We start from the raw sequence: 57,308 nt of genomic DNA, 5'->3' as shown, positions 1-57,308 counted from the left end.
GGTCGGCCAGACGACCCAGACGATCGGCACGGCAACCGGCCTCGGCGCGCCGGTCAATACGCTGCTCGGCACGGTCGGCAACGGGCTGAATCAGGCCGGCGCGCTGCTCGCATCGACGGGCGGCAACCCGGTCACCACCGGCCTCGGCAACACCGTCTCGTCGACGGGCAATACCGTGAAGGCCGTCGGTGGCCTGCTCACGGGCGGCACCGGCGGCGTGACAAACCCGCTTGCCCCGCTCACGGGTCTCGTGTCGACGGTTACCGGCGCACTCGGCGGCGCAACGGGTGGCGGCAGCGGCCCGCTCGCACCGGTCACGGGCCTGGTCTCGACCGTCACGGGCGCACTGGGTGGCGCAGCAGGCGGCAGCGGCGGCCCGCTCGCGCCGGTCACGGGGCTCGTCTCGACGGTCACGGGTGCACTGGGTGGCGCAGCAGGCGGCAGCGGCGGTCCGCTCGCACCGGTCACGGGCCTCGTCTCGACGGTCACGGGTGCACTGGGCGGCGCAGCAGGCGGCAGCGGCGGTCCGCTCGCACCGGTTACGGGCCTCGTCTCGACGGTCACCGGCGCGCTCGGCGGCGCAACGGGCGGTACCAGCGGCGGCCCGCTCGCACCGGTCACGGGCCTCCTCGGCGCAGTCACGGGCGCACTCGGCGGCGTGACGGGCGGCGCAGGCGGCAGCAGCCCGCTCGCACCGGTGACGAATGCCGTCTCCACGGTCACGAGCACGGTCGGCGTACCGGCACTGAGCGGCGGCACGGGTGCCGTCACGAACGCGGGCTCGTCGTCGAATCCGCTTGCGCCCGTCACGTCGCTGATCGGCGGCCTGCTCGGCGGCACGCACGGCAAGTAATCCGACATCCATTCATCGAAAAGACAGCGAGGAGTCCATCATGTCCCAGCAACGTTCCATCACGACGGTCGCCCTGCGCCACTGGCGCATGCCCCTCACCGCCTTCGCCGCAGCGTGCCTGCTGGCCGCCTGCGGCGGTGGCGGCGTCAGCTCGCCGCCGACCAGCAGCAACGACAACAACAACCCGAGCACGAGCGGCACGCCCGGCACGAGCGGCACCAGCGGTTCGCCGACCGGCACCAAGGGCGTCATCAGCACGGTCGGCCAGACGGCCACCGACCTCGGCAGCACGGTCGGCAACATCAGCCTGCCGGGCCTCGGCGACGGTGTGACGAAGGGCGTCGGCAGCACGCTGTCCAGCACCGGCACGATCGTCGGCGCGGCCGCCGATGCGGTGAGCAACGGGCTGGGGCAGATCGGCTCGACGAAGGACCCGGTCGGCACCACGGTTGCCGGTCTCGGCAACGTCGTCGGCGCGACCAGCAACACGGTGTCCGGCCTGAGCTCGACGGTCAAGGCGCTGGGCACCGGCCCGCTGGCACCGCTCGCGCCGGTCACGACGCCGGTCGGCACCGTGCTCGATACGGTCGCCAACGGCCTGACGGCCGCCGGCACGACGATCGGCTCGACGCTGTCGTCGGGCGCCGTCCAGCAGGTCACGCAACCGATCAGCTCGGCGATCACGCCGCTCGTGATCACCGCCGGCCAGGTCACGCAGCAGGTCGGCACGACGACCGGCCTCGGCCAACCCGTCTCGGGCCTGCTCGGCCAGATCGGCGGCGCAATCAGCTCGGCCGGCAAGCAGGTCGCCGGCACGTCGAGCCAGCCGCTCGTCGGCGACGTCGGCCAGCTCGTGACCGCGGTCGGCAATACCGTGACCAACACGGGCGGCCTCGTCAATCCGAACGGCCCGAACGGCGCGGCACCGATCCCCGGCCTGATCACGAGCCTCGTCGGCGGCTCGACGGCAACCGTTCAGAACGGCTCGTCGTCGGGTTCCGGTTCGACGAACCCGCTCGGCGGCCTGTTGTCGGGTCTTGGCTCGACGCCGCTCGGCTCGCTCACGGGCGCGCTCGGCGGCGCAGCGGGCGGCTCGGGCAGCGGCCCGCTCGCGCCCGTCACGAATCTCGTGTCGACGGTCACCGGCACGCTCGGCGGCGCAACGGGCGGCGCGGGCAGTGCTAACCCTCTCGCGCCCGTCACCGGTTTGCTGAATACTGTCACCGGAGCGGTCGGCGGTGCAGCAGGGTCCGGGGGCTCGAGCCCGCTCGCGCCGGTCACGTCGTTGGTCGGCAGCGTGTCGGGTACGGCGTCGTCGGGCAGCGGTTCGACGGGTCTGCTGGCACCGGTCACGGGGTTGCTGGGTACGTTGGGTAGCGTTGGCAAGTAAGGAGGACGGTCGCGTCATCGCAGCCGGAGCGAATGACGCGGCCGTACAAACACAACCGGCATTGCGGCACGCGGCGCGCGACACCCTGGTGTCGTGCGCCGGCATTACAAAGAAGACGAAAAGCAAGGCCTACGAGGAAGAACAATGAAATCCAGACTCGACAGATGGATGATGCTGCTCGCCATCGCGGCAGCAGGCACGGCACAGGCACAAACGCGCGTCGGCGGTAACCCGCTCGACTCCCTTCCCCAGATCAACGCACCGAAGACGGGCCCGAACGTCACCGTTCAGGTCGCACCGCAGGCGCCGCAATTGCAGGAGCTGCTGTCGCGACACCTGACGCCGACGACGTTCCAGGTCGAAGGCGTGAAGTCGGTGCCGTTCGAGGAAATCACGCGCCGCTTCACACCGCTCGTCGGCAAGGACATCACGATCGGCGAGCTGATCGAAACCGCCAACGGCGTGACGAAGCTGTACCAGGAACGCGGCTACGCGCTGTCGTTCGCGTTCGTTCCCGCGCAGACGTTCGAGAACGGTGTCGTGCGCATCACGGTGGTCGAAGGCTACGTGGCGGACGTCAAGGTCACCGGCAAACCCGGCGCGATGGAACCGAAGATTCGCGCGATCGCCGCGCACATCACGGCCGATCGTCCGCTGCGCCGCGCGACGTTCGAGCGCTACGTGAACACGTTCGGCCTGCTGCCCGGCCTGACGGTGAAAGCGAATGTCCCGCCGCCGCAAACCACCGACGGCGCGACGACGCTCGAACTTGCGGTGGATCGCAAGCCGTTCAACGTCAGCACGGGTATCGACTTCAACCACCCGGGCGTCCAGGGCCTCATCACCGCAACCGAAAACGGCCTCACGTCGTTCGGCGAGCAGTTGAGCATCTCGGCGCTCGCGCCGCCGGGGCGCGACAAGCAGACCTACTTCGCGTTCAGCGGCGCCCTGCCCGTCGGCAGCAGCGGCCTGATCACGCGCCTCGATGCCAGCACGTATCGCGGCAAACCGACCGATAACCCGGGGTTGCCGTCGACTATCGAACGTACAGTCAAGAACGAAAAACTAGGTCTTTCGGCTTCCTATCCGATTTTGTTGAACAACCAGCGCAGCCTGCTTGGCACCGTGTCGGGTTATGCGTCGCATAACGAAGATCGCTACCAGAACAAAATCACCGGTGCGACGCTCGACAACCGGTCGCAGGTTCGCGTCCTTCAAATGCAGCTCGACTACACGAGTGTCCAACCGAAGCAGGTACGTAAATTGAGCGTCAACGTCGCCAAGGCATTCGATGTCCTCGGCGCATCGAAATCGCAGGTCGGTACCAACGGCGGCACCACAACAAACTACGACGACCCCATCTCGCTGACCTTCGTCCGCACCGGCGCGACCTTCACGCAGACGAACGAATGGCCGTTCCGGATCGGCACGTCGGTGTCGCTGACCGGGCAATACAGTCCCGACTCGCTGCCGACGTCCGAACAGATCTCGTTCGGCTCGACCCGCTACGCGCTCGGCTACCAGCCGGGCGAAACGTCGGGCGACTCGGGCTGGGGGATGTCGCTCGAAGTCAACCGCGGTTTCACACCGGGCTGGACGTATCTGAAATCGATCACGCCGTACATCGCGTACGACATGGCGCGCGTGTATCTGCACTCGGGCACGCCATCGCCGAACCGCATGTCGTCGGTCGGCATCGGCGTGCGGCTGACGGACAGCCGCTACTACAGTCTCGACCTGAACGTCGCCAAGCCGGTGGGCGACGCACCGGTCGAAAGCGCGTCACGCAGCCCGCGCATCAACGCCGCGTTCTCGTATCAGCTCAACTGATCGGTCACCAAAGTCGCCCCACAGCCCGCGTCACGCGGGCTGTTTCGATTAGAGTCCCCTCTATCAAACGTGGCGCACGGTTTCACGTATTCTGGCGAAGCTCGCAACAGACCCGCCCCATGCAGACGGGCGTACGGGCAAATCGAACAGACATGCAAAACAAGGAGGATGACAATGATTCAACTGACCCGCCCGTTGCGTGCGATCGCCATTGCCGGCGCTCTGCTCGCGTGCGCAACCCCCACGTTCGCGCAAGCCGACAGCCCCGTCGGCATGTGGCAGACGATCGACGACAACACCCATCAACCAAAAGCGCTCGTGCAGATCGCCGAGGACGGCGACGGCTCGCTGACGGGCAAGGTCGTCAAGGGCCTCGGCGCAAACGATACGCCCGATCGCCGCTGCACCGCGTGCACGGACGAGCGCAAGGATCAGCTCATCAAGGGCATGACGATCATCAAGGCGATGAAGAAGGACGGCGACCACTGGGACGGCGGCAACATTCTCGACCCGGAGAACGGCAAGGTCTACAAGTGCAAGATGACGCTTGAAGACGGCGGCCAGAAGCTCGTGGTGCGCGGCTACATCGGCGTGTCGCTGCTGGGCCGGTCGCAGACCTGGGTCCGCCAGCAATAACGCAGTACGCGCCAAAACGCGCGGCTCAATAAAAAAATCGGCCTGCGACGACGTCGTCAGGCCGATTTCCTTTTGGGGCGTGCACAACGAAAACCGAAGGACATCACGCCGCGTGCTTCATCGCATCCGATGCATAGCTACCCGGTGCACGATACGCGGGCGCCGCGTTGCTACGCGCCTCCGCCGCCTTCGATTGCGTATGCTTGCGCATCCGCGCGGACAGTTCGTTGCACAGGTTCATGCCGGCGTCGCCGTAGAGCTCACGCATCACGTTCATCAGCGTGCCCGTTTCGTGCCATACCTTGAAACGGCGATGGCATGTCTGATACGACGGGTAACGGCGCGGCATGGCCGACCATGTTGCGCCACTGTAGATCACCCACAGCACACCGTTCAGCACGGCCCGCGTATTGGCTAACGGCCGGCCGCGCAACTCGGTGCGCGGCTGCATTTCGGGCAGAAGCGGCGCGACGCAGCGCCATTCGTGGTCGGTCAAATCGCGATACGGTGTCATGGACATCTCCAGCCTTAATAACCATGACACCACAATATCGGCTCACCTCAACGATGAATATAAGACAAATCCGAAAATACCCGAAGATTCGCTGAATCTAACCGAAATTGACGTTTGAATGACGCCAATTGCGAGCACCCGCCATCCGCTCAGGTCAACGACGTATCGACGATGCGGCGCGGCGTTTCGAGATACTCCTTCGACTGCATCTCGACGATGCGCGAGACCGTACGCGCGAATTCGTTGGCCATCGGGCCTTCGACGTACAACGCTTCGGCCGGCACCGCCGCGGACATCAGCAGCTTGACCTTGTGATCGTAGAGCACGTCGATGAGCCAGGTGAAGCGGCGCGCCTCGGACGCCATCCGCGGCGACATCTGCGGCACCTCGGACAGCACGACCGCATGAAAACGGCTCGCCAGTTCGAGGTAGTCGTTCTGCGAACGCGGGCCGCCGCACAGCGTCGCGAAATCGAACCACACGACGCCGTCCGCCTTGCGCAGCGCCTTCAGTTCGCGCTTCTCGATATGCAGGATCGGGCTTTCGTCAGGCACGGCCGCGAGCTTGCCGAAGGCATGGCGCAGTTCGCGATCGGCTTCCGCGCCGAGCGGCGTGTGATACATCTTCACCTGCGCGAGCGTGCGCTGACGATAGTCGACCCCCGCGTCGACGTTGAGCACGTCGAGCTTTTCCTTGATCAGCGCGATCGCCGGCAGCATGCGGTCGCGATGCAGGCCGTCCGGATACAGGTCGTCGGGATCGTAATTGGACGTCATCACGAACTGCACGCCATTGTTGAACAGGCGATCGAGCAAGCGATACAGGATCATCGCGTCGGCGATGTCCGACACGTGAAACTCGTCGAAGCAGATCAGCCGGTAACGCTTCGCGATGCGTCGCGCGAGTTCGTCGAGCGGATCGGCCTGCCCCTTCAGTTCCTCGAGCTCGCGGTGCACTTCCCGCATGAATTCGTGGAAATGCAGGCGCGTCTTGCGCTGCACGGGTACGACTGCGTAGAAGCTGTCCATCAGGAAGCTCTTGCCGCGACCGACACCGCCCCACATGTAGACGCCGCGCGGGAGATCCGGGTGATTGATGAGCTTCTTGAAAGCGTTCGAGCGGCGCGCCTTGTAGTCGACCCATTCGTCGAAACAGCGCTGCAGGCGATCGACGGCCGCGCGCTGAGCGGGATCGGACTGATAGCCGCGCGTGGTCAGTTCGCGCGTGTAGTATTCGGTGACGTTCATCGGGCAAACCGGAAAGAACGAAGGCGAGCGGGAAACCCCGCCCGCCTTCGTCATGAGACGGCTGCGCCGGCCGACGGCCGGCAGAGCGCTACACCGTGCTCAGCTGTTCAGCGAGCGCTTGTCGACCGCGAGCGCCGCTTCGCGCATCACTTCCGACATCGACGGGTGCGGATGGCAGATGCGGGCGATGTCTTCCGACGCCGCCTTGAACTCCATCGCCACCACGGCTTCCGCGATCAGGTCCGACGCGTTCGCGGCGATCACGTGCACGCCGAGCAGTTCGTCGGTCTTCGCGTCCGCGATCATCTTCACGAAACCGTCCGGCGCGTTCATGCCGAGCGCGCGACCGTTGATCGAGAACGGGAACTTGCCCGTCTTGATCTCGCGGCCTTCGGCCTTCAGCTGCTGCTCCGTCTTGCCGACCCACGCGATTTCCGGGTACGTGTAGATCACCCACGGAATGCAGTTGTAGTCGATGTGCGGCTTCTGCCCGTCGATCACTTCCGCGACCAGCACGCCTTCGTCTTCCGCCTTGTGCGCGAGCATCGGGCCGCGCACCACGTCGCCGATCGCGTAGACGTTCGGCACGGCCGTGCGGCAGTGGTCGTCCACGTCGATGAAGCCGCGCTCGTTCGCCTTCAGGCCGATGGCCTCGAGGCCGAGGTTGTCGGTGTTCGGCACACGGCCGACCGACACGATCAGGCGGTCGGCGTCGAGCGTCTGCGCGTTGCCGTCCTTGTCCGTGTAAGCGATCGACACGTCGTTCGCGGTCGTCTTCACGTCGCCGATCTTCACGCCGAGATGGATGTCGAGGCCCTGCTTCTTGAACAGCTTCGCCGCTTCCTTCGCAAGCGCTTCGTCGGCTGCGCCGAGGAAGGCCGGCAGCGCTTCGAGCACCGTCACGTCGGCACCGAGGCGGCGCCACACCGAGCCCAGCTCGAGGCCGATCACGCCCGCGCCGATCACGGCGAGCTTCTTCGGCACCGAGTCGAACGTCAGCGCACCTTCGTTGTCCGACACGATCTTGTTGTCGACCGGGATGTTCGGCAGGTGACGCGCCTTCGAACCCGTCGCGATGATCACGTTCTTCGCGGTGACGACTTCGGTTTCACCCTCGCCGCTCACTTCGATCTGCACGCCGGCATCGGTCTTGCCGGTGAACTTGCCATGGCCCTTCAGCCAGGTGATCTTGTTCTTCTTGAACAGGAACTCGATCCCGCTCGTCATCTTCTCGACGATCGCATCCTTGCGGCCGAGCATCTTCGCGACGTCGATCTTCACGCCGTCGACCGTGATGCCGTGGTCGGCCAGGTGATGCGACGCGTTCTCGAACTCTTCCGACGACGCGAGCAGCGCCTTCGACGGGATGCAGCCGACGTTCAGGCAGGTGCCGCCGAGCTTCAGCGCGCCGGCCGGGTTCTTCCACTTCTCGATACAGGCAACGGTCTTGCCGAGCTGCGCGGCGCGAATCGCGGCGATGTAGCCGCCGGGGCCGGCGCCGATCACGACGACGTCAAATTCCTTGGACATGACAATCCTTTCTACTTGTACGCCCGCAGGTTCACGCATGCGCGCGAACCTGCGAACGGGTCGATGCAGTGAGACTCGGCTTACAGGTCGAGCAGCAGGCGTGCCGGATCTTCCAGCGCATCCTTCATCGCGACGAGCGACAGCACGGCTTCGCGGCCGTCGATGATCCGGTGGTCGTACGACAGCGCCAGGTAGTTGATCGGGCGGATCACGATCTGGCCGTTTTCGACGACCGGGCGCTCCTTCGTCGCGTGCACGCCGAGAATCGCCGACTGCGGCGGGTTGATGATCGGGGTCGACAGCATCGAACCGAACACGCCGCCGTTCGAGATCGAGAACGTACCGCCCGTCATTTCCTCGATCGACAGCTTGCCGTCCTTCGCCTTCTGGCCGAATTCGGCGATCTTCTTCTCGATTTCGGCGAGGCTCAGCTGATCCGCGTTGCGCAGGATCGGCACGACCAGGCCGCGCGGCGAACCGACCGCGATACCGATGTCGAAGTAGCCGTGGTAGACGATGTCGTTACCGTCGATCGACGCGTTCACGAGCGGGAACTTCTTCAGCGCGTGAACGGCCGCCTTCACGAAGAACGACATGAAGCCGAGCTTCACGCCGTGTTCCTTCTCGAACTTGTCCTTGTACTTGTTACGCAGTTCCATGACCGGAGCCATGTTCACTTCGTTGAACGTCGTCAGGATCGCGTTGGTCTGCTGCGATTCGAGCAGGCGCTCGGCGATACGCGCGCGCAGGCGCGACATCGGCACGCGCTGCTCCGGACGGTCGTTCAGCCACGTCGCTGCCGACGCCGGCACCTTCACTTCCGGCAGCGCCGGCTTCGCGGCGGCGGTCTTCGCCGGTGCGGCGGCCGGAGCAGCCTTCGGTGCGCTGCCTGCGGCCAGCGCGTCGCCCTTCGTGACACGGCCGTCACGGCCCGAACCTGCGACGTCGCCCGTCGACAGGCCCTTCTCGGCCAGCAGCTTCGCTGCGGCCGGCGATGCGGCGGCCGAGCTCGATGCGGTCGCGGCGGCCGGCTGTGCGGCCGGTGCGGCTGCAGCAGGCGCTGCCGCCGGCTTGACTTCGGCGGCGCCTGCCGCTGCTTCGGCAGCACCTGCCTTCGCTTCGGTGTCGATCGTCGCGATCACCTGATCGGCGACCACCGTGTCGCCGTCGTTCTGCAGCACTTGCGCGAGCACGCCCGCTGCCGGCGCCGGCACTTCGAGGACGACCTTGTCGGTCTCGAGTTCGATCAGGATTTCGTCCTGCGCGACTGCTTCGCCCGGCTTCTTCTTCCACTGCAGCATGGTGGCTTCCGACACCGACTCCGAAAGCTGGGGGACTTTGACTTCTACGATAGCCATGTGATTTTCCTGGATGCTTAATCTGGGGTGTGACGAGGTTCGTGCGATTCCTTCGGCCGGTGCGGCGCGCGACGCGCCCGGCAGGCCAAAAGGAACGGGAAAGCGCCGCGCGCCTTCCCGTTTCGCTTGACGTCGATTATTTCGCGATCGATGCGCTCTTCAGGCGGCCGAATGCACCTTCGATCAGGGCCTTCTGCTGCTCGTAGTGCTTCGCGTAGTAGCCAACCGCCGGCGAGGCCGAAGCCGGACGGCCGCTGTATGCCAGCTTCTGCCCTTCCTTCATGCCTTCCTTCAGGTGGTGCTCGACGTAGAACCAGGGGCCCTGGTTCTGCGGCTCGTCCTGCACCCAGACCACTTCAGTCGCGTTCTCGTACTTCTTCATTTCGGCTTCGAACTGCTTGTGCGCGAACGGATACAGCTGCTCGATACGAATGATCGCGACGTCGTTCGCCTTCGCTTCGCGGCGATGCGCGACGAGGTCGTAGTACACGCGGCCCGAGCACACCAGCACGCGCTTGACCTTCTTCGCGTCGATGCCGCCGTCGGTTTCGCCCAGCACCGGCTGGAACGAACCCTTCGCCAGTTCCGACAGATCCGACACTGCTTCCTTGTGACGCAGCAGCGACTTCGGCGTGGCGACGATCAGCGGCTTGCGGAACAGGCGGATCATCTGGCGACGCAGCAGGTGGAAGATCTGCGCCGGCGTCGTCGGCTGGACGACCTGCATGTTGTGGTCGGCGCACAGTTGCAGGAAACGCTCGATCCGCGTGGACGAGTGTTCCGGACCCTGGCCTTCGTAGCCGTGCGGCAGCAGCATCGTGAGGCCCGACACGCGGCCCCACTTCACTTCGCCCGACGAGATGAACTGGTCGATCACGACTTGCGCGCCGTTGACGAAGTCGCCGAACTGCGCCTCCCACATCACGAGCGTGTTCGGCTCGGCGGTCGAGTAGCCGTATTCGAAGCCCAGCACCGCTTCTTCCGACAGCACCGAGTCGATCACCGTGAACTTCGCCTGACCTTCGGCGATGTTCTGCAGCGGCACGTACGTGCCGTCGTTCCAGCGCTCGCGGTTCTGGTCGTGCAGCACCGCGTGACGGTGCGTGAACGTGCCGCGGCCCGAGTCCTGGCCCGTCAGGCGCACCGAGTAGCCCGACGCGACGAGCGACGCGAATGCGAGGTGTTCGCCCATGCCCCAGTCGAGCGGCTGGTCGCCGCGCGCCATGTTGCGGCGGTCGTTGATCACGCGCTCGACGAGCGGGTGAACCTTGAAGTTTTCCGGAATCGTCGTGATGCGTTCGCCGAGACGCTTCAATTCGGCGAGCGGCACGGCCGTGTCGGCTGCGTCCGTCCACTTGCGATTCAGGAACGGCACCCAGTCGACCGCGTACTTGCTCTTGTAGTTCGACAGGACCGGATCGACGGTGTGGTGGCCGTCGTCCATCGCCTTGCGGTACGCCTTCACGTAGTTGTCGGCGTCTTCCGCGGTGATCACGCCCTGCTGCACGAGCTTCTCGGCATACAGCGCACGGGTGCCCGGGTGCTGCGCGATCTTCTTGTACATCAGCGGCTGCGTGACGGCCGGCGTGTCCTGCTCGTTGTGGCCCAGCTTGCGGAAGCAGACGATGTCGATCACGACATCCTTGTGGAACTGCATCCGGTAGTCGATCGCGATCTGCGTCGCGAGCACGACGGCTTCCGGATCGTCGCCGTTCACGTGCAGCACCGGCGCTTCGATCATCTTGACGACGTCGGTACAGTACAGCGTCGAGCGCGCGTCGCGCGGGTCGGACGTCGTGAAGCCGATCTGGTTGTTGATGACGATGTGCAGCGTGCCGTGCGTGCCGTAACCGCGCGTCTGCGCCAGGTTCAGCGTTTCCATCACGACGCCCTGGCCGGCGAACGCCGCGTCGCCGTGGATCTGCACCGGCAGCACCTGCAGGCCGTCTTCGTCGCCGCGACGGTCCATCCGCGCCTTCGCGGAACCTTCGACCACCGGGTTCACGATTTCGAGGTGCGACGGGTTGAACGCGAGCGACAGGTGGACCGGGCCGCCTTCCGTCGACACGTCCGACGAGAAGCCCTTGTGGTATTTCACGTCGCCGGCCGGCAGGTCGTCGACGTGCTTGCCTTCGAATTCGGCGAACAGGTCGGCCGGCATCTTGCCCAGCGTGTTGACCAGCACGTTCAGACGGCCGCGGTGAGCCATGCCGATGATGATTTCCTGCACGCCGCGCTTGCCTGCGTGCTGGACGACTTCGTCCATCGCCGCGATGAAGCTTTCGCCGCCTTCGAGCGAGAAGCGCTTCTGGCCGACGTACTTGGTGTGCAGGTAGCGCTCGAGGCCTTCGGCGGCCGTCAGGCGATTCAGGATGTGCTTCTTCTTGTCGGCCGAGAACGACGGGGTCGCGCGGATCGATTCCAGGCGCTCCTGCCACCAGCGCTTCTGTTCCGGATCGCTGATGTACATGTACTCGGCGCCGATCGTGCCGCAGTACGTGTCGCGCAGGCCCTTGACGATGTCGCGCAGCGAAGCCTGGTCGAAACCGAAGTACAGGTTGCTTGCGCTATACGTCTGGTCGAGGTCGCCTTCGGAGAAATCGTAGAACGCGGGTTCGAGCTCGGGAATGGCCGGACGCTCGCGACGCTTCAGCGGATCGAGGTTGGCCCATTGCGAGCCGAGGAAGCGATAGGCGCTGATGAGCGACTGGACGTGCACCTGCTTGCGTGCGGTCGCGAGATTGCTGGTGCTTTCGCGCGGAATGAAGGCATTGGCCTTCGCACGCTCGGCGAACGATTCGACGATCGGGAAGTGAGCGACGTCATTGGCATTCGAGCCGTCCGTCGCAGGCACGTTCTGCAGCGCGTCGAAATACTCTCGCCAGTTCTCCGGCACCGATGCCGGATTGTTGAGGTATGCATCGTACAGTTCTTCAACGTACGAAGCATTGCCGCCGAACAGATAGGAGTTCAGCTGAAACTGCTTCATTACATCTGACATTTTACGCTCACCTTTCTTCGAGCTTCTCGAGAAATAGCGGGTTACTCAACCTTCCGCGACACGGCCTGACCGTTTAGCGGATTGCGAATCAAGTCTTGCTTGGAAGGACCTAAAACTTGCGTGCGCGCAGCATATCACAGAACCGATACCGGAGTTCACGGCGAAATGCGCGTGAAAGCACCGCGCGGCGGGGTTTTGCCGGATTGCCGCGGCCTGCGGGAACAGTGTTTTGCAACCGGCCCGGTTGCCGGTCGCACGAATGCAAAAAAGGCCGCCCGAAGGCAGCCTTTTCCCTGATATGCGGGAACGATCGATGCTTAGTCGACCGCGCCTTCGCGGCTCGCGCGGCGACGCTCGTGCTCCTTCAGGAAGCGCTTGCGCAGGCGGATCGACTGCGGCGTCACTTCGACGAGCTCGTCGTCGTCGATGAATTCGACCGCGTATTCCAGCGACATCTGGACCGGCGGCACGAGACGCACGGCTTCGTCGGTGCCCGACGCGCGCACGTTGGTCAACTGCTTGCCCTTGATCGGGTTCACGACGAGGTCGTTGTCGCGGCTGTGGATGCCGATGATCATGCCCTCATACAGCGCATCGCCCGGCTTCACGAACATGCGGCCGCGATCCTGCAGCTTCCACAGCGCGTACGCGACCGCGGCGCCATCGTCCTGCGAGATCAGCACGCCGTTGCGGCGTTCGAAGACCGAGCCGTCCTTGACCGGCGCGTACGAGTCGAAGATGTGGCTCATCAGGCCCGTGCCGCGCGTGAGCGTCAGGAATTCGCTCTGGAAGCCGATCAGGCCACGCGCCGAGATCTTGTATTCCAGACGCGTGCGGCCGCGGCCGTCCGACGCCATGTCGAGCATCTCGCCCTTGCGGCGGCCCAGCTCTTCCATCACGCCGCCCTGGTGTTCGTCCTCGACGTCGACCGTCAGCAGCTCGTACGGCTCGTGACGCACGCCGTCGATCTCCTGCATCACGACGCGCGGACGCGACACGGCCAGCTCGTAGCCTTCGCGGCGCATGTTCTCGACGAGAATCGTCAGGTGCAGTTCGCCGCGACCGGACACTTCGAACACCGTTTCGTCGCCGGTATCCTTCACGCGCAGCGCGACGTTGTGGTTCAGCTCCTTCATCAGACGGTCGCGGATCTGGCGGCTCGTCACGAACTTGCCTTCGCGGCCGGCGAGCGGCGACGAGTTGACGAGGAAGTTCATCGTCAGCGTCGGCTCGTCGACGGTGATCATCGGCAGCGCTTCCGGCGTGTCGACCGCGCAGATCGTCGCGCCGATGCCGACGTCTTCGATACCGTTGATCAGCACGATGTCGCCCGCCTCGGCCGACTCGACCTGCACGCGCTCCAGGCCCTTGAACGACAGCACCTGGTTGATCTTGCGGTTCAGCACGTCGCCTTCCGGGCCGAAACGCATCGCGACCGGCTGGCCCGGCTTGATGCGGCCGCGCGTGATGCGGCCGACGCCGATCCGGCCGACGTACGTCGAATAGTCGAGCGACGTGATCTGGAGCTGCAGCGGCGCTTCCGGATCGGCCGGGCGAACCGGCACGTGCGCGAGGATCGCCTCGAACAGCGGGCGCATGTCGCCTTCGCGAGCAGCCGGGTCGAGCGACGCGTAGCCGTTCAGGCCCGATGCGTACACGATCGGGAAGTCGAGCTGCTCTTCGGTCGCGCCGAGCTTGTCGAACAGGTCGAAGGTCTGGTTGATGACCCAGTCGATCCGCGCGCCCGGACGATCGATCTTGTTGACGACGACGATCGGCTTCAGGCCGAGCGCGAGCGCCTTCTTCGTGACGAAGCGCGTCTGCGGCATCGGGCCTTCGACCGCGTCGACGAGCAGCAGCACCGAGTCGACCATCGACAGCACGCGCTCGACTTCGCCGCCGAAGTCCGCGTGCCCCGGCGTGTCGACGATGTTGATGTGCGTGCCTTCGTATTCGACCGCGCAGTTCTTCGCGAGAATCGTGATCCCGCGCTCTTTTTCGATGTCGTTCGAGTCCATCACCCGCTCCGCAATCTGCTGGTTCTCGCGGAAGGTGCCGGACTGGCGGAGCAGTTGGTCGACGAGCGTGGTCTTGCCGTGGTCGACGTGGGCGATGATGGCGATATTGCGAAGGGCGCGGGTCATAGAAACCTGGAAATCGTTTGAACGCGCAAACGCGCGCGCTCGTTTTTCACGGGCGCGCGCGTTGCAGCTTGGAAAGCCTCAAATTATAGCACGTGCGAGTGTCGAGAGCCGACCCGCGCATTGCATTGCAGCAAAACGGGCCGCTCCGCCCTCCTGTGCCGAACGGACGAATCCTCTTCCGCACGCTCGCCGATCGGCCAAAAAAACCTTATCAAGATAAGGGATTCTCGCCAGACACAGCGCGGGTTTTGCCGTTCGATTAACATTTGCCGCGGCAAGCAATTGTGCCTATACTGCTGCCTAGTCAACTATTGCAGCTTCAGGGTTTTATGTCGGATTCTCCTACCTCTCCGCCCGTTTCGCAGTTGTCTTCGTATCAGATGAACGACAGCGTCGGTTATCTGATGTCGCGCGTGAAGTCGGTGATGACCAACCTCGTCACGCAGCGCACGCAGGAAGAGCTCGGCATCACGGGCACACAGGCGAGCATGCTGTTCATGATCGCGGTCGGCAAGTGCTCGACGGCCGCCGAACTCGCGCGCGAATACGGAATCGACGCAAGCGCGGTCACGCGCCTGCTCGACCGGGTCGAGAAACGCGGCCTGCTGTCGCGCGTGCGCAGCATCGAGGACCGACGCGTCGTGCGCCTCGAGCTCACCGACGAAGGCCGTGCGCTGGCCGAACGGCTACCGCCCATTTTTCGCAGCGTGCTCGACCAGGTGCTGGACGGGTTTACGCCGGAAGAAGTCGGGTTCCTGAAGAGCATGCTGCGCCGCATTCTCAGCAACTATTGCGAGACGGCCGGCGGTAGCATCACGTAATAGTTGCCATAACAATTACTTTTGACAGATTAATGTAAGGAAATCCTTGCAGTGTCCATCATTCATTCCGAGTCAGGGGTTAGCGCGATGAAATCCTCCCCGTTGTCCGTGCGCGCCGGGTCGTGCCGCGCCGCCGTCGCCGCCGCGGTCGCCGCGCTGGCGCTGGCGGGCTGCGCGAATTACATCGGCATCAAGAGCGACAAACAGATCGCCCCCGCGTCGCAATTCGAATCCGCCCAGAGCCTGCCGGCCCAGGGCGGCCAATGGCCGGCACTCGACTGGGCCAGTCAGTTCGGCGATCCGCAATTGCCGAAGCTGATCGACGAAGCGCTGCAGGGCAACCCGTCGATCGCACAGGCGCAGGCGCGCATCGCGAAAGCCTCGTCGTACATCGAATCGTCGCGCTCGAACCTGATGCCGAAGGCCGAAGCCAGTTATTCCTGGACGCGTGAACTGTATTCGGCGAACGGCCTGTTCCCGCCCCCGTACGGCGGCCAGTGGTACAGCGAAAACAACGCGCTGGCGAGCGCCTCGTGGGAACTCGACCTGTGGGGCAAGAACCGCGAGCGCCTGCACACGGCCGTGTCGCAGGAAAAGGCCGCCGAAGCCGACATGCAACAGGCGCGCATCACGCTCGCGTCGTCGGTCGCACGCACCTACAACTCGCTCGCCCAGCTCTATGCGTTGCGCGACATCGCGCAACGCGAGATAACCAACCGCGAGACGGTCGGCAAGATCACCGACGGCCGCGTATCGGCCGGCCTCGATACCAACGTCGAACGCCAGACGGCCCGCGGCAACATCGCGACCACCCAGGCCTCGCTGTCGGACCTCGACGGCCAGATCACGACGGTGCGCTACCAGCTCGCCGCGCTGCTCGGCAAGGGTCCGGATCGCGGGCTGCAGATCGCGGCGCCGGTGATGAACCCCACCGGCGAAGTCGCGCTGCCCGGCAATCTTCCCGCCGACCTCGTGTCGCGCCGGCCCGACATCGTCGCCGCGCGCTGGCAGGTCGAAGCCGCGATGCACGACGTGAAGGAAGCGAAGGCCGAGTTCTTCCCGGACGTGAACCTCGCGGCCGGGTTCGGCTTCGATGCGTTCGGCTGGGGCAAATTCCTGAACTTCGCGAGTCGCCAGGCGCAGTTCGGCCCGGCGATCCACCTGCCGATCTTCGATGCCGGCGCGCTGCGCGCCCAGCTCAAGGGCCGCTACGCCGACTTCGACCTGTCGGTCGCGAACTACAACCAGACGCTGATCAGCGCGCTGAACGACGTCGCGACGCAAGTCGCGTCGATCCGCGCGATCGATCGCCAGATGGGCGACGCCCAACGTGCGCTCGACGCCTCGACGCGGGCGTACGATCTCGCGGTCATCCGCTACAAGGCCGGCCTGTCGCCGCAACTGCAGGTCCTGACGGCGGACAGCAACCGCCTCGCATCGGAGCAGACGGTGACCAACCTGAAAATGCGCCGGCGCGACATGCAGCTCGCCCTGATCAAGGCGCTCGGCGGCGGGTTCGACGCGACCGGCACGCCGCTCGCCGCGCCCGATGCGGCCACGCCGACCAAACAGGCCGCCAACTGATCCGGCGCCACCACTACGCAGACACTCGAAATAACGGACGGAGAAAATCGCCATGAGCGACCAACAAAACGCCGCCAGCGCGCAGCCGCAGAACAACGGCAAGCGCAAACGAATGATGACGCTGCTCGTCGCGGTCATCGTGATCGCGGCCATCGCATACGGCCTGTACTACTTCCTCGTCGCCCGCTTCCATGAAGACACCGACGATGCGTACGTGAACGGCAACGTCGTGCAGATCACGCCGCAGGTCACCGGCACCGTGATCGCCGTGAAGGCGGACGACACGCAAACGGTCAAGGCCGGCGATCCGCTCGTCGTGCTCGACCCGGCCGATTCGCAGGTCGCGCTGCAGCAGGCGGAAGCCAACCTCGCGCAGACGGTGCGCCAGGTGCGCGGCCTGTTCGTCAACGACGACCAGTACCGCGCGCAAGTCGCGCTGCGCCAGTCGGACCTGTCGAAGGCCCAGGACGACCTGCGTCGCCGCCTGGCCGTCGCGCAGACGGGCGCCGTATCGCAGGAGGAAATCTCGCACGCCCGCGACGCGGTGAAGGCCGCGCAGGCATCCGTCGACGCCGCGCAACAGCAGCTCGCATCGAATCGCGCATTGACCGCGAACACGACGATCGCCTCGCACCCGAACGTGATGGCCGCCGCCGCGAAGGTGCGCGACGCGTACCTCGCGAACGCGCGTAACGTGCTGCCGGCGCCGGTCACCGGCTACGTCGCGAAGCGCTCGGTGCAGGTCGGCCAGCGCGTGTCGCCCGGCAACCCGCTGATGTCGGTGGTGCCGCTCAATGCCGTGTGGGTCGACGCGAACTTCAAGGAAGTCCAGCTGAAGCACATGCGCATCGGCCAGCCGGTCGAGATGACGGCCGACATCTACGGTTCGTCGGTCACGTACCACGGCAAGGTCGTCGGCTTCTCCGCCGGCACGGGTTCGGCGTTCTCGCTGCTGCCCGCGCAAAACGCGACCGGCAACTGGATCAAGGTCGTGCAGCGCCTGCCGGTGCGGATCGAGCTCGACCCGAAGGATCTCGACAAGCATCCGCTGCGCATCGGCCTGTCGATGCAGGTCGACGTGGACATCAAGGACGAACGCGGCGACCAGCTCGTCAACGCACCGAACACCGTCTACGAGACCAACGTGTTCGCGAAATACGGCGACGAAGCCGACGCCGAAATCGCGCGCATCATCGCCGAGAACGCAGGCGGCAACGCGTCGGCGCCGGTCGCGGCGAAGCAGAGCAGCGCCGCGAAAATGATGTAACCGTTCCGACTCCGGAAAGACAACCGACATGGCACAGGCTCCTGTCTCCCATCCGCCCCTGCAGGGCGGGCAACTCCTGCTCGGGACGATCGCGGTATCGCTCGCGGTGTTCATGAACGTGCTCGACACGTCCATCGCGAACGTCGCGATCCCGACCATCTCGGGCGACCTCGGCGTGTCGTCCGATCAGGGCACGTGGGTCATCACGTCGTTCGCGGTCGCGAACGCAATCTCGGTGCCGCTGACCGGCTGGCTGACCGACCGTTTCGGGCAAGTCCGCCTGTTCCTCGCGTCGATCGTCCTGTTCGTCATCTCGTCGTGGATGTGTGGGCTGGCGCCGAGCCTGCCGTTCCTGCTCGCGTCGCGCGTGCTCCAGGGGGCCGTCGCGGGCCCGATGATTCCGCTGTCGCAAGCGCTCCTGCTGTCGAGCTATCCACGCGCGAAAGCGCCGATGGCGCTCGCACTATGGGCGATGACGACGCTGATCGCCCCCGTCGCGGGCCCGATTCTCGGCGGCTGGATCTCGGACAACTATTCGTGGCCGTGGATCTTCTACGTCAACATCCCGGTTGGCATCGCCGCCGCCGCCGCGACGTGGGTGATCTACCGGAGTCGGGAGTCGGCCGTGCGCCGTGCGCCGATCGACGGCGTGGGCCTCGCGCTGCTGGTCGTCTGGGTCGGCTCGCTGCAGATCATGCTCGACAAGGGCAAGGATCTGGACTGGTTCGCGTCGACGACGATCGTCGTGCTCGCGCTCACCGCCGTCATCGCGTTCGCGTTCTTCGTGATCTGGGAGCTGACCGCCGAGCACCCGGTCGTCGACCTGTCGCTGTTCCGCATACGGAACTTCACCGGCGGCACGGTCGCGCTGTCGATCGGCTACGGCCTGTACTTCGGCAATCTCGTGCTGTTACCGCTGTGGCTGCAGACGCAAATCGGCTACACCGCGACCGACGCCGGCCTCGTGATGGCACCGGTCGGGTTGTTCGCCATCCTGTTGTCGCCACTCACCGGGAAGTATCTGCCGCGCACCGATCCGCGCTTCATCTCGACGGCGTCGTTCCTCACGTTCGCGCTGTGCTTCTGGATGCGTTCACGCTACACGACCGGCGTCGACGAATGGTCGCTGACGCTGCCGACGCTCGTGCAGGGCATCGCGATGGCGGGCTTCTTCATCCCGCTCGTGTCGATCACGTTGTCGGGCCTGCCCGGCCACCGCATTCCAGCGGCGTCCGGCCTGTCGAACTTCGTGCGGATCATGTGCGGCGGCATCGGTACGTCGATCTTCCAGACCGCGTGGGATCATCGGAACAACTTCCACCACGCGCAACTGGTCGAACAGACGAATCCGTACAACCCGACGTTCAATCAGGCCGTCACGCAGATGGGTAATCTCGGGCTCACGCAGGAGCAGGCACACGGCCTGATCAACAACATGGCCACGCAGCAGGCGGCGCAGCTCGGCGTGAACGATCTGTTCTACATTTCGGCCGCGATCTTCGTGCTGCTGATCGGCTTGATCTGGATCACCAAGCCCGAACGCGCGGGCGGCGGCGATGCCGGTGCGGCGGCGTCGGCGGCACACTAAGCGCTACCCGGCAGCGGCATCACGGCGCGATCACGCCAAACGAAAGGCCCGGTCGAAAATCGACCGGGCCTTTTTCATGCTACTGCGTGCACGTGCGTGCGTCGCTGCGTCATGGCGCCGTCACGACGAGCCGTTCCGGTGCGAGCACGCCATTCGCCTTGCGTGCCACGCCGAGCAATCGCGTTGCGTCGTACACGCGCACGCGCTCGCCATCGGCCGCGTCGATCGGCTCGAGCGCCGACAGCGGCAGGCGCTGGCCGTGCAGGAACCGTTTCGCGGACGCGTCGTCGAGCCGAATGGCCGGAAACGTCGAAAGCAACGCATCGACCGGCTGAAGCCATGCATCGCGCGCCGATTCGGCAGCGTCCGACAGCGCATCGAGCGTCACCGCGTGCTCGAGCGTCAGCGCGCCGACGCCCGTACGACGCAGCATCGTCAGATGCGCGCCGCAACCCAGCGCCTCGCCGATGTCCTCCGCCAGCGTGCGCACATACGTGCCCTTGCTGCAGGTCACGCGAAACGTCACGTCGGGCAGCTCGCAGGCGAGCAGTTCCAGCGCGTGGATCGTCACGTTGCGGCCTTCCCGCTCGACGGTCTGGCCGGCCCGCGCATATTCGTACAGCGGCTTGCCGTCGCGCTTGAGCGCCGAATACATCGGCGGCACCTGCACGATGTCGCCGGTGAAGCGCACGAGCGCGGCTTCCACCGCCGCTCGATCGCATTCGACCGGGCGTGTGTCGATCACGTCGCCTTCCGCGTCGCCGGTGGTCGTGCGCTGGCCGAGACGCATCGTCGCTTCATAAGTCTTGTCGGCGTCGAGCAAGTCCTGCGAGAACTTGGTCGCTTCGCCGAAACACAGCGGCAGCAGGCCCGAGGCCAACGGATCGAGCGTGCCGGTGTGACCGGCCTTCTTCGCGAGAAGCAGGCGCTTCGCACGAATCAGCGCATCGTTGCTCGACAGGCCGACCGGCTTGTCGAGCAGAAGAACGCCGTCCAGCACGCGCCGGGGCACGCGCGGACGTTGGGGTGCAGCATTCGTCATAGGCCGGTCGAGCTCAGTCGTCCTTGGCAGGCGCGTCGGCCTCGTCGTCGTCCTTCGCGCGCGTCGAGTTCGCTTCCTTGATCAGGCGCGACATTTCGACGGCCTTCTCGATCGTCTGGTCGTAATGGAAATGCAGCGTCGGCACCGTATGAATGTGCAGGCGCTTGAACAGCAGGTTGTGCAGGTGACCCGACGCATGGTTCAGCGCCTCCTGCGTCTTGTCCGGATCGCCGGTGAGCGCCGTGAAGTAGACCTTCGCGTGCGCATAGTCCGGCGTGAGCTCCACGCTCTGGATGGTCACGATGCCGATGCGCGGATCTTTGACCTCGCGCATGATGAGTTCGGACAGATCGCGCTGAATCTGGTCGGCGATCTGAACGTTGCGATTGGGGGAAGTACGTTTCCTGGACATGATCGATCCGTGATCCGTTTATCAGGATGAAGCGGCGGCCATTTCGGCACGCCACCATGAAAATGGGCGGGGCAAGCCCAAGCCTGCCCCGCCCATGAGCCGATACGCGACGATTACAGCGTACGTGCGACTTCGGTCACTTCGAAGACTTCGAACTGGTCGCCTTCGATGATGTCGTTGAAATTCTTCACCGACATACCGCACTCGAAGCCTTGCTTCACTTCCTTCACGTCGTCCTTGAAGCGCTTCAGCGATTCGAGTTCGCCCGTGAAGATCACGACGTTGTTGCGCAGCACGCGCACCGACGACGAGCGCTTGACGATACCGTCCGTGACCATACAGCCTGCGACCGTGCCGACCTTCGGTACCTTGAAGACCTGGCGCACCTCGACCATGCCGGTGACGACTTCGCGCTTCTCCGGCGCCAGCATGCCCGACATCGCCGCCTTCACCTCATCCACTGCGTCGTAGATGATGTTGTAGTAGCGGATATCGATGCCGTTCGCCTCGGCCAGCTTGCGTGCCTGAGCATCCGCACGCGTGTTGAAGCCGATGATGACCGCCTTCGATGCCGTCGCGAGGTTGACGTCGTTTTCGCTGATGCCGCCCACCGCGCTGTGCACGATCTGCACGCGCACTTCGTCGGTCGACAGCTTGAGCAGCGACTGCACGAGCGCTTCCTGCGAACCCTGCACGTCTGCCTTGATGATGAGCGGCAGGTTCTGCACTTCGCCTTCGCCCATCTGCTCGAGCATGCTTTCCAGCTTCGCGGCCTGCTGCTTCGCCAGCTTGACGTCGCGGAACTTGCCCTGTCGGAACAGCGCGATTTCGCGCGCCTTGCGCTCGTCCGGCAGCACGATCACTTCCTCGCCCGCACCCGGCACTTCCGACAGACCCTGGATTTCGACCGGGATCGACGGGCCGGCTTCCTTCGTCGGCTTGCCGTTCTCGTCGAGCATCGCACGGACGCGGCCATAGGCCGTACCCGCCAGCACGATGTCGCCGCGGTTCAGCGTACCGGACTGCACGAGGATCGTCGCGACCGGGCCTTTACCCTTGTCGAGCTTCGCTTCGATCACGATGCCCTTGGCCGGCGCTTCGACCGGTGCCTTCAGTTCCAGCACTTCGGCCTGCAGCAGCACGTTCTCGAGCAGATCGTCGATACCTGCGCCCGTCTTGGCCGACACCGGTACGAACGGCGAATCGCCACCGTATTCTTCCGGCACGACGCCTTCCGCGACCAGTTCCTGCTTGACGCGATCGGGGTTCGCTTCCGGCTTGTCGATCTTGTTGATCGCGACGACGATCGGCACGCCACCCGCCTTCGCGTGGGCGATGGCTTCCTTCGTCTGCGGCATCACGCCGTCGTCGGCCGCTACCACCAGCACGACGATGTCGGTCGCCTTCGCGCCGCGTGCACGCATTGCCGTGAACGCTTCGTGACCCGGCGTATCGAGGAACGTGATGACGCCACGCGGTGTGTCGACGTGATACGCGCCGATGTGCTGCGTAATGCCGCCCGCTTCGCCCGCGGCAACCTTCGCGCGGCGGATGTGGTCGAGCAACGAGGTCTTGCCGTGGTCGACGTGACCCATCACCGTGACGACCGGCGGACGCGGCAGTTGCTCCGCATCGGTACCGGTTTCGCCTTCGACGAGCAACGCTTCCGGATCGTCCAGCTTCGCGGCAACTGCGCGGTGGCCCAGTTCCTCGACGATGATCATCGCCGTTTCCTGGTCCAGCACCTGGTTGATCGTGACCATCTGGCCCATCTTCATCATCACCTTGATGACTTCGGAGGCCTTGATCGACATCTTGTGCGCGAGATCCGCAACCGACACGGTTTCCGGCACGTGCACTTCACGGACGATCGGTTCGGTCGGCGCCTGGAACGACGATGCGCTGTCCTGGTGACGGCCGCGACCCTTCGGGCCGCCGCGCCAGCCGCGGTCGACGCCGCCGCTCGAGTCGCCGCGCGTCTTGATGCCGCGACGCTTCGATGCGTCGTCCTGCCAGCCGCCCTTGCCTGCGCCCGGCTTCTTGTTGCGGTCGCCCGCGCCTGCCGGCGCCTGCGTCGTGGCCGGTGCCGCGGCACCGGCCGGCTTCTTCACGGCCGGGCGCGCCTGCGCACCCTCCGGCTTCGCCGGCTTGTGCAGCGTGCCCTTCGCTTCGGCCGGCTTCGCCGCCTCGACCGGCTTCGGCGGTTCGGGCGCCTTGACCACGGCCTTGCGCGGCGTGTTCATCATTTCGCGGATCGCACGTGCTTCGGCTTCCGCCGCCGCGCGACGCTTGCTGATCTCTTCCTGCTCGGCGCGCGCCTTGTCGGCCGCCTCCCGGGCAGCGTCCTCGGCCTTCTTCGCCGCTTCGCGCTGCGCCGCACGTTCGGCGGCCGCGCGCGCTTCGTCCTGCGCGGACTGCGCACTCGGTGCTTCCGACTCGGCTGCGGCGGCCTGCTGCGCGGCTGCCTGCTGCCGTGCCGCGGCGGCTTCCGCCGCGGCACGCTTCGCCGCCGCTTCTTCCTCGGCGCGACGGCGCTCGGCTTCGGCCGCTTCCTCGCGGGCGCGACGTTCGGCTTCCTCGCGCTCGAGGCGCTCCTGACGCTCGCGCAGCTCCTGCGCCTGCTTCTCGAGCAGCTCGGCCTCGCGGCGCGCCTCTTCCTCGCGACGCTTCAGTTCCGCATCGTCGTCCGCTTCGGCGACCTGCGCCTGACCCTGTTCCGCACCTTCGCTCACGTCGTCGCGCTTGACGAACGTACGCTTCTTGCGAACCTCGACCTGAATGGTGCGAGCCTTGCCCGTCGCGTCAGATTGCTTGATCTCCGACGTATGCTTGCGGGTCAGCGTGATCTTGCGCTTGTCGCCGTCGGTTGCGCCGTGCGACTTGCGCAAATGATCGAGCAGACGCGCCTTGTCCGTTTCGGACAGCGCGTCGTCTTCACTCGCTTTCTGGACGCCCGCTGCCTGCAGCTGTTCGAGCAGCACACCAGCAGGCATTTTCAGTTCCGCGGCAAATTGGGCTACGTTGTTACTCGCCATTCATTCCTCTTAGTGCAAGGACCGATTCCTTGCGGTTAGCATCGGGTCAGGCCATATGGCCGCCATCAAATCAGTGCGCCATGGTCATTTCTCACTGGAACCAATGTTCACGTGCTTTCATGATCAACGCCTTAGCGGCATCCTCTTCCATCCCGGTCATGTCGACCAGTTCATCTACAGCCAGCTCGGCGAGATCGTCGCGCGTCTGCACGCCGTGTTCGGCCAGCTTCGCGAGCAGCTCCGGCGTGACGCCGTCGAGACTCTTGAGATCCAGCGCTGCGTTCTCGACCTTTTCTTCGTTCGCGATGGCCATCGTCAACAGCGCGTCGCGTGCGCGGTTGCGCAGTTCGTGCACGGTGTCCTCGTCGAACGCTTCGATTTCGAGCATTTCGTTGAGCGGCACGTATGCGATCTCTTCGAGGCTCGTGAAGCCTTCGTCGATCAGGATGTCGGCAACTTCCTCGTCGACGTCGAGACGCGCCATGAACAGTGCACGCAGCCGGTCGCGCTCTTCGCCCTGTTTCAGCGCGGATTCGTCCGGCGTCATGATGTTGATCTGCCAGCCGGTCAGCTCGCCGGCAAGGCGAACGTTCTGACCGCTGCGGCCGATCGCGACAGCCAGTTCGTTTTCGTCGACGACGACGTCCATCGAATGCTTTTCTTCATCGACGACGATCGACTGGACGGCTGCCGGCGCGAGCGCGCCGATCACGAACTGGGCGGGATCTTCCGACCATAGCACGATGTCGATGTTTTCGCCACCGAGCTCGTTGCGCACGGCCTGCACGCGCGAGCCGCGGATGCCGACGCAGGTGCCGATCGGATCGATCCGCTTGTCGTATGCGATGACGCCGATCTTCGCGCGCACGCCCGGGTCGCGGGCAGCCGCCTTGATCTCGAGCAGGCCCTGCTCGATTTCCGGCACTTCCATCTCGAACAGCTTCATCAGGAATTCGGGCGCCGTGCGCGACAGCTCGATCTGCGGGCCGCGCGCGGTGCGGTCGACCTTCGCGATGTAGGCGCGCACGCGGTCGCCCACGCGCAGGTTTTCCTTCGGGATCAGTTGATCGCGGCGCAGCAGCGCCTCGACGCGGCCCGATTCGACGATGAAGTTGCCCTTGTCGAGGCGTTTCACCGTACCCGTCATGATCTTTTCGCCACGCTCGAGGTAGTCGTTCAGGATCTGCTCGCGCTCCGCGTCGCGTACCTTCTGCAGGATCACCTGCTTCGCGGCCTGCGCGCCGATGCGACCGAACTCGATCGACGGAACGGGTTCCTCGACATACTCGCCGACTTCGACGTCGGGCTTCTGCTCACGAGCCTCGAACAGCAGGATCTCGCGATCCGGCTCCTGCAAGCCTGCCTCGTCGGGCACGACGAGCCAGCGACGGAAGGTTTCGTGCTCGCCGCTTTCGCGATCGATATGGACGCGGATTTCGGCGCCTTCGTCGAACAGCTTCTTGGAAGCGGACGCGAGCGCGGCCTCGAGAGCGCCCAGCACCACATCCTTGTCGACGTTTTTCTCGCGCGCCAGCGCATCCACCAGCATCAACACTTCGCGACTCATTATTTGCGGCTCCTAAAGTCAACTTGCGGAATCAGGCGGGCTTTGTCGATATCGGCCAGCGTGAAATCCAGCATGGCTGCCTCGCCCTTCTTCCCCTCAAATTCCAAACCGATCGTTTCGCCATTCGGCGCGTGCAGAATGCCCCGGTACGTCTTGCGCCCGTCCAGCGGCTTTTTCAAGGTCACGGAAACTTCGCTGCCGGCGAAGCGCTCGAAGTCGGCCAGCTTCTTCAACGGGCGGTCGAGCCCCGGGGACGAGACTTCGAGCCGTTCGTAATCGATGTTTTCGACCGTCAAGACGTGCTGGAGCTGACGCGTGACCTTTTCGCAATCTTCGAGCGAGATGCCGGCAGGCTGATCGATATAGATGCAAAGCATGCCGCGCCCGGTGCGCTCGAGATCCACCAACTCGTAGCCGAGCCCGGTGACCGTGGTTTCTATCAGTTCCGTCAGTTGCACAGTGTCCTCTCAGGTGTTCGCGCCCGCCGCTCGCGATTCACCCGCGGGCGCGCGCCTTAGCCGGCGCAGGAAGCGCTACCCGAGATGCCTAACCGTTTCAGCAAAAAAAAATGGGCGGAACGCCCATCTTCTTACTGGTGGTCGCACCTGAGCCGCACATTGAATCCGTACGCCCAGCGACTCCGCGATTATAGCGATTTTTGGCGCAAACGCCAAGCCAGCCGGTAAAAGCAGCGCGTCGGCCGCCTTTACGAACCGAAAATGCGAAATCGGGCTGCCCGATCGACCGATACCAACTACCGAACCGGTGATCGCCGTTGTCGCGGTACGCGACATCATAAATGCAGCCGAAATCCATCAATGCAATGCGTCGCGTCGACAAAACCGGCCGAACGCCGGTCGGACCGGCGAGCCGGCAGCCTCGCGCCGCCGCACGCCAATCCAGTCAATAGACGCTTAGCGGCTACGCGTACGACTGCGCTGCGGACGCTGACCGCCGCGCGGGCCGCCGCCGTTGCCGCCGTCGGCGCGATTGCCGTTCGGATTGCGGTTGCCGCCGCCCTTGCTGCCGCCGCGCTTGCCGCCCGCGCCATCGCGCTTGGGGCCCGCGCCATACGACGCGCGATTGCCGTCGACGTCGCGACCACCGCCGGCGCGGTTGCCGTCGCGGCCGCCACCCATGCGATTGCCATCACGACCGCCGCCCATGCGGTTGCCGTAGCCCGACGGCGCAACCGGCAGGCTACCGTAGCCGCTCAAGCCCGGCAGGCCCGGCCCGCCGCGTCGGCCACCGCCGCGACGCGGCTGGTCGAGTTGCCCGTGCGTCGTCAGCACCGGCTCGCGGCCAATGAAGCCCATCGACGTCTGCATCGGATCGGGCTGGCGACGCTCGGTCGGACCGGCGCCGCCGCGCTTGCCCTTCTCCTCGGACGGCGCCTTCAGGCCGACGGTCGCCATCAGCTTGCGCACCTGCGTGTCGTCGAGCTCTTCCCAACGACCACGCTTCAGGCCGCGCGGCAGCGGAATCGGGCCGTGACGCGTACGGATCAGCCGGCTCACCATCAGGCCGACCGCCTCGAACATCCGGCGCACTTCGCGGTTGCGGCCTTCGGCCAGCGCGACGTGATACCAGTGGTTCGTGCCTTCGCCGCCGCCATCGCGGATGCGCAGGAAATTCGCCGGACCGTCGTCGAGCTCGACGCCGTGCAGCAGCTTCTGCCGCATGCCTTCGGACAGCTCGCCGACGACGCGCACCGCGTACTCGCGCTCGACGCTGTAACGCGGATGCATGAAGCGGTTCGCGAGGTCGCCGGAGGTCGTCAGCATCAGCAGACCTTCGGTATTGAAGTCGAGACGGCCCACCGCAAGCCATTTCGCCGTCTTCATCGGCGGCAGGCGGTCGAACACCGACGGACGGCCTTCCGGATCCGCATGGCTGACGATTTCGCCGGTCGGCTTGTGATACAGCAGCACGCGCGGCGGCTTGTTCGGCAGCTTGCGCTTGACCGGCTTGCCGTTGATCCGCACCTGGTCGGTCGGCATGATCCGCTGGCCGATGTGCGCAGGCTCGCCGTTCACCGACACGCGGCCGGCGACGATCAGTTCTTCCATTTCCCGGCGCGAACCCATGCCCGCTTCCGCCAGCACCTTGTGGAGCTTCGGCGCATCGTCGTCCGGCGACAGCACACGCTTGTTCGCCGACTGGTTGCGGCCGCGGCGCAGCATCGGCGCACGCACGCCGCTACCGCCCGCGGAGTTGTCCGCGTCGAAGGCGGGCGACGTCACGTACGCGAACAGTTCATCCTCGGATGCATCGCCTTCCACGGCTTTCGCCGCGCCGCCTTCGGCCTTCGATGCACCGCGACGGCCCTGACCACCCTTGGCCGCGCCTTCGCGCTTGCCAGCCGGCTTGCGACCGCCCTTGGCCGCGCCTTCCTTGCGCGGCGCACGCGCAGGCTGCGCGTCGGCAGCGTCGACCGGTTGCGCATCCGCGCCCTCGGCACCCTGCTGCTCGCCTTCGGCGCCCTTCGACTTGGCCGCCGCGCGACGCCGCGCGATCAGACTGCGCGGGCCGCGCCGCAGACCGCGGCGGGGACGCTCGTCGCCACCCGCGGCCGAAGCATCCTGCTCCGGCGCATCGTCGGCACGCGCCGCCTGCACGGCAGGCGCGGACGATTCAATATCGTGGATATCTGTCAAAACAACCTCAAAATGTCAGGTCTCGCGCCCGGCGCGGGCGCGGCAAGAAGTTGGCCGCGATCAGGCGCGACGCTGTTTGGGTTCTGCTTCGTCGTCCGGCAGCGCGTCGGCGCCGATGGGCGCACTGGCGCTTCGTACGGCATCCGCGAGACTGTCGGACGTGTCGTCCAGCGTCTCGTCGTCCGCGGGACCGGAACGGGAGGCGTCGGCCCGATCGGCCTCGCCGGGCATGTCGCCGGCCGCTTCCGCTCCGTCTCCGGCAGCCGCTTCGGCAGCCGGCTTGCGATCTTCCTCGCTCCAATCCGCACGCTGCGGCTCGGGGTGCACACCGGTCGGCACTGCTTCGGCGCCGACCTGTTCAGTATGTTCCGCTTGCTCGCGATCAGCGTCGAGCGTATCGCGACTCGGAATTTCGTGCGTCGACGCGACGTCGGCCGGCCCCTCGGCCGACCGGCCGTCGGGCGCTGCATCCGCGAGCACCTGCGGCACGTCGGCCGCCGCGTCGCCGGTCACCGGCATGTCGCCATCGAAATCCATCGCCTGCTGCGCGAGCAGCGCGGCCTCGATGTTCGCGGCCGGCTCTTCGAGCGCCGGCAGGTCGTCGAGCGCCTTCAGGCCGAGATCGTCGAGAAACTGCTTGGTCGTCGCATACAGCGCCGGACGCCCCGGCACGTCGCGATGACCGATCACCTCGATCCAGCCGCGATCCTCGAGTTGCTTGACCACCTGCGTATTGACCGTGACGCCGCGAATCTCTTCGATGTCGCCGCGCGTGACGGGCTGTCGGTACGCAATGATCGCGAGCGTTTCGAGCACCGCGCGCGAATATTTCGGCGGCTTCTCGGGGTGCAGGCGATCCAGATAATGACGCATCGCCGGCTTGCTCTGAAAGCGCCATCCGGTCGCCAGCGCCACCAGTTCGACACCGCGACCGGACCAATCCTGTTTCAGATCTTCGAGCAACGTGCGGACCGTGTCAGCCGACACGCCGTCGGCAAAGAGCTTGCGCAAATCGCCGAGCTTCAGCGGCTCCTGCGCACAGATCAAAGCAGTCTCGAGGACGATCTTCGCCTCTTGGGTATTCATGCAGCTAGGCCAGACCCTGTGGTCAAACGAACCGGATCAACAAACAGACGAAAGGAACGGAAGACGCGCTCGCCCGATTCTGATCGGTCATATTGATGGGAGCACGAACCGGGGGCGGCGAACCAACTTCAGGCCAGGCCCAAACCGGACGGAACAGCACGGCTCAACGACGGAACCGCGTGACTGAACGCCATATTACGCAAAATTGCCCGGTGCGTAAAGATGAGCGGAGCAGGCCGCCGCACGGCACGGGCGCCCGCTCCGTCCCCGCTTCAGCGAGAACCCGCGCCATGCGCAAGGAACCGGCGTAGCCGCTCGACGCCCGCATCGAGCCGCGCCGGATCGCACGCATAGCACCAGCGCACGAACCCTTCCCCCTCCGGGCCGAACGCCCGACCGGGCGCAAGGCCGAGCCCCGCGTCGCGCACCAGCGTCTTGCAGAACGCCAGGCTGTCGGCCGCCCCCGGCAGTCTCAGGAACAGGTACATCGCGCCCGGCGGAGGCGGCACGTCGACGCCCGGCAGCGTGCGCAGCGCGGCGACCAGGTGATCGCGCGCGTCGCGCAGCGCCGACACGAACGATTGCACGAACGGCTCGCCGTCGCGCAACGCGACCTCGGCCGCAGCTTGAACGAAGCCTGGCGCACACGACATGTTGTATTCGACGAGCTTCGACAGGTCGGCCATCACCGATGCCGGCGCAATCAGCCACCCGAGCCGCCAGCCCATCATCGCCCACGCCTTCGAGAATGAATTGACGACCACGACACGCTCGTCGCGAGACGCGATATCGAGGAACGACGGCGCGCCGCCCTCGTCGAATGCAAGCCGCTCGTACACCTCGTCGGCGACCAACCAGATGCCTTGGCGACGGCAATGGGCGAGCACGGCCCGCTGATCGTCGCGCGACATCGTCCAGCCGGTCGGGTTGTTCGGCGAATTGATCAGCAGCATCCGCGTATCGGGCGTCAGCGCCGCGAGCAACCGTCCGACATCGAGCTGCCATCCCGCATCGCCGTAGTCGAGCGGCACGCACTCGACCTGTGCGCCGAGGATCTTCGGAATCTCGACGAGATTCGGCCACAGCGGCGTGACCGCGACGACACGCTCGCCCGGTCCGACCAGCAGCTGGGCAGCCAGCATCAGCGCACTCACGCCGGAGCTCGTCACGGCCACCGTATCGGCCGCCGTCACACCGTGACGCGCGCCGACATAGGCCGCGATCGCGTCGCGCAGCGGCGCCGTGCCGAGATTGTGCGTGTAGAAGGTCGCACCGTCGCGCAGCGCCGCCGCCGCGGCGTCGCGGATGAAGTCCGGCGTCACGCGGTCGGATTCGCCGAACCAGAACGGCAGCATGTCCAGCACGCCGAAGCCGGCGTTTGCAACCTCGCGGATCAGCGACGGACGCAGCGCGTGCACCGTGGCGCGCGCCGCCGGCTCATCGTTCGCCGGGAAAAAACCTGCGGAATGCGTCATCGAGAACCACCGCCCAGGAACACGATCCGCGTAGTGTACCGACCGGCAAGCCGGACAGGCGCAACGTCAGTCGAGATCCTCGGCCCTCGCCGGCATCTGCCGCACGAGCTCCCAGATCGCTTGCGCGGCGGGCGACAACGATCGGTCGCGGCGACGCACCAGTTCGACGGTGCGTTCGGTGCGCGGCGTGAGCGGCCGTGCGACGAGCGTCGAGCCGGCCGGCAGCGGCAGCGACAGCCACGGCTGCACGCTCACGCCAACACCGGCCTCGACCAGCCCGAACACGGTCGCCGAATGACCGAGTTCCTGCATGACCATCGCGTTGACGCGATGCGTGGCCAGCGCCGCATCGATCAGCGGCCGGCTGCCCGACGCATGGTCGAGCAACACGAGGCGCTCGCCATCCAGCGCCGTCCACGGCACCTCGGCCCGCGCCGCGAGCGGATGATCGGCGCGCGCGACAAGGCAGAACGAATCGGTCATCAGCGGCTCGCAGACGAGATCGGCGACGGTCAGCGGCCCGATCACGACGCCGAAGTCGACTTCGCTCGATTTCACCTTGCGCAGCACGTCGCTCTGCACGTCGTCGCGCAGGCCGAGCGTGACGAACGGGAACTGGCGTTCGCACGACGCCACCACGCGCGGCATCAGCCTGCATGCGATCGTCGGGCTTGCCGCGACGATCACGCGCCCGCGGCGCTGTTCGCCGATCTCGCGAATCTCGCGCAGCGTGTCGTCGAGGTCGTCGAGCAAGCGGGACACGCTCGCGATCAGGTTCGCGCCGACGTCGGTCAATTGCACGTCGCGCGTCGTGCGGTCGATCAGCTTCAGCCCGAGTTCGGCCTCGAGCTCGCGCACGCAACGGCTGACGGCGGACTGCGTGAGCCCGATCTCGTCACCCGCCCGGCTGAAGCTCTTGAGCCGCGCGACTTCGATGAATACGCGAAGCTGGCGCAGCGTAACGTTCATGTCCCGACCTCATCAATCGTCGATATCAATGCGGGATTCTAATGTGCGAAACCGGCTTCGGCGAACGAATCCGGCACTCGCCGCCCATGTTTCGCTGCGGTGCAATACATTCGCAAACGCACGTGACATGGGCGAATTGCACAAGATTGGTGATTGTCCCGATTTGCTCACGGGTTATTTTGGCGTCTTATACGCCCCTAGCTGACTTAGCCGTTAGCTCGCTGCCAAGCGGCTCTCGAGGGATTCACCTCCGACATGGCACGCTTCGTGCATCACCTGGCGCACAGGGTGCAGGTTTCGTCGGACGGAAGAGCAGAAACGCCGCTGCCGGCCAACCGGACGCCCCCACCCGGCACTCGACGATCGAGTGCCTGAAGAGTGCGCGGCGCAGGGCAGCGCACCGGAGTTAGCTTCGCTGAGGTGAGGACATGATGCTGTTCGACGATTTGAGAGATAACGAATGGGCGCTGGTCGAGGGTCTGTTTTGCTCGGAGCCCGCACGGAGTGAGCGGCGCGGCCGTCCCCGCGTGGAAGCCCGCTCGGTGGTCAACGCCGTGCTGTGGGTGCTGTCGACGGGCGAAGGCTGGTCGAAACTGCCGGGTCGCTATCCGTCCCCGCCGACCTGCCGCCGCCGCTTCGACGAATGGCAGGCGGACGGTACGCTCGCCGAAATCGTGAAGCGACTCGGCACGAGCGGCCGGCAGATCTCGCTGCGCGGACGCATCGGCGCAAGCGCGGCGAAGCCGCCCGCCCCGCCGAGCCGCGACCGGCTGCGCGGCGCCTTCTGGACCAATCCGGAATCCTGGCGCGCACCCGTCAAGATGGCGTAACGAATGCTCGACCGGGCGGCTTCGGCCGCCCGGCTTCTTTTTGCGACGCGTCCTTTTTCGCGACGCATGCCTTGCCGTCGATTACCGTTGTCGTGCCGCGAAACAACTATTTACCAATATTTACAGCAAGCCTGCACTCCCCCGCTTACCTTAGCGACATATCAACAGGCCGCACGGACGGCTTGAAGGGAGCCCCGCCATGAAAACAATGTCACTGCTCGTTGCATGCGGCATTGTCGTTTCCATGGCGCTGAGCACTCCCGTCCACGCCGACGATCGCGCGAAGCCACCTCATCGCCAGCAGGATCACAGGAACACCTTTCGACAGCCGCCGTCCGCGAACCCGTCCAGCCGGCAAACCGTACCGCGCGGCGACTTGCGCGGCGACATCGCCAGCAACGCGCGGGCCCGAATCGGCTCACAGCCGCCGGGCGTGCCGCGTCATCCGTAGTCCTGCCGATTTCGAGATTTCGCCAAAGAAAAATGCCCGCATTCGGGAACTGCGCCGCATGCGACGAGTCACATCGTTGCCATGAGCACAGCGTGGCAGCAGCAAAAGTATCCGGTACGCCCGTATCCTCGCGATACGGGCTTTTTTTTGCATCGCCGTCCCGTGCGGCGATGCACGGGACGGGATGGAGAACCGTTAAAGGCGACTTTCGAGAATCGCCACGGCGCTCGCTTCGCTCAATGCGTAGTCGTCCATGCGGCGATCGGTCCAGGAAAGTAATTTCTCGTCGCGCTCGAGGCGCGAGAATTCGGCTCGGCCGCTGTCGGTCAGCACGGCGATGTCGACCGGTGCATGAAAGCCCGGTGCGGGAGCAACGGTTTTCTGCCTGACCGTGTCCATCAGGCCGAGTGAACGGAGATACTCGAACACGCCCGGGCGGCGTGCCCACGGTACCTGGCGGTACTGCACTCGTCTCAATGCGTCGAGCACCGCTTCGTTGGAATACGTGGCCATCTCGATTCTTTCTTAAAGTGCAGCGACAATGCGAAGCGGCGAGCCGGGCGGGGTCTCCGCCCGCCGAAACCGCCACCGATTCTGGAGGCCGACGTTGTTCGGCGTCGCGTCAGGGCCGTATCGTCAGCCGTCCATAAAAAGACACCATACCCCAATCAAATTGATTCTGTTCGATTCATTTGTACTTCTCTTCATCGGTTTCATGCTCTTCCGCAAGCAGCGTCGAACCATTGCCATCGCCGCCGCCGCGCTGTTCTGGCTACTGGCGACGGGCTGGCTCGCGGCGCCGCTCATCGCCTGGTCCGAGGCCGGCGTCACGCCGGTCGAACACCCCGACATGCATGGGCGAACCACGCTGATCCTCATCGGCGCCGGCACGCACCGCACCGACGCGGGATTGCAGCCGCCGCCCGACGGCGTCGCGCGCATCCACAAGGTCGCGGCGCTCTATCGCACGTGCCGGCAGCAGGCCGAACGCTGCACCGTGGTGATGTCGGGCGGCGACCCGCAGCATCACGGCGACACCGAGGCGGCCGTCTACGGGCGCCAGCTCGTCGCACAAGGCGTGGCGCCGTCCGACCTCGTGCTCGAACCGAACAGCCGCACAACCTACGAAAACGCGAAATTCACTGCATCTATACTACGCTCACAGTATGACGACGCGCGCGTTCTCGTCACGTCGTCGTACCAGATGCGCCGGGCGCTGCTCGATTTCCGCCGTTTCGGCATCGATCCGCAGCCCGTTTATGCGAACATCCGACGCGCGCAGACGGGCTGGTTGCCGCGCTGGCGCAATGTGGCGAACGCCGAGCAGGCGCTGCACGAGCTGGTCGGAATCTCGCAATTCCACGTGTATCGCTGGCTCGGCTGGTTCTGACGATACCGCGAAAATCGCTGCACCACCGCGGATGGCAGATGCGTGACGAAGTGCGCGAAGTGTTGCGCGACTTCAACGGGGCCTTGCGTCGTGCGCCGATCCGATGCACATTGATCCGTCACTTTTGTTACACTCGACACGCACTCGATTGCAGTCGCCAGACAAAACGGCACACTCGGGTTCATCACCACTTAGCGGAGGTAAAGCAATGAAGAAGACGTCCCTGGCTATCCTGGTAGCGATGTCGGCGCTGACTGGCGCAGCGTATGCGCAAGAGAGCACGCAGATCCAGACCATCACCGATCCGGCCAAGATCGCCGAGATCGAGCAGCGTGCACAAGCGCTGCAACAGCAGCAAGCGGCCGAAGCGGCTCAGCCGGCGGCGCAGGAAGAGCATCACCACGGCAAGAAGGCTGCGCATCACAAGGCAGCGAAGAAGGCCGGCAAGAAGGCGAAGGCTGCAGACGCTGCCAGCCAGTAAGTTCGGCGGCACCGCACCAGCGACAAGCCGAATCCGGGCAACCGGGTTCGGCTTTTTTGGTTGCGGCGCCCGCGCGCTGTGCTAAAGTCGCGCACCGAAATTTTCCACCCGTGCGCACCCCGGTGCGGAGGACAGCATGAGTAACATTCAACTCGACATCGAGTGGACCGAAGCCGCCACTCGCCGGATCAAGCAACTGATGCCCCGCGGCTCGGACGACGCGTTTCTCGCGCTGCCGCCGATCGAGTGCCTGCCGATGGAGGGCGACGTGCTGTTCCTCGGCCCGCAAGGCAAACAGGAACCGTTCATCGTTGCCGAGCGCCAGTATCACCATGACGGCGACGCCGACTGGACGATCATCCTGATCCTCGACGTACCCAGCGCGTCGCACTGACGCGCGGCCGCGACCGGACACGTCCGGTCGCTCCACCCCGCTCGACTCAGACGAGCTTCGACAGCACGCGGATTTCGGAACGTTCGATCCAGTCCGCGGCCGCTTCGCGATAAGCGAGAATATGCGCGGAACGCGCATGAGCGGCCAGCGCCTCCTCGCTCTCCCAACGCTCGACGAATACGAACCGCGCGGGCTCCTTCAGATCCCGGTGCAGGTCGTACTGCAATGCGCCGGCTTCGTTGCGGGTCGGCTCGACGATTCCCTCGAGCGCGGCACGCAGTTTTTCCTCGGCGCCAGGCTTCGCCACGATCAGCGCCACGACTACAATTTCCGCCATTCCCGCCTCCTCCTTCCGAAAAAGTCCGAGAATACGCGAATCTCGCACCGCGCATCGGCTACGCCGAGACGGCATGACGACGGCACCAAAAAAATAGCCCGCGCTTCAGAGAAGCGCGGGCGAAACCGTCGCCCTACGAGGATAGGCGACGGGGCCATCGAGATCCGCACGCTGGCGCGGATCGTCATCTGTTGCGCCGGCGCTTGTCGCGTCGGCATGTGAAGGCATCGAGACCGTTGTTCGGGCGCTCGCGGCGCACTCCCGGACTCTGACGCCATCCTCCCTGTTCTAACGATTCCCACCTATAAAGCAGGTTACGTGCCAGGCATCGAACGCCCAACATTCCGTTGATTTATAAGGACAATTTTTTAGATCAGCGACAATGTGACACTTGTTTTGTCGTCGTAACGCTCGGATGTTACGTAACGTCACGACGCGGGGTCGAACCACTCGCCGCGCCGCGCGCCAGCGCGCAGCCATGAAAAAAGCCCGCCGGAATGGCGGGCTTTTCAAGGATGCGGGAAACGCCGGGATCAGCGGAGCTGATTCACGAGCAACCCCATGATCTGACGAGCCGGCGACGACGTATCGATAGCGCCCGAATCGTCGACGACCGCGACGCGCGTCTGATCGGCCGTGAGCGCCTTCACGTTGACGCGATACTGCTTCGCCTGCTTTTCCTTCTTGCCGTGGAACAGTTGGCTCCAGAAACCCTGCTCGGCCGAGCTCAGATCCTTCGGATCGACGTAGCGCACGAAATACAGGCCCTTCGAGCGATCGCGATCGTCGACCGTGAAGTTCGCGCGATCGAGCGCGAGACCGACGTGCAGCCACGACCGGTCGTACGGCTCGCCGAGCGTGACTTCGGACGGCACGGCCGCTTCGGCCGCGTCGTTGCCTTGTGCCGACGTGCGCGAAACGTTCTGCGCAGCGATCGCCGCGGCAGCCTTCGACGACGCGTCGGCATCGGCCTTCTTGTCGCTCGGTACCGCGTTGTCCTTGATGTTCGCGATCGGCGGTTCGCCGTTCTTCGCGCGTTGCTCGTTCTGCGCGAGCACGGCCATCAGCCGCTTCAGGTATTCCGTCTCGAGCGCGGGATCGTTCGGCTTCGGTTCCCATTTGCTCGAATCGTTGTTCGCGCCGGTGATCGCCTCGCGCATCCCCTTCTGGCTGATGAACACGTAGGTACCGCCGTTCGGCGCCGAATCGAGACGCGTACGGTACTTGTTGCGCTCGGCCGTCACGTACGAATTACCCATCGCCTTCGAGATCACGCTGCGGATCAGGCCGTCGTTGATCTGCGGATGGGTTTCGTTCCAGTCGGTTTCCATCACGCCCTTGTCGCGCTGGTCGACGACGAGCAGGAAGCCCTGCTCCTGCCAGAAACGGCGAACCTGCGGCCAGATCGCGGCCGGCTGCTTGCCGTCGATCACGAGCCAGCTTTCGGTGCCGTCGCGCTGGATATGCATGCCAGCCACGGCCGGCGCGACGGTGTCCAGCGCGGGCGCGGCCTGCTGGACCTGCTTGAGCGCGGACAGGGAAGTCGCGCCGCCCTGGGGCGGCAGCGAACGCTGATCGGCCGTCTCGTCGAGCATGTTGGGCGGCACTGCGAGCGACGCTTCCTTCGATTTCGAATCGCTCTTGTAGTCCACTTTCGTGGGCGACGACGTACCGCAACCGGCGACGAGCGCGCCGGTGGCGAGCACTGCAGCGAACCGCATGGTAAGACGAAGATCAGTCATGTTCGGGGAATCCTCTTCCGCTAAATCACGGCGCTTTCCGTGGATCAACCTTGCATTTTACCGGGGCCACGCCGCGATGTGCAAAAAAGCGACGGCCATGAAAAAACCCGCGTCAGCCTGAGCTGACGCGGGTTCTTGTCTGGTCGGGGCGAGAGGATTTGAACCTCCGACCACCTGCACCCCATGCAGGTACGCTACCAGGCTGCGCTACGCCCCGAAAGAAAAAAATTATAACAGACAGTTCCTCGATTTAGAACGGGTCGCATGCATTTTGTGAATGTTCTCGTGAAATTTTTTGGCGCGATGGCGCCGATGCAAGCAATCTGCGGCGCCGGCCCCCTTTGCGTCACGGCTTGCGCGCGACGCAGATGACCGTCAGGCCGCCGACGCGATTGAAGCGGAACATCGGCAACTCGATGCGGCAGATCGTCTTGAGCAAGCCGTTGACCAACGGATGATGACGACGCAATTGCGACGCAGGCTCGCGCGGATGCGAGCGCGCGCGCTCGCCCAGCCGCAGCGCGGCCGCGAGCGGAAATGTGAGACCGAAATAATATGCGCCGTGCTCGACGTCGAGCCCCGCACGCCGGGCCACGTCCTCGAGGCCGCCGAGCGTATACCTGCGCTTGTGCTCGAGGAAATCGTCGTGGCCGCTCCACAGGAACTGGAACGCCGGCACCGTGATCAGGAACCGGCTGCCCGGAGGCGCCCCCTTCACATACTGCGTCAGCAGACCGACATCGTCGTCGACATGTTCGAGCACGTCCATCAGCAACACGAGATCGGCATCGAATCGATCGACGGACCGCCGAAAATGGATGGGCTTGCCGGCCGCCTCGCCGTCGCTGTCGTCGGCGTAGCTCGTATCGACGCACCAAGCCTCCGTCGCCTGCGTGCACTCGAGCAGATGCTTCGAGAAAAAACCGGAACCCGCACCGACGTCGAGTATGCGGTTCGCGCCCGACGCGCCCAGGAACCGGCGAACTGCGCTCGCCTTCGACGCGTAGTACCAGTGGTCACCCACCCCCGCACCGAGTACGTCGACTTCCTTCAGGTCCATGGCGCTTCCCCGTGATGGCTGCCGTGTTTGTGATATCGAACCTGCCATTGATGCCGATCTTACCTCGCGGCCAGCGTCGATCGTATCCGTCGATGCCCGGGGCCGCGCCGTTCGGGCATCGGGTGAAACCCGCGCCGGCCAAGGCCGGTCGCGGGTTTTCAGGGCCGCTTCGACAGACGCCGACCGCCGCGCCGGACAAACCAAACGACCGTTTGATCCAGCCGCCCATCCCCCGCGAATCCATTGTCTGGCCGCGCGCCGGCGCGCCGCGCCCGGGCGCCCGTTGTTTGGTGACGCCGCTCTAGCGCGCTATGACACACTGCACGGCATCGACGCTCGCGCCGTGCAATGGCGCGCACCGCCGTCGATCAAGACAAGACATGGAGACAGACGATGCGGAATGCGGTCCGGCGCGGCCATCGCTCGCCTTTGGCAATTTTCGACTGGGTTTCCGGCCGGCGACGCACGGCCGCCGCGGGGTCGCGCACGACATCCCGCGTGTTCGGCTGCGGCGCGCTGGCGCTCGCGCTGCTTTGCACCGGCTGCGCGGAATCGGCTGCGCAACGCGACAGCAATACATCCGGCGCGTCGACGAAGATCGAGCGCACCAAGGCCGAGCGGCTCGCGCACGAGCAGCAGATCGCGCGTACCGTGCCGTCGCTCGCATCGATCAGCCTCACGCAACCGCGCCCGTTCACGCTGCGCGACTCGGGCCAGAACGGCGCGATGACGTTCCTGCGCGACGTCGATTTCCGCGTCGTCAACAACCTCGGCTTCTTCATCCATCAGTTGTCGGCCACGCTCGTACCGACGCAGGCCGGCGCGCCGATCGTGTTCGACGACCCGACGAGCTTCGAGATCGACGTGCACGAAGGCACGGTCACACTCGACGACGCGAAGCTGACCGCCCTCTTCAACACCTATATCTTCGGCTATCGCAACGCGCCGCTGCGCAAGCTCGCGGTGTCGGCCGGCGACGGCGTGATCCATCTGCAAGGCGAGATGCAGCGCGACGGCTGGGTACCGTTCTCGCTGACCGGCACGCTCGCGATCCGCGACGGCAGCCAGCTCGTCTTCCACCCGACCGGCGTGCGCGTGTCGGGCATCAACGCACAGCCGGTGATGCGCGCGGCCAACGTGAAAATGGCAGACCTGCTGAAGGTGCAGACGCCGATCGCGCAACTCGCCGGCGACGATCTCGTGATGGCGGTCGACAAGCTGATGCCGCCGCCGCGCCTGAAACTCACGATCACCGCCGTGCGCGTGACGCCGGCGGGCCTCGACCTGAAGCTCGACGACGGCACGCATGCCGGCTTCGCGATGCCCGCGAATGCACCGCAGCAGGCGATGTACATCCGCGGCGGCGACGTGAAATTCATGCGCTCGATGCCGATGAACGCGGATATCCTGATCGGTCCGATCGACGCGTCGAGGCGCGACCAGACGTTCGTGTTCGACCTGTATCACTATCGAGACCAGGTGTCGGCCGGCTACTTCAACTTCGACGAAAGCGGCGCGATGGCGATCCGGATGCCGTCGTATACGGGCCCGGCCAGCGGCGCACTGCTCGGCAACGCGGCGGCGCGCCTGAACGACAGCTTCCTCGCCGCGCAGCAAAATACGCTGCGCGACGTGCGGCAGCACTGGGAAGCGTACGCGCTCGCGGCGGACGCGGTGCGGCCCGGCATGCAGAAGGTCGCGATGCGTCGGACGTCGACGACGCCGTTCAACGAACGGCACGTGTCGAACCGCAACCCGACGATCCACCTGCGCAACGTCGACTTCAACCTGTCCGACGATATCGGCTTTCATGTCGAGGATCTCGACGTGGAGCTCGTGTCGAAGCGCCCGGGCGAACCCGTCGATCTCGACGATCCCAACCAGTACGACATCCGCATTCTCGGCGGCACGGTCGTCGAGTCGTGGAAGGCGATGTCGGCGCTCTTCAACAATTACCTGCTCGACTATTCGCCGCGTTCGCTGAACGATCTGCAGTTGAGCGCGGACGGCCAGGATCTGCGCGTCCGGGGCGGCATCAAGCTGTGGAATCACGTGCCGGGCGTCTGGCTGCCGACCGACATGAAGGGCTCGCTGACGGTGCTCGACGACCGCCACCTCGCATTCAAGCCGTCGCAGGTATCGGTGCTCGGCATCCCTCAGGCGACGCTGCTGCGCTCGCTCGGCATCGAGCTCGCGTCGCTGACGCCGTTGCAGCGGCGCGGCGCGGAACTGCGCGGCGACACGCTCGTGCTCGACCAGTACACGGTGTTCCCGCCGCCCGTGCTGAACGGCAAGCTCGGCCAGGCAACGGTCGAGCGCGACGGATTGCGGCTCACGTTCCGGCGCGCGGCGGGTGCGCCCGCGCCGAAGCGGCCGCAGATCGACGCGCCGAGCTACATGTGGATGGAAGGCGGCGACATGAAGATGTTCAACGTGCTCGAACTGAACGTGCGCGCGCTGATCCGGAATTCGGCCGAGGCCGGCCCGATGCGGTTCGACCTGTACGGGTATCGCAGCCAGGTCGCGCAGGGCTCGGTGCGGATGCTGCCGGACGGCACGCTGGTCGTCGACATGGGGCGGAAGAATCCGCTCGCGTCGCGCTGATCCGCGTGCAGGACACGCATGAAAAAAAGCCCGGTGGCAGGTCGCCAACCGGGCTTTTCAATGCATCTTGCGCGCCGTGCGCTCAATCGTGTTTCAGTCCATCGATCACGTCCAGCAACGCCTGCCGCAACGCGATGACGTCGACGGTTGCGCCCGGCTTGATCGCCCCGCGCGCATCGACGGCCCGCGCATCGGGTTCGACCGGCTCCGCCGCGGCCCGCTCGCTGCCCGGCGAATCGAGCCGGTTGCGCGCACCGTTGATCGTGAAGCCCTGCTCGTACAGCAACTCGCGAATCCGCCGGATCAGCAGCACTTCGTGATGCTGGTAATACCGACGATTGCCGCGCCGCTTCACCGGCCGCAGCTGCGTGAATTCCTGTTCCCAGTAACGCAGCACATGTGGTTTGACCCCGCACAGTTCGCTGACTTCGCCGATCGTGAAGTAGCGCTTCGCGGGAATCGGAGGCAAGACGACTTTCTCAACCGTGGTGGTCATCGTCGGTTAACCGTCGGTAAAGGGTGCGCGGCGGCCGCGCGGGGCGTGGGCGCGCGTATTACTCCGCGCCGTTTTCGACCAGCGCCTTCAGCTTCTGGCTCGCGTGGAAGGTTACCACCCGGCGGGCCGCGATCGGAATCGCCTCGCCCGTCTTCGGATTGCGGCCCGGACGCTGCGGCTTGTCGCGCAACTGGAAATTGCCGAACCCCGACAGCTTGACGCTTTCGCCGTTTTCGAGCGCGTCGCGGATCACTTCGAAAAACGCCTCGACCATGTCCTTCGCTTCACGCTTGTTCAGCCCGACGCTGTCGAACAGCAGCTCCGCCAGTTCCGCCTTCGTCAGCGTCGGCGTCTCGGTGGACGCCGGCGCCGAAGCGTCGCGGTTCATCGCGCTGCGTTGCGCCGTCAGGAGGGCTTCGAATTCACTCGAGGTCATGTCGTTCATATCTGCCATACAGCGCGTTGAATCAAAACTTACGATGGAAACAAGCCGCCCGCGAACGGGCCGGCCCCTCTCCTTAGCCGCGCAGGCGCGCGCCGGCACGAGCCATCCGCTCGACCAGCGTCTGGATCGCCTGATCGACGATCTCGTCCTGCAGCGTGCCAGCTGCGTCCTGCAGCGTCACGCGGAAGGCAAGGCTCTTCTCGTTCGCGGCAAGACCACCGGAAGTGTTTGATTTTGCACGAAATTCGTCGAAGAGTACAACCTTCTGAACGAATCGGCAGGCCTCTTCGGCAAGCGCCTTCTTCATTTCGTCGAAAAGTGCCTGAACCTCGACCGCCTGATCGACGACAACGGCGATATCGCGACGGACCGGCGGGAATTTCGACACGTCGGTCGGTGCGGGCAACGCACGTGCAGTCAGCGCGTCCGCATCGATCTCGAACATCACCGGCGCGTGCGGCAACTCGTACTTCTGCATCAGGCGCGGATGCAGCTCACCGATCCAGCCGACCGCGCGGCCATCGACTTCGATGCGTGCGCTGCGGCCCGGATGAAGGGCCGGATGCTCGGCCTTCACGAAGCGTGCAACCGCCGGCGCGAGCAGCGCTTCGAGATCGCCCTTCACGTCGAAGAAATCGACCGGGCGGGTCGCCGCGCCCCATTGCTCGTCGAGTGCCGGACCGTACGCCAGCGCGCCGACGCGCTTCGGCTGCGCGTGACCTTCGACCGCCAGCTCGCCGGCCTTCACCGACGGATCGGCGACGAACACGCGCCCCGATTCGAACACGCGCACGCGATCGGCGCGGCGGTTCAGGTTGTGACGCAGCACGGCGATCAGGCTGCCGAACAGCGTCGTGCGCATCACCGAAAGCTGGCTCGCGATCGGGTTCAGCAGCCGGATCGGGTTGTCGTTGCCCGCGAAATCGTGCTCCCACTCCGCATCGACGAAGCTGAAGTTGACGGTTTCCGCATAGTCGCGCGCGGCGAGCGCGTGACGGATATCGTGGATCGAACGCCGCGTCTCGTGGGTCGCGCGCATTTCGCTCGTCGCGACCGGCGGCCGCGCCGGGATCTTCTCGAAGCCGTAGATGCGCGCCACTTCCTCGATCAGGTCTTCCTCGATCTCGATGTCGAAGCGGTGCGACGGCGGCGTGACGAGGAACGCGTCGTCTTCACGCTCGAACGGCAGCCCGAGGCGCGTGAAGATGTTCGCGATCTCGTCGGCGTCGATCTTCACGCCGATGATGCGGTTCGCGCGCGACACGCGCATCTTCACCGGCGCGCGCTGCGGCAGGTTCACCGCCTGATCGTCGACCGGGCCGGCCTTGCCGCCGCAGATCTCGAGGATCAGTTGCGTGATGCGCTCGACGTGCTCGACGGTCGTCGCGTAATCGACGCCGCGCTCGAAGCGGTGCGCCGCATCGGTCGAGAAGTTGTACTTGCGCGCGCGGCCGCGGATGCTGTCCGGCCACCAGAACGCGGCTTCCAGATAGATGTTGGTCGTATCGAGCGTGACGGCCGTGCTGTCGCCGCCCATGATGCCGGCCAGGCTTTCGACTTGAGCGGCGTCCGCAATCACGCCGACCGTTTCGTCGAGTTCGATCGTGTTGCCGTTGAGCAGCTTCAGCGATTCGCCGCGCTTGCCCCAGCGCACTTCGATGCCGCCGTGGATCTTGTCGAGATCGAACACGTGCGACGGGCGGCCGAGTTCGAACATCACGTAGTTCGAGATGTCGACGAGCGCGGACACGCTGCGCTGGCCCGAACGCTCGAGACGCTCGACCATCCACTGCGGCGTCTTTGCGCGCGCGTTCACGCCGCGGATCACGCGGCCGGAGAAGCGGCCGCACAGATCGGGCGCGGCAATGCGCACCGGCAGCGTTTCGTCGAGCTCGACCTTCACCGGGCGAATATCGACCGGCGTCAGCGGCGCGCCGGTGATCGCGGCCGTCTCGCGAGCGATACCGAACACCGACAGGCAGTCGGCCTTGTTCGGCGTCAGCTTGATTTCGAAGATCGTGTCGTCGAGATTGAGGGTGTCGCGGATGTCCTGGCCGACCGGCGTGTCTTCCGGCAGGATCAGCAGCCCGCTGTGATCCTCGGACAATTTCAGCTCGCGCGCCGAGCACAGCATCCCCTGGCTCTCCACCCCGCGCAGCTTCGACAGCTTGATCGCGAACGGCTTGCCGCCCTCTTCCGCCGGCGGCAGTTCCGCGCCGACCAGCGCGACCGGCACCTTGATGCCCGGCGCCACGTTCGGCGCGCCGCAGACGATGTTCAGCGTCGCGCCGGTGCCGGCGTCGACCTGGCAGACATTGAGCTTGTCCGCATCCGGATGCTTGACGACTTCGAGCACGCGGCCGACGACGATCTTCGACGTCGGCGGCGCAGCCTTGCTCAGCGATTCGACTTCGAGCCCCGCCATCGTCAGCGCGTGCGACAGTTCGTCGGTCGTCAGCTGCGGGTCGACAAAGGTTCTCAACCAGGATTCAGGGAATTGCATGGATGTCTACGTTCGAAACAGGTTAGATCGACGCCCGGGCCCCTCGGAAACGTCCGTCGGGGCGTGCGCGGGCACAGGTCGGCGCGGCGAGCGGCGTTATGCGAACTGGCGCAGGAAACGCAGGTCGTTCTCGAAGAACAGCCGGAGATCCTGCACGCCGTAGCGCAGCATCGTCAGGCGCTCGAGGCCGCTGCCGAACGCGAAACCGATGTAGCGCTCGGGATCGAGGCCCATGTTGCGGATCACGGTCGGATGCACCTGCCCCGAGCCGGAGATCTCGAGCCACTTGCCGGCGTTCTTGCCGTGCTCGAACATCATGTCGATCTCGGCCGACGGTTCCGTGAACGGGAAATACGACGGGCGGAAGCGCACGAGGATGTCGTCGCGCTCGAAGAATTTTTTCAGGAAGTCGGTATAGACGCCCTTGAGATCGGCGAAGCTGATGTTTTCGTCGATCCACAGCCCCTCGACCTGATTGAACATCGGCGAGTGGGTCGCATCGCTGTCGACGCGATACGTGCGGCCCGGCGCGATCACCTTGATCGGCGGACGGTTCATGCGCGCATAACGCACCTGCATCGGGCTCGTGTGCGTACGCAGCAGCAGCTGGCGGCCGTCGGCATCCTTGCCTTCGACGTAGAAGGTGTCCTGCATCGAACGCGCCGGATGGTTCTCCGGGCTGTTCAGCGACGTGAAGTTGTACCAGTCGGTCTCGATTTCGGGGCCATCGGCCACATCGAAACCGATCGAGCCGAAAATCCGTTCGACACGCTCCCACGTGCGCATCACCGGGTGCAGGCTGCCGGCGCCGGCGCCACGGCCCGGCAACGTCACGTCGATCGCTTCGGCGGTGAGGCGCTGATTCAGCAGCGCGTCGGCCAGTGCCTGGCGACGGGCGGTGAGCGCGGCTTCGACCTGCTGCTTCGCGACGTTGATGCGTGCGCCTTCGGTCTTGCGTGCTTCGGGATCGAGCTTGCCGAGGCCCTTGAGCAACTCGGTCAGCGCACCCGATTTACCGAGAAATCGCGCTTTCTCGTTTTCGAGCGTGGTGATGTCGGCAGCGTGTTCGAAGGACTGCTGCGCGTCGGCGACAATCTGGTCCAGATCCATAGATCCCATCATTTCCAACGTCATTCGGTCTTGGCGAGCGAAACCGCCCACCAAACAAAAAAGGGGCTCGGAAGAGCCCCGTTTTCGCTGCAGCGGCCGAGACTACCGGAACCTCGCTGCAACTAACCACGCAGTGCTAATTTCGCAATTAGGCTGCAACGGCGGCTTTCACCTGCTTGACGATCGCAGCAAAAGCAGCCTTGTCGAACACCGCCATGTCGGCCAGCACCTTACGGTCGAGTTCGATCGACGCCTTCTTCAGGCCGTTGATGAACACGCTGTAGGTCATGTCGTGCTGGCGAACTGCCGCATTGATACGCGTGATCCACAGTGCACGGAACACACGCTTCTTGTTGCGGCGATCGCGGTACGCGTACTGACCAGCGCGCATCACCGCCTGCTTGGCGATGCGGTAGACGTTATTGCGGCGGCCGCGATAACCCTTGGCCAGGTTGATGATCTTCTTGTGGCGGGCCCGTGCGGTTACCCCACGTTTGACTCGAGGCATGTTTCTCTCCTTGGAGTATCAGTTGAGGGGTTACGCGAACGGGAGCATCGCGCGGACGGAGTTCAGATCGGAATCGTGAACTGCCGTTGCGCCGCGCAGATGGCGCTTGTTCTTCGTGGTTTTCTTGGTCAGGATGTGGCGCTTGAAGGCTTGACCGCGCTTGACGGTACCGCCCGGACGCACCACGAAGCGCTTTGCAGCGCTCTTCTTGGTCTTCATCTTAGGCATGACGAACAACTCCAGTTTATTAGATGGCGATGGGTGTGCGGTTGGCTTGCGCCCTTGACCCGCCCTTCGAAACCCAGTCCACTTGTGTACGGCGACCCGCTTGCGCAGCCGCCGTCATTGTTGGCGCGCCGCCCGGACCGGGCAGCGCGCCGAACCACTGTCGAACCTGCGCGCGATGCGCGCGGGCCCGTTACTTCTTTTTCTTCGGCGAGAGCACCATGATCATCTGGCGCCCTTCCATCTTCGGCATCTGCTCGACCTGGCCGACTTCCTCGAGATCCGTGCGCAGACGCTCGAGCATCCGCATACCGATTTCCTGGTGAGCCATTTCGCGGCCGCGGAAACGCAACGTGATCTTCGTCTTGTCGCCCTCTTCGAGGAAGCGCACGAGATTGCGGAGCTTGACGTTGTAATCCCCGTCATCGGTACCCGGGCGGAACTTGACTTCCTTCACCTGGATGACCTTCTGCTTCAGCTTCGCTTCGTGCTGCTTCTTCGATTCCTGGTACTTGAACTTGCCGTAATCCATCAGACGGCAAACCGGCGGCACCGCTTGCGGCGCGATTTCCACCAGGTCAACATCCAGTTCTTCCGATTTACGGAAAGCGTCAGCGAGTTTTACGATACCGAGCGGTTCGTTCTCGATCCCGACCAGGCGCACTTCCGGCGCAGTGATTTCACCGTTGATGCGGTGCGACGACTTATCAGTAGCGATGTTACGTTTCCTCTAAAAATTAAAAAAACGAGCCGCGCTGCCAGGGCGGTTACTTGAACGAGCGCAGGTTTTCCTGCAGACGCTCAACGAAGGCTTCGACCGGCATTACGCCAAGATCGACGCCGCCACGGGCACGCACGGCTACCGTTTGCGCATCACGCTCCTTATCGCCCACGACGAGGAGATAAGGCACCTTTTCCAGCGTGTGCTCGCGTATTTTATAGCTAATCTTCTCGTTGCGCAAATCGGCCGCCACTCTAACCCCTTGTTTTTGCAACGATTGGGCCAGGGACTGCGCATATTCGGCCTGACTTTCGGCGATATTGAGCACGATTGCCTGGTACGGCGCGAGCCAGACCGGCATTGCACCAGCATGGTGCTCGATCAAAATGCCGAGGAACCGCTCCATCGACCCGACGATCGCGCGATGCAGCATCACCGGCCGGCGGCGGCTGTTGTCTTCCGCCACGTACTCGGCGCCGAGGCGCTCCGGCAGCACCATGTCGAGCTGCAGCGTGCCGCATTGCCATGAGCGGCCGAGCGCGTCCTTGATGTGGTACTCGATCTTCGGGCCATAGAACGCGCCCTCGCCCGGCAGCTCTTCCCACGTGAGGCCGCAGGCCGTCAGCGCATCGCGCAGACCCTGCTCGGCGCGATCCCACGTCTCGTCCGTGCCCGCGCGCTGGTCAGGGCGCAGCGACAGCTTGATGTCGATGTGCTCGAACCCGAAATCCTTGTACACGCTCATCGCCAGCGTGTTGAACGCGATCGACTCGGCGATGAACTGCTCTTCCGTACAGAAGATGTGCGCATCGTCCTGCACGAAGCCGCGCACACGCATCAGGCCGTGCAGCGCGCCCGATGCCTCGTTGCGGTGGCACGAGCCGAATTCCGCGTAACGCAGCGGCAGGTCGCGGTACGAGCGCAGGCCGTGCTTGAACACCTGAACGTGGCCCGGGCAGTTCATCGGCTTGATCGCGTAGTCGCGCTTCTCCGACTCCGTCGTGAACATGTTCTCGCGATAGTTCTGCCAGTGGCCCGACGCCTCCCACAGCGAACGGTCCATGATCATCGGCGTCTTGATCTCGAGATAGCCGGCTTCGTTGACGCGGCGGCGCATGTACTGCTCGACCTGCTGCCACAGCGCCCAGCCCTTCGGATGCCAGAACACCATGCCCGGCGACTCTTCCTGCATGTGGAACAGGTCGAGCTGCTTGCCCAGCTTGCGATGGTCGCGCTTTTCCGCCTCCTCGAGCATGTGCAGGTACTGATCCTGGTCTTCCTTCTTCGTCCAGGCCGTGCCGTAGATGCGCTGCAGCTGCTCGTTCTTCGAATCGCCGCGCCAGTACGCGCCCGCGACCTTCATCAACTTGAAGACCTTCAGCTTGCCGGTGGACGGCACGTGCGGGCCGCGGCACAGATCGGTGAAGCCGCCGTGCGAATACAGCTTGATTTCGTCGCTTTGCGGGATCGACTCGATGATCTCGGCCTTGTACTTCTCGCCGATGCTGCGGAAGTAACCGGCCGCCTCGTCGCGCGACACGACACGGCGCGTGACCGGCTCGTCCTTCTTCGCGAGTTCCTGCATGCGCTTTTCGATCTTTTCCAGATCTTCCGGCGTAAACGGGCGGTTGTACGAGAAGTCGTAATAGAAACCGTTGTCGATCACCGGGCCGATCGTCACCTGCGCGTCCGGATACAGTTCCTTCACCGCGTACGCGAGCAAGTGAGCGGTCGAGTGGCGGATGATGTCGAGGCCGTCGGCATCCTTGTCCGTGACGATCGCGAGCGACGCGTCGCGATCGATCACCGTCGACGTATCGACGAGCTCGCCATCGAGCTTGCCGCCCAGCGCAGCCTTCGCCAAGCCGGGACCGATGGAGGCCGCAACCTCGGCAACTGTCACCGGATGCTCGTATTGTCGAACTGAGCCGTCAGGCAAGCGTATCGAAACCATAGCAATCTCCGTGATGCCGACAGTGGGCGGCAGACCAGGTACGCGAGTCGAACTCACGCGGGAAAATTCGCGACAAAAAAAATGCGGCCCCGCTTTCGAGGGGCCGCATTCGATACTTCACTCAACTGAAAGGGCGAAAACGTTCCTCGACTAGCGTCGCTCCGAAGTGGTTTCGGTCAACGTTCGCGGTGTCATAACCGTATTCGCCTTGTTCGCGTTGAGTTGTGTACTGCATCGAACACCCGGAAGCCGGGCATTCTCAATTCGTTGGTAGGCTCGATTGGACTCGAACCAACGACCCCCACCATGTCAAGGTGGTGCTCTAACCAGCTGAGCTACGAGCCTAGAGAAGCTAAGATTATATGGAGTTGCTACCGGCTTGGCAAGTGTTTTATGCGGTTGCAGCAAAATAACGCTGTTCCAACCCCATCACGATTTTCGCCCTGCCCGTACGACGCCCTGCACCTCACCGAGCAGCGTGCACGCGCGCTGCACCTGCGCCGAATTCGATACCTCGACCGTGAACTGCATGAATGCCGCATTGCGGCGGCTCTGCGTCTTCACGCCCACGACGTTGATCTTTTCCCGCGCGAACACTTCGGAGATATCGCGCAGCAATCCTTGCCGGTCGCTCGCCTCGATCATCAGGTCGACCGGATAGACGGACGCGCCGCGCCCGCCCAGCACGTCGGCCGACCAGGTCGTCTGCAGCACGCGCTCCGGCGCGCGCTCGACCATCCGGCGAAACGTCGGGCAGTCGGTGCGATGAATCGACATCCCCTTGCCGCGCGTGACGAACCCGCTGATCGGATCGGGCGGCGCCGGACGGCAGCAACGCGCCAGTTGCGTCAGCAGCGCGTCGACGCCCACCACCAGCACGCCGGTCGACGCGCCATGCGCGACGCTCGCGCCGCTGCTGCGCTTCTCGAAATCGGCCGGCGCCTCGGGCGCCGGTTCCGGCGGCGGCGCATCGGACAGCGCGTGCTCGACGTTGCGCAGGCTGAATTCTTCCTTGCCGACGACCGAGAACAGCTCCTCGGGCGACTTGAAGCCGAGCTTCGCGGCGAGATGGTCCAGATTGACCGACGTCTTGCCCTCGCGCTGCAGCGTCTTTTCGACGAGCGCGCGGCCGTGCGCGACGTTTTCTTCCTGCTCGATCGAGTTGAACCACGCACGCACCTTCTGCCGCGCGCGCGAGCTCTTCAGGTAACCGAGCTGCAGGTTCAGCCAGTCGCGCGACGGCCCGCCTTCCTTCACCGCGACGATCTCGACCGTCTGGCCGTTCGCGAGCGACGTGTTCAGCGGCACCATCACACCGTCGACGCGTGCACCACGGCAGCGATGGCCGAGCTCGCTGTGCAGGTGATACGCGAAATCGACCGGCGTCGCGCCCTGCGGCAGCGCGATCACGCGCGCCTGCGGCGTCAGCACGTAGATGTGGTCGTCGTCGAGCGACGTTTCGCGCAATTGCGCCCACGCCTGGTCGCCCGACACTTCGGCGCCGTCCTCGACGTCGTCCTTCCACGCGAGCAACTGGCGCAGCCACGCGATCTTCTCGTCGTACTTGTCGCTCGCCGAGAACTGGCCGCCATAGCCGCGCGCACCGGCCTCCTTGTAGCGCCAGTGTGCCGCGACGCCATACTCGGCGAAACGATGCATCTCCTGCGTGCGGATCTGCACTTCGAACGCACGGCCGTCGTCGCCGATCACGACCGTATGCAGCGACTTGTAGCCGTTCGGCTTCGGCCGCGAGATGTAGTCGTCGAACTCCTTCGGCACCGGCTGCCACAGGTGATGCACGATGCCGAGCACCGCGTAGCAATCCTTGATGTCCGGCACGATCACGCGAAACGCGCGCACGTCGTACAGCTCGGAGAAATCGAGCTCCTTGCCGCGCATCTTGCGCCAGATGCTGTAGATATGCTTCGGCCGGCCGCTGACGTCGGCCTGGATGTTCGCCTCCGCGAGCTCGTGCTGCAGCCGCGCGATCGCCTGCGTGACGTACGCCTCGCGCTCGATGCGCTTCTCGTCGAGCAGCTTCGCGATCCGCTTGTAGGTGACGGGATCCTCGAAGCGGAACGCGAGATCCTCGAGCTCCCACTTCAGTTGCCAGATACCGAGACGATTCGCGAGCGGCGCATAGATCTCGAGCGTCTCGCGCGCAACGTCCGGCGGCGGGTCGATCTTCGCGGCCGCGTAGTAGCGCAGCGACTGCAACCGCGACGCGAGCCGGATCAGCACCACGCGGATGTCCTGCGCGAATGCGAGCAGCATCTTGCGCAACGCCTCGATCTGCGTACGCCGCTCCTGCGCCGCGTCGCGCCCGGCGTCGGGCTTCGCGTTCTGCGCGACGCGCAGGCTGACGGTGCCGAGCCGCAACAGCTTGCGCACGTCGAACACGAGCCGCGCGACTTCGTCGCCGAAACGCTCGGTCAGCTCGCGCTCGGGGTCGCTCAGGTGCGGCGTCAGCACGAACAGCGCGGCAGCCTGCATCGCGGACGGATCGACGTTCAGCGTGCGCATGATCGCCGCCGTGCCCGCCGAGTGATCGGCGAGCAGCTCGCCGGACGACAGGTGCGCATCGCCGGCCCGCTCGCGCACGAACGCGAGCACGTCGTCGAACGACGGCGCCGCGACGGAGGATGCGGAAACGGATTCGGTCATTGCACGGCCTGCCGGAATACGGTCATCGTCGGATAACGCTCAGCTCCGCTGCGCGGCGACGACGACGATCTCGACGAGCAGCGCCGGATCCGCGAGCTTCGCCTCGACGGTGGCGCGCGGCGGCGTGTTGCCCTGCGCGACCCATGCGTCCCACTCCGCATTCATGCCTTCGAAGTTCGCGAGATCCGAGATGTAGATCTGCACCGACAGCAGATGCGCCTTGTCGCTGTTCGCTTCGGCGAGCAGGCGGTCGATGTGGCCGAGCACTTCGCGCGTCTGGCCGCGGATGTCCTGCGTGGTGTCTTCGGCGATCTGGCCGGCCAGATACACGGTGCCGTTGTGGATCGCGGTTTCGGAGAGACGGGCCCCGACGTGGTGACGAATGACTGCCATGAAATGTTCCGGTCGTGATGAGTGAGGAATCGGGCGGCACGGCCCGCGTGCCGCCGAACCGCATATTATGACGCGTTTAGGCGTCGCCTTCGACGAAAAACCGCCGCGCGAGCGCAATCTGGTCGGCGCTGACGAACGCCGGCGCGTGGCCCGCCCCCGGGATCTCGACCTGCGTCACATGCCGGCCGCGACGGACCATTTCGGCCGCCGTCTCGCGCGACAGCAAGTCGGACGTCTCGCCGCGCACGACGAGCAGCGTCGCATCCGTCGTCTCGATCGCGCGCCACAGCGCGGCCTCGCCGAGCGCGGCCAGCTCCGGCGTCGTCGCCTTGAACGGCTCGGCGATGCGCGGATCGTAGCGCATCGTCCAGTCGCCTTCGGGCAGTTGGTGCAGCAGCGGCCCGTTGATCTCGCGCCACTCGTCGGCGCTCAGCGCACCGAACGGCAGCGACAGCGACGTCAGGTAGTCGATCCCCTCCTGCTCGGTCGCAAAGCGCGGCTGCACGCCGAGATACTCGCCGATGCGCGTCAGCGAATCGGGCTCGATGCGCGGGCCGACGTCGTTGACGATCATCTGCCGCAGCGGCGAACCGGGCAGCCCGGCGAGCGCCATGCCGATCAGGCCGCCCATCGACGTGCCGAACCAATCGACCGACTCCACGTCGAGCCGCGCGATCAACGTCACCATGTCGGCCACGTACTGCGGAATCGCATAGAGCCGCGGATCGGCCAGCCGGTCGGACCGGCCACGCCCGGCGACATCGGGGCAGACGACGCGATACGTATCGGACAGCGCGGCGGCCAAGCGGTCGAAATCGCGCCCCGAGCGCGTCAGGCCGTGCACGCAGACCAGCACGCGCGGATTCGCGGGATCGCCCCATTCCGTATAGGCAACGTGGTGAAGACCGGCGGCGCTCGCACACTGCACGCGTCGCTGACGGGGAACCGGGGAATTCGCTGAAGTCGTTGGCATCGTTGGCATCCTGTCGAACGAGGGGCGGACGCGCGGGGCAACACTTGCGACGCCCGATGCAAACGATTGTAAACCGCTTCCGCCGGACGGGTCGGCCCATCGGGGACCCAACAGGCTGGCCGTCGACGCGCAATGACGAACGCCCCGCATGCCGTCGTCCGGCATGCGGGGCGTCGGACGCGTGCCCGTGCGGTGAACTTATGCCACGGCGCTGACGTCGAGCGGCGCGCCCGTCTTCGCCTGGATCTCTTCCGCGCTCACGCCGTCGGCGAGTTCGAGCACCTTCAGCCCGTCCGGCGTCACTTCGATCACGCCGAGGTCGGTGATGATCAGATCGACCACGCCGACACCCGTCAGCGGCAGGTTGCATTCGTCGAGAATCTTGTGCTGGTCGCCCTTCGCGACGTGCTCCATCAGCACGACGACGCGCTTCACGCCCGCGACGAGGTCCATCGCGCCGCCCATCCCCTTGATCATCTTGCCCGGGATCATCCAGTTCGCGAGGTCGCCCTTCTTGCTGACCTGCATCGCGCCGAGGATCGCGAGATTGATGTGGCCGCCGCGAATCATCGCGAACGAATCGGCCGACGAGAAGATCGACGAACCCGGCAGCGTCGTGACGGTCTGCTTGCCGGCGTTGATGAGATCGGCGTCGACTTCGTCTTCGGTCGGCGACGGCCCGATGCCGAGCAGGCCGTTCTCCGACTGCAGCCAGACCTCGACGCCTGCCGGCACGTGGTTCGCGACGAGCGTCGGCAGGCCGATGCCGAGGTTCACGTAGAAGCCGTCCTGCAGTTCCTTCGCCGCGCGTGCGGCCATCTGGTCACGATTCCAGGCCATGTCAGTCTCCTTTCGCGCGTACGACGCGTTGTTCGATGCGTTTTTCAGGCGTCGCGTTCAGCACGATGCGCTGCACGAAGATCCCCGGCGTATGAACCTGGTCCGGATCGAGCGTGCCGTTCTCGACGATCTCCTCGACCTCCGCCACGGTGATCTTGCCGGCCATCGCGCACATCGGGTTGAAATTGCGCGCGGTGCGGCGGTAGATGAGGTTGCCCGACTTGTCGGCCTTCCACGCCTTGACGAGCGCGACGTCGGCCGTCAGCGACGGCTCGAGCACGTAGTGGCGATCGCCGAACTGGCGCGTTTCCTTGCCTTCCGCGATCACGGTGCCGTAGCCGGTATTCGTGAAGAACGCGGGGATGCCCGCGCCGCCCGCGCGCAGCTTTTCGGCGAGCGTGCCCTGCGGCGTGAATTCGAGCTCGAGTTCGCCGGCCAGGTATTGGCGCTCGAACTCCTTGTTCTCGCCGACGTACGACGAGATCATCTTCTTGATCTGGCGCGTTTCCAGCAGCAGGCCGAGGCCGAAACCGTCGACGCCCGCGTTGTTGCTGATGCAGGTGATGCCCTTGACCGCCGAATCGCGCAACGCCGCGATCAGCGCCTCGGGAATCCCGCACAGGCCGAAGCCGCCCACCGCGAAGGTCTGTCCGTCGCGGACGATCCCCTCCAGCGCGGCAGCCGCGCTTGGATAGACTTTGTTCATCAGTTGTCCCTTCCTCTATGGAAACCAGCAAAACCGGTTCACGCGCCACGTGGCGCAAGCCCGCCGCACCATTCTATGCAAGCGCGGCAATGCCTGCGTCGAGGCGCGCTGTTTTTATGTCGCGACATACCGCCGCGAGATGCCTGAAAGGGTACGATGTGACGCCGATGCGGCACAATACGCAAAAATACATAAGCATTTGCCTCCGCTTGCCCGCGCCATGCCCGATCTCGATTACCAGACCGCCTTCCACCTCGCGCCGCTCGGCCTCGTGCTGTCGCGCGATCGCGTGATCGAGGACTGCAACGACGCGCTCGCGTCGATCTTCCGCTGCGCGCGGGCCGACCTGATCGGGAAGTCGTACGCGGTGCTCTACCCGTCGACGGACGAATTCCAGCGGATCGGCGAGCGCATCGCACGCGTGATGGTCGCGAACGGCGTCTACTCGGATGACAGAATCATGAAACGCGCGGACGGCGAGCTGTTCTGGTGCCATGTGACGGGACGCGCACTCGACCGCACCGCGCCGCTCGCGGCCGGCGTCTGGACCTTCGAGGACTTGAGCGCGACGCGCCGCGTCGCGGTCGAGCTGACCCCGCGCGAGCGCGAGATCGCCGCCCAGCTCGCGACCGGCAAGACCAGCAAGCAGATCGGGCGCGTGCTGGACATCAGCTCGCGCACGGTCGACATCTACCGCGCGCGGCTGATGCGCAAATACGGGACGAACAATACGCCGGAGCTGCTGCAGCGCCTGCTCGGGCAGTGAACGCGCATTGCGTGACGGCGCTCCGATGACGATCGGCCGCACATGGCGGCCGATCGGGGGAAACATCGAAAAACGCGCACGGCACGCCACCGGCGATCCGGTGCCGGCGCGCCGGCAGCCGCGCTCAGCCGACTTTCGTCGCGAGCGCCTGCTCGATCGTGTCGCGCAGCAGTTGCGGCAGCGGCACCGACTTGCCGAGCGCGTAGTCGACCCACACGCAGCGCGCGTTGCCGCGTGCATAGACATGCCGCGGATCGTCCGCGCGCGTGAGCTCGAAACCGGTGTCGAAACTGCTTCGGCCGGGCTTCGCGGCCGACATCTTCGCGATCACGTCGCCCGGATAGTGCAGTTGCTTGAGGAATTCCATCGACGCGGTGACGATGACGGGCCCCTGCCCCTCGCCGTTGCCGCCGGCGATGCCGAGCGCCTCGAACCACGAAATCCGCGCCTGCTCCATGTAGCGGAAATAGACCGTGTTGTTCACATGGCCGAACGCGTCCATGTCGCCCCAGCGGATCGGCATCGACATCTCAAAAACGGGTGAGTAATCGCTTGTTGCGCTCATTGCAGTCTTCTTTGTTGCGGAATGTCATCCGCTCACGCGAGGCCGAAACCGTCGTCGGCGGAGATGATCGAGCCATTGATGAACTGCGACTCGTCGGCCGCGAGCAGCAACAACAGCCCATCGAGATCCTGCGGCTTGCCGACGCGCCGGCGCGGCAGCATCGACTGCAGCTTCTGGCCCTGCTCGGTTTCCCACAGGTAATGATTGATTTCGGTATCGATATAGCCCGGACAGATCGCGTTCACGTTGATCCCGTGGCGGCCCCACTCCAGCGCCATCGCGCGCGTCATCTGCACGACCGCGGCCTTGCTCATCGCGTACAGCCCGATCTGCGGGAACACGCGCAGCCCGGCCACCGACGCGATGTTGATGATCCGGCACGGCGGCTTGCCGTTGCCGCCGCCGTTCGCGCGCATGATCATCCGCTTCGCGACTTCCTGCGCGACGAAAAATGCGCCGCGCGTGTTCGTATCGAACACGAACTCGAAATCCGCCGGCGTCACGTCGACGAGCTTCTGCATCGTCGACACGCCGGAATTGTTCACGAGGATGTCGATCGTGCCGGCTTCCGTCTCCGCATGCGCGACGGCCGCCTTGATGCTCTGCACGTCGGTCACGTCGAGTGACACGACGTGCGCGGCACCGCCCGCCGCCTCGATCTCCGCGCGCAGTTCCTTCAGGCGTTCGACGCGGCGGCTCGCGAGCACGACCTTCGCGCCGGCCTGCGACAGCACCTGCGCAAAACGCTGCCCCAGGCCGCTCGACGCGCCCGTGACCAGCGCAACCTTGCCTTCCAGATTGATCGATCGACCCATTTGCCCATCCCCTTTCGATGTCGTTTCGCCAGCCCGGGCGGCACAGCCCGGGCGGCATTACCCTAGCACAAAAAATAGAACGATCGTGCTAATCTAGCTGCATGTTGTTGCGGCAAGCGTTTCGTTTCGCAGACAATACGCTCCCGAATAAAAGCATTCTAACGGTTAGAGGAACGCCAATGACCCCCGCAAGCCTCATCGAGCAATACGGCCCGCGCGAATCGATGGAATACGACGTCGTGATCGTCGGCGGCGGCCCCGCCGGGCTGTCGGCGGCGATCCGGCTCAAGCAGCTGGCCGCCGAGAAAGGCACCGAGATCGGCGTGTGC

Annotated in this window: 49 protein-coding genes, 2 tRNA genes and 1 pseudogene (1 of these 52 running past the window's edge); 16 read left to right on the top strand and 36 right to left on the bottom strand. The window is 65.0% G+C overall.

From position 1 onward, the window contains the following. The 4 genes from WS95_RS23970 to WS95_RS23955 form a co-directional block, all read left to right on the top strand. Positions 1-853: the 3' portion of a collagen-like triple helix repeat-containing protein gene (locus tag WS95_RS23970; protein WP_059826536.1), read on the top strand. Its footprint begins 824 nt before the window's first position; the window shows 853 of its 1,677 coding nt (coding positions 825-1,677); its start codon lies beyond the left edge, outside the window; it ends in the stop codon at positions 851-853. A 40-nt stretch (positions 854-893) separates the two neighbouring features. Beyond that, positions 894-2,243, top strand: a complete 1,350-nt coding sequence (locus WS95_RS23965) for a collagen-like triple helix repeat-containing protein (protein WP_034207129.1) — start codon at positions 894-896, stop codon at positions 2,241-2,243. 144 nt (positions 2,244-2,387) lie between these two features. Next, complete coding sequence (locus WS95_RS23960) at positions 2,388-4,073, top strand: ShlB/FhaC/HecB family hemolysin secretion/activation protein (protein ID WP_059826535.1); 1,686 nt, start codon at positions 2,388-2,390, stop codon at positions 4,071-4,073. Positions 4,074-4,247: 174 nt separating this feature from the next. Then, the gene (locus WS95_RS23955; protein WP_034207127.1) at positions 4,248-4,709 is read left to right on the top strand and encodes a DUF2147 domain-containing protein; all 462 of its coding nucleotides are present in this window, start codon (positions 4,248-4,250) and stop codon (positions 4,707-4,709) included. A gap of 103 nt (positions 4,710-4,812) precedes the next feature. On the opposite strand, the gene WS95_RS23950 is transcribed toward WS95_RS23955, so the two are convergent. The 6 genes from WS95_RS23950 to typA all read right to left on the bottom strand — a co-directional run bounded on the left by WS95_RS23950 (position 4,813) and on the right by typA (position 14,503). Continuing rightward, complete coding sequence (locus WS95_RS23950; protein WP_034207126.1) at positions 4,813-5,223, bottom strand: transposase; 411 nt, start codon at positions 5,221-5,223, stop codon at positions 4,813-4,815. Positions 5,224-5,372: 149 nt separating this feature from the next. After that, positions 5,373-6,470 (bottom strand): cell division protein ZapE, encoded by a 1,098-nt coding sequence (gene zapE, locus WS95_RS23945; protein WP_059826533.1) that lies wholly within the window; start codon positions 6,468-6,470, stop codon positions 5,373-5,375. A gap of 99 nt (positions 6,471-6,569) precedes the next feature. Continuing rightward, on the bottom strand, positions 6,570-8,000 hold the full coding sequence (lpdA, locus tag WS95_RS23940) for a dihydrolipoyl dehydrogenase (RefSeq protein WP_059826530.1): 1,431 nt from the start codon (positions 7,998-8,000) through the stop codon (positions 6,570-6,572). Positions 8,001-8,080: 80 nt separating this feature from the next. Then, the gene (gene odhB, locus WS95_RS23935) at positions 8,081-9,358 is read right to left on the bottom strand and encodes a 2-oxoglutarate dehydrogenase complex dihydrolipoyllysine-residue succinyltransferase (RefSeq protein ID WP_059785457.1); all 1,278 of its coding nucleotides are present in this window, start codon (positions 9,356-9,358) and stop codon (positions 8,081-8,083) included. 136 nt (positions 9,359-9,494) lie between these two features. After that, entirely contained in the window at positions 9,495-12,359 is a 2,865-nt protein-coding gene (locus WS95_RS23930) for a 2-oxoglutarate dehydrogenase E1 component (protein WP_059826529.1), read from the bottom strand. A gap of 317 nt (positions 12,360-12,676) precedes the next feature. Continuing rightward, positions 12,677-14,503, bottom strand: coding sequence for a translational GTPase TypA (typA, locus tag WS95_RS23925; protein WP_034207121.1), 1,827 nt, complete (start codon positions 14,501-14,503; stop codon positions 12,677-12,679). A 329-nt stretch (positions 14,504-14,832) separates the two neighbouring features. Between typA and WS95_RS23920 the strand changes: the two genes are divergently transcribed. The 4 genes from WS95_RS23920 (at position 14,833) to WS95_RS23905 (ending at position 19,763) form a co-directional block, all read left to right on the top strand. Next, positions 14,833-15,324, top strand: a complete 492-nt coding sequence (locus tag WS95_RS23920) for a MarR family winged helix-turn-helix transcriptional regulator (RefSeq protein ID WP_034207120.1) — start codon at positions 14,833-14,835, stop codon at positions 15,322-15,324. Between the two features lie 87 nt (positions 15,325-15,411). Further along, entirely contained in the window at positions 15,412-16,908 is a 1,497-nt protein-coding gene (locus WS95_RS23915) for an efflux transporter outer membrane subunit (RefSeq protein WP_034207119.1), read from the top strand. Positions 16,909-16,960: 52 nt separating this feature from the next. Next, positions 16,961-18,175, top strand: a complete 1,215-nt coding sequence (locus WS95_RS23910) for an HlyD family secretion protein (RefSeq protein WP_034207118.1) — start codon at positions 16,961-16,963, stop codon at positions 18,173-18,175. A gap of 28 nt (positions 18,176-18,203) precedes the next feature. Further along, on the top strand, positions 18,204-19,763 hold the full coding sequence (locus tag WS95_RS23905; protein WP_034207117.1) for a DHA2 family efflux MFS transporter permease subunit: 1,560 nt from the start codon (positions 18,204-18,206) through the stop codon (positions 19,761-19,763). Positions 19,764-19,872: 109 nt separating this feature from the next. On the opposite strand, the gene truB is transcribed toward WS95_RS23905, so the two are convergent. The 9 genes from truB to WS95_RS23860 form a co-directional block, all read right to left on the bottom strand. Beyond that, positions 19,873-20,805, bottom strand: a complete 933-nt coding sequence (gene truB / locus WS95_RS23900; protein WP_059785454.1) for a tRNA pseudouridine(55) synthase TruB — start codon at positions 20,803-20,805, stop codon at positions 19,873-19,875. A 13-nt stretch (positions 20,806-20,818) separates the two neighbouring features. Further along, complete coding sequence (rbfA, locus tag WS95_RS23895; RefSeq protein ID WP_006495346.1) at positions 20,819-21,217, bottom strand: 30S ribosome-binding factor RbfA; 399 nt, start codon at positions 21,215-21,217, stop codon at positions 20,819-20,821. A gap of 113 nt (positions 21,218-21,330) precedes the next feature. Beyond that, on the bottom strand, positions 21,331-24,252 hold the full coding sequence (infB, locus tag WS95_RS23890) for a translation initiation factor IF-2 (RefSeq protein ID WP_059826528.1): 2,922 nt from the start codon (positions 24,250-24,252) through the stop codon (positions 21,331-21,333). Between the two features lie 91 nt (positions 24,253-24,343). Continuing rightward, the gene (gene nusA / locus WS95_RS23885) at positions 24,344-25,819 is read right to left on the bottom strand and encodes a transcription termination factor NusA (RefSeq protein WP_034207114.1); all 1,476 of its coding nucleotides are present in this window, start codon (positions 25,817-25,819) and stop codon (positions 24,344-24,346) included. Next, positions 25,819-26,277 (bottom strand): ribosome maturation factor RimP, encoded by a 459-nt coding sequence (gene rimP, locus WS95_RS23880; protein ID WP_011351796.1) that lies wholly within the window; start codon positions 26,275-26,277, stop codon positions 25,819-25,821. The genes nusA and rimP overlap by 1 nt, the downstream gene beginning before the upstream one ends. A gap of 456 nt (positions 26,278-26,733) precedes the next feature. Next, on the bottom strand, positions 26,734-28,476 hold the full coding sequence (gene rluB / locus WS95_RS23875; RefSeq protein WP_059826527.1) for a 23S rRNA pseudouridine(2605) synthase RluB: 1,743 nt from the start codon (positions 28,474-28,476) through the stop codon (positions 26,734-26,736). A gap of 60 nt (positions 28,477-28,536) precedes the next feature. Next, positions 28,537-29,562, bottom strand: a complete 1,026-nt coding sequence (gene scpB, locus WS95_RS23870; RefSeq protein WP_059826525.1) for an SMC-Scp complex subunit ScpB — start codon at positions 29,560-29,562, stop codon at positions 28,537-28,539. A 272-nt stretch (positions 29,563-29,834) separates the two neighbouring features. Beyond that, positions 29,835-31,037: a pyridoxal phosphate-dependent aminotransferase gene (locus WS95_RS23865; protein WP_059826524.1), complete on the bottom strand. Its 1,203-nt coding sequence runs from the start codon at positions 31,035-31,037 to the stop codon at positions 29,835-29,837. 66 nt (positions 31,038-31,103) lie between these two features. Next, complete coding sequence (locus WS95_RS23860; RefSeq protein ID WP_059785442.1) at positions 31,104-32,006, bottom strand: LysR family transcriptional regulator; 903 nt, start codon at positions 32,004-32,006, stop codon at positions 31,104-31,106. 431 nt (positions 32,007-32,437) lie between these two features. Here WS95_RS23860 and WS95_RS23855 point away from each other — a divergent pair. Next, positions 32,438-32,833: pseudogene (locus tag WS95_RS23855) on the top strand (transposase); the annotation flags it as partial. Positions 32,834-33,035: 202 nt separating this feature from the next. Beyond that, entirely contained in the window at positions 33,036-33,287 is a 252-nt protein-coding gene (locus WS95_RS35885) for a hypothetical protein (RefSeq protein WP_082725183.1), read from the top strand. A gap of 195 nt (positions 33,288-33,482) precedes the next feature. On the opposite strand, the gene WS95_RS23850 is transcribed toward WS95_RS35885, so the two are convergent. Continuing rightward, entirely contained in the window at positions 33,483-33,800 is a 318-nt protein-coding gene (locus WS95_RS23850; RefSeq protein ID WP_006495354.1) for a hypothetical protein, read from the bottom strand. Positions 33,801-33,960: 160 nt separating this feature from the next. Between WS95_RS23850 and WS95_RS23845 the strand changes: the two genes are divergently transcribed. From WS95_RS23845 to WS95_RS23835, 3 genes are all read left to right on the top strand, one after another. Then, entirely contained in the window at positions 33,961-34,677 is a 717-nt protein-coding gene (locus WS95_RS23845; RefSeq protein ID WP_059826522.1) for a YdcF family protein, read from the top strand. Positions 34,678-34,885: 208 nt separating this feature from the next. Continuing rightward, complete coding sequence (locus tag WS95_RS23840; RefSeq protein WP_034207109.1) at positions 34,886-35,158, top strand: hypothetical protein; 273 nt, start codon at positions 34,886-34,888, stop codon at positions 35,156-35,158. A 136-nt stretch (positions 35,159-35,294) separates the two neighbouring features. Beyond that, positions 35,295-35,552 (top strand): hypothetical protein, encoded by a 258-nt coding sequence (locus tag WS95_RS23835; protein WP_034207108.1) that lies wholly within the window; start codon positions 35,295-35,297, stop codon positions 35,550-35,552. Positions 35,553-35,598: 46 nt separating this feature from the next. On the opposite strand, the gene WS95_RS23830 is transcribed toward WS95_RS23835, so the two are convergent. The 4 genes from WS95_RS23830 to WS95_RS23815 form a co-directional block, all read right to left on the bottom strand. Continuing rightward, on the bottom strand, positions 35,599-35,889 hold the full coding sequence (locus WS95_RS23830; RefSeq protein ID WP_059826520.1) for a putative quinol monooxygenase: 291 nt from the start codon (positions 35,887-35,889) through the stop codon (positions 35,599-35,601). 533 nt (positions 35,890-36,422) lie between these two features. Continuing rightward, positions 36,423-37,631 (bottom strand): outer membrane protein assembly factor BamC, encoded by a 1,209-nt coding sequence (gene bamC, locus WS95_RS23825; RefSeq protein ID WP_059785435.1) that lies wholly within the window; start codon positions 37,629-37,631, stop codon positions 36,423-36,425. 140 nt (positions 37,632-37,771) lie between these two features. Beyond that, positions 37,772-37,848, bottom strand: a tRNA-Pro gene (locus WS95_RS23820). 129 nt (positions 37,849-37,977) lie between these two features. Next, positions 37,978-38,691: a class I SAM-dependent methyltransferase gene (locus WS95_RS23815; protein ID WP_059785432.1), complete on the bottom strand. Its 714-nt coding sequence runs from the start codon at positions 38,689-38,691 to the stop codon at positions 37,978-37,980. 393 nt (positions 38,692-39,084) lie between these two features. On the opposite strand from WS95_RS23815, the gene WS95_RS23810 reads away from it, so the two are divergent. Then, the gene (locus WS95_RS23810; RefSeq protein WP_059826765.1) at positions 39,085-41,295 is read left to right on the top strand and encodes a hypothetical protein; all 2,211 of its coding nucleotides are present in this window, start codon (positions 39,085-39,087) and stop codon (positions 41,293-41,295) included. Between the two features lie 82 nt (positions 41,296-41,377). Here the strand turns inward: WS95_RS23810 and WS95_RS23805 are convergent, their stop codons facing one another. From WS95_RS23805 to WS95_RS23740, 14 genes are all read right to left on the bottom strand, one after another. Beyond that, positions 41,378-41,791, bottom strand: a complete 414-nt coding sequence (locus tag WS95_RS23805; RefSeq protein ID WP_034207104.1) for a MerR family transcriptional regulator — start codon at positions 41,789-41,791, stop codon at positions 41,378-41,380. Between the two features lie 58 nt (positions 41,792-41,849). After that, positions 41,850-42,236 carry an integration host factor subunit alpha gene (locus WS95_RS23800; protein ID WP_006486093.1) on the bottom strand — a complete coding sequence of 129 codons (387 nt, stop codon included), beginning with the start codon at positions 42,234-42,236 and terminating at the stop codon, positions 41,850-41,852. A 73-nt stretch (positions 42,237-42,309) separates the two neighbouring features. Then, positions 42,310-44,739, bottom strand: coding sequence for a phenylalanine--tRNA ligase subunit beta (gene pheT / locus WS95_RS23795; RefSeq protein WP_059826518.1), 2,430 nt, complete (start codon positions 44,737-44,739; stop codon positions 42,310-42,312). Between the two features lie 96 nt (positions 44,740-44,835). Continuing rightward, positions 44,836-45,849, bottom strand: coding sequence for a phenylalanine--tRNA ligase subunit alpha (gene pheS, locus WS95_RS23790; RefSeq protein ID WP_059826516.1), 1,014 nt, complete (start codon positions 45,847-45,849; stop codon positions 44,836-44,838). 148 nt (positions 45,850-45,997) lie between these two features. Continuing rightward, entirely contained in the window at positions 45,998-46,357 is a 360-nt protein-coding gene (rplT, locus tag WS95_RS23785) for a 50S ribosomal protein L20 (RefSeq protein ID WP_004192938.1), read from the bottom strand. A 30-nt stretch (positions 46,358-46,387) separates the two neighbouring features. After that, positions 46,388-46,585: a 50S ribosomal protein L35 gene (gene rpmI, locus WS95_RS23780; RefSeq protein ID WP_004191477.1), complete on the bottom strand. Its 198-nt coding sequence runs from the start codon at positions 46,583-46,585 to the stop codon at positions 46,388-46,390. Between the two features lie 190 nt (positions 46,586-46,775). Continuing rightward, positions 46,776-47,300 carry a translation initiation factor IF-3 gene (infC, locus tag WS95_RS23775; RefSeq protein WP_071734130.1) on the bottom strand — a complete coding sequence of 175 codons (525 nt, stop codon included), beginning with the start codon at positions 47,298-47,300 and terminating at the stop codon, positions 46,776-46,778. A gap of 49 nt (positions 47,301-47,349) precedes the next feature. Next, positions 47,350-49,257, bottom strand: coding sequence for a threonine--tRNA ligase (gene thrS / locus WS95_RS23770; protein WP_059826513.1), 1,908 nt, complete (start codon positions 49,255-49,257; stop codon positions 47,350-47,352). A gap of 268 nt (positions 49,258-49,525) precedes the next feature. Continuing rightward, positions 49,526-49,602, bottom strand: a tRNA-Val gene (locus WS95_RS23765). An 84-nt stretch (positions 49,603-49,686) separates the two neighbouring features. Then, entirely contained in the window at positions 49,687-51,921 is a 2,235-nt protein-coding gene (locus WS95_RS23760; RefSeq protein WP_034207100.1) for a RelA/SpoT family protein, read from the bottom strand. 39 nt (positions 51,922-51,960) lie between these two features. Then, a complete protein-coding gene (locus WS95_RS23755; RefSeq protein WP_027784253.1) occupies positions 51,961-52,314 on the bottom strand; it encodes a RidA family protein in 354 nt (117 codons plus the stop codon). Between the two features lie 76 nt (positions 52,315-52,390). Beyond that, positions 52,391-53,287: an alpha/beta fold hydrolase gene (locus tag WS95_RS23750; protein ID WP_059826509.1), complete on the bottom strand. Its 897-nt coding sequence runs from the start codon at positions 53,285-53,287 to the stop codon at positions 52,391-52,393. Between the two features lie 198 nt (positions 53,288-53,485). Further along, positions 53,486-54,127 (bottom strand): CoA transferase subunit B, encoded by a 642-nt coding sequence (locus WS95_RS23745; protein ID WP_059785420.1) that lies wholly within the window; start codon positions 54,125-54,127, stop codon positions 53,486-53,488. A 1-nt stretch (position 54,128) separates the two neighbouring features. Beyond that, positions 54,129-54,833: a CoA transferase subunit A gene (locus WS95_RS23740; RefSeq protein WP_012363722.1), complete on the bottom strand. Its 705-nt coding sequence runs from the start codon at positions 54,831-54,833 to the stop codon at positions 54,129-54,131. 220 nt (positions 54,834-55,053) lie between these two features. On the opposite strand from WS95_RS23740, the gene WS95_RS23735 reads away from it, so the two are divergent. Next, a complete protein-coding gene (locus WS95_RS23735) occupies positions 55,054-55,599 on the top strand; it encodes a LuxR C-terminal-related transcriptional regulator (RefSeq protein WP_012328362.1) in 546 nt (181 codons plus the stop codon). A gap of 124 nt (positions 55,600-55,723) precedes the next feature. On the opposite strand, the gene WS95_RS23730 is transcribed toward WS95_RS23735, so the two are convergent. Together WS95_RS23730 and WS95_RS23725 are read right to left on the bottom strand one after the other, a co-directional pair. Beyond that, positions 55,724-56,164 (bottom strand): acyl-CoA thioesterase, encoded by a 441-nt coding sequence (locus WS95_RS23730; RefSeq protein WP_034207097.1) that lies wholly within the window; start codon positions 56,162-56,164, stop codon positions 55,724-55,726. A 32-nt stretch (positions 56,165-56,196) separates the two neighbouring features. After that, positions 56,197-56,979 carry an SDR family oxidoreductase gene (locus WS95_RS23725; protein ID WP_011545236.1) on the bottom strand — a complete coding sequence of 261 codons (783 nt, stop codon included), beginning with the start codon at positions 56,977-56,979 and terminating at the stop codon, positions 56,197-56,199. Between the two features lie 107 nt (positions 56,980-57,086). Between WS95_RS23725 and WS95_RS35135 the strand changes: the two genes are divergently transcribed. Continuing rightward, positions 57,087-57,308 (top strand): FAD-binding protein (locus tag WS95_RS35135; protein ID WP_226111393.1); only part of this gene is annotated, 222 nt, incomplete at its 3' end.

This window comes from Burkholderia sp. MSMB1826 (assembly GCF_001526325.1).
In the GTDB taxonomy this organism is placed as follows: domain Bacteria; phylum Pseudomonadota; class Gammaproteobacteria; order Burkholderiales; family Burkholderiaceae; genus Burkholderia.
The sequence above is the reverse complement of the archived record's forward strand: the minus strand, read 5'-3'. Positions and strand labels throughout refer to the sequence as shown.

What these genes read in the sequence shown, in the direction of transcription:
- WS95_RS23965 (WP_034207129.1), top strand. Translation starts at nt 894, where the DNA reads ATGTCCCAGCAACGTTCCATCACGACGGTCGCCCTGCGCCACTGGCGC.
- WS95_RS23960 (WP_059826535.1), top strand. Translation starts at nt 2,388, where the DNA reads ATGAAATCCAGACTCGACAGATGGATGATGCTGCTCGCCATCGCGGCA.
- WS95_RS23955 (WP_034207127.1), top strand. Translation starts at nt 4,248, where the DNA reads ATGATTCAACTGACCCGCCCGTTGCGTGCGATCGCCATTGCCGGCGCT.
- WS95_RS23950 (WP_034207126.1), bottom strand. Translation starts at nt 5,223, where the DNA reads ATGACACCGTATCGCGATTTGACCGACCACGAATGGCGCTGCGTCGCG.
- zapE (WP_059826533.1), bottom strand. Translation starts at nt 6,470, where the DNA reads ATGAACGTCACCGAATACTACACGCGCGAACTGACCACGCGCGGCTAT.
- lpdA (WP_059826530.1), bottom strand. Translation starts at nt 8,000, where the DNA reads ATGTCCAAGGAATTTGACGTCGTCGTGATCGGCGCCGGCCCCGGCGGC.
- odhB (WP_059785457.1), bottom strand. Translation starts at nt 9,358, where the DNA reads ATGGCTATCGTAGAAGTCAAAGTCCCCCAGCTTTCGGAGTCGGTGTCG.
- WS95_RS23930 (WP_059826529.1), bottom strand. Translation starts at nt 12,359, where the DNA reads ATGTCAGATGTAATGAAGCAGTTTCAGCTGAACTCCTATCTGTTCGGC.
- typA (WP_034207121.1), bottom strand. Translation starts at nt 14,503, where the DNA reads ATGACCCGCGCCCTTCGCAATATCGCCATCATCGCCCACGTCGACCAC.
- WS95_RS23920 (WP_034207120.1), top strand. Translation starts at nt 14,833, where the DNA reads ATGTCGGATTCTCCTACCTCTCCGCCCGTTTCGCAGTTGTCTTCGTAT.
- WS95_RS23915 (WP_034207119.1), top strand. Translation starts at nt 15,412, where the DNA reads ATGAAATCCTCCCCGTTGTCCGTGCGCGCCGGGTCGTGCCGCGCCGCC.
- WS95_RS23910 (WP_034207118.1), top strand. Translation starts at nt 16,961, where the DNA reads ATGAGCGACCAACAAAACGCCGCCAGCGCGCAGCCGCAGAACAACGGC.
- WS95_RS23905 (WP_034207117.1), top strand. Translation starts at nt 18,204, where the DNA reads ATGGCACAGGCTCCTGTCTCCCATCCGCCCCTGCAGGGCGGGCAACTC.
- truB (WP_059785454.1), bottom strand. Translation starts at nt 20,805, where the DNA reads ATGACGAATGCTGCACCCCAACGTCCGCGCGTGCCCCGGCGCGTGCTG.
- rbfA (WP_006495346.1), bottom strand. Translation starts at nt 21,217, where the DNA reads ATGTCCAGGAAACGTACTTCCCCCAATCGCAACGTTCAGATCGCCGAC.
- infB (WP_059826528.1), bottom strand. Translation starts at nt 24,252, where the DNA reads ATGGCGAGTAACAACGTAGCCCAATTTGCCGCGGAACTGAAAATGCCT.
- nusA (WP_034207114.1), bottom strand. Translation starts at nt 25,819, where the DNA reads ATGAGTCGCGAAGTGTTGATGCTGGTGGATGCGCTGGCGCGCGAGAAA.
- scpB (WP_059826525.1), bottom strand. Translation starts at nt 29,562, where the DNA reads ATGAATACCCAAGAGGCGAAGATCGTCCTCGAGACTGCTTTGATCTGT.
- WS95_RS23865 (WP_059826524.1), bottom strand. Translation starts at nt 31,037, where the DNA reads ATGACGCATTCCGCAGGTTTTTTCCCGGCGAACGATGAGCCGGCGGCG.
- WS95_RS23860 (WP_059785442.1), bottom strand. Translation starts at nt 32,006, where the DNA reads ATGAACGTTACGCTGCGCCAGCTTCGCGTATTCATCGAAGTCGCGCGG.
- WS95_RS35885 (WP_082725183.1), top strand. Translation starts at nt 33,036, where the DNA reads ATGAAAACAATGTCACTGCTCGTTGCATGCGGCATTGTCGTTTCCATG.
- WS95_RS23850 (WP_006495354.1), bottom strand. Translation starts at nt 33,800, where the DNA reads ATGGCCACGTATTCCAACGAAGCGGTGCTCGACGCATTGAGACGAGTG.
- WS95_RS23840 (WP_034207109.1), top strand. Translation starts at nt 34,886, where the DNA reads ATGAAGAAGACGTCCCTGGCTATCCTGGTAGCGATGTCGGCGCTGACT.
- WS95_RS23835 (WP_034207108.1), top strand. Translation starts at nt 35,295, where the DNA reads ATGAGTAACATTCAACTCGACATCGAGTGGACCGAAGCCGCCACTCGC.
- WS95_RS23830 (WP_059826520.1), bottom strand. Translation starts at nt 35,889, where the DNA reads ATGGCGGAAATTGTAGTCGTGGCGCTGATCGTGGCGAAGCCTGGCGCC.
- bamC (WP_059785435.1), bottom strand. Translation starts at nt 37,631, where the DNA reads ATGACTGATCTTCGTCTTACCATGCGGTTCGCTGCAGTGCTCGCCACC.
- WS95_RS23815 (WP_059785432.1), bottom strand. Translation starts at nt 38,691, where the DNA reads ATGGACCTGAAGGAAGTCGACGTACTCGGTGCGGGGGTGGGTGACCAC.
- WS95_RS23810 (WP_059826765.1), top strand. Translation starts at nt 39,085, where the DNA reads ATGCGGAATGCGGTCCGGCGCGGCCATCGCTCGCCTTTGGCAATTTTC.
- WS95_RS23805 (WP_034207104.1), bottom strand. Translation starts at nt 41,791, where the DNA reads ATGACCACCACGGTTGAGAAAGTCGTCTTGCCTCCGATTCCCGCGAAG.
- WS95_RS23800 (WP_006486093.1), bottom strand. Translation starts at nt 42,236, where the DNA reads ATGAACGACATGACCTCGAGTGAATTCGAAGCCCTCCTGACGGCGCAA.
- pheT (WP_059826518.1), bottom strand. Translation starts at nt 44,739, where the DNA reads ATGCAATTCCCTGAATCCTGGTTGAGAACCTTTGTCGACCCGCAGCTG.
- pheS (WP_059826516.1), bottom strand. Translation starts at nt 45,849, where the DNA reads ATGGATCTGGACCAGATTGTCGCCGACGCGCAGCAGTCCTTCGAACAC.
- rplT (WP_004192938.1), bottom strand. Translation starts at nt 46,357, where the DNA reads ATGCCTCGAGTCAAACGTGGGGTAACCGCACGGGCCCGCCACAAGAAG.
- rpmI (WP_004191477.1), bottom strand. Translation starts at nt 46,585, where the DNA reads ATGCCTAAGATGAAGACCAAGAAGAGCGCTGCAAAGCGCTTCGTGGTG.
- thrS (WP_059826513.1), bottom strand. Translation starts at nt 49,257, where the DNA reads ATGGTTTCGATACGCTTGCCTGACGGCTCAGTTCGACAATACGAGCAT.
- WS95_RS23760 (WP_034207100.1), bottom strand. Translation starts at nt 51,921, where the DNA reads ATGACCGAATCCGTTTCCGCATCCTCCGTCGCGGCGCCGTCGTTCGAC.
- WS95_RS23755 (WP_027784253.1), bottom strand. Translation starts at nt 52,314, where the DNA reads ATGGCAGTCATTCGTCACCACGTCGGGGCCCGTCTCTCCGAAACCGCG.
- WS95_RS23750 (WP_059826509.1), bottom strand. Translation starts at nt 53,287, where the DNA reads ATGCCAACGACTTCAGCGAATTCCCCGGTTCCCCGTCAGCGACGCGTG.
- WS95_RS23745 (WP_059785420.1), bottom strand. Translation starts at nt 54,127, where the DNA reads ATGGCCTGGAATCGTGACCAGATGGCCGCACGCGCGGCGAAGGAACTG.
- WS95_RS23740 (WP_012363722.1), bottom strand. Translation starts at nt 54,833, where the DNA reads ATGAACAAAGTCTATCCAAGCGCGGCTGCCGCGCTGGAGGGGATCGTC.
- WS95_RS23735 (WP_012328362.1), top strand. Translation starts at nt 55,054, where the DNA reads ATGCCCGATCTCGATTACCAGACCGCCTTCCACCTCGCGCCGCTCGGC.
- WS95_RS23730 (WP_034207097.1), bottom strand. Translation starts at nt 56,164, where the DNA reads ATGAGCGCAACAAGCGATTACTCACCCGTTTTTGAGATGTCGATGCCG.
- WS95_RS23725 (WP_011545236.1), bottom strand. Translation starts at nt 56,979, where the DNA reads ATGGGTCGATCGATCAATCTGGAAGGCAAGGTTGCGCTGGTCACGGGC.